The organism is Methyloversatilis discipulorum (assembly GCF_000527135.1).
Lineage (GTDB): Bacteria > Pseudomonadota > Gammaproteobacteria > Burkholderiales > Rhodocyclaceae > Methyloversatilis > Methyloversatilis discipulorum.
In genome coordinates this window covers 970,099-1,024,313 of sequence record NZ_AZUP01000001.1, presented here as the reverse complement: position 1 = coordinate 1,024,313, position 54,215 = coordinate 970,099, and the positions used below count along the sequence as shown (strand labels likewise).

54 protein-coding genes (2 of these 54 only partly in view) are annotated in these 54,215 nt (G+C 66.9%); 19 read left to right on the top strand and 35 right to left on the bottom strand.

The features are described from left to right. Positions 1-1,095, bottom strand: partial view of a sensor domain-containing phosphodiesterase gene (locus METFAM1_RS0104620; RefSeq protein ID WP_019918423.1) — the 5' portion only. The gene continues 189 nt to the left of window position 1, outside the view; 1,095 of the gene's 1,284 nt are visible here — the first part of the coding sequence; the start codon lies at positions 1,093-1,095; the stop codon falls past the left edge of the window. Positions 1,096-1,268: 173 nt separating this feature from the next. Here METFAM1_RS0104620 and METFAM1_RS0104615 point away from each other — a divergent pair, with 173 nt between their 5' ends. Both METFAM1_RS0104615 and METFAM1_RS0104610 read left to right on the top strand, forming a co-directional pair. Continuing rightward, positions 1,269-2,621 (top strand): DNA recombination protein RmuC, encoded by a 1,353-nt coding sequence (locus tag METFAM1_RS0104615; protein ID WP_019918422.1) that lies wholly within the window; start codon positions 1,269-1,271, stop codon positions 2,619-2,621. Beyond that, complete coding sequence (locus METFAM1_RS0104610; protein ID WP_019918421.1) at positions 2,618-3,562, top strand: AEC family transporter; 945 nt, start codon at positions 2,618-2,620, stop codon at positions 3,560-3,562. Before METFAM1_RS0104615 ends, METFAM1_RS0104610 begins: the two co-directional genes overlap by 4 nt. Positions 3,563-3,895: 333 nt before the next feature. Here METFAM1_RS0104610 and METFAM1_RS0104605 read toward each other — a convergent pair whose 3' ends face one another. Genes METFAM1_RS0104605 through cysT form a run of 4 tightly spaced genes read right to left on the bottom strand, consistent with a single transcriptional unit; the run spans position 3,896 to position 7,650 of the window. After that, positions 3,896-4,828 carry a CysB family HTH-type transcriptional regulator gene (locus METFAM1_RS0104605; protein ID WP_019918420.1) on the bottom strand — a complete coding sequence of 311 codons (933 nt, stop codon included), beginning with the start codon at positions 4,826-4,828 and terminating at the stop codon, positions 3,896-3,898. A gap of 40 nt (positions 4,829-4,868) precedes the next feature. Further along, entirely contained in the window at positions 4,869-5,933 is a 1,065-nt protein-coding gene (locus METFAM1_RS0104600) for a sulfate/molybdate ABC transporter ATP-binding protein (protein ID WP_019918419.1), read from the bottom strand. Continuing rightward, entirely contained in the window at positions 5,930-6,817 is an 888-nt protein-coding gene (cysW, locus tag METFAM1_RS0104595) for a sulfate ABC transporter permease subunit CysW (protein ID WP_019918418.1), read from the bottom strand. The genes METFAM1_RS0104600 and cysW overlap by 4 nt, the downstream gene beginning before the upstream one ends. Further along, positions 6,817-7,650 (bottom strand): sulfate ABC transporter permease subunit CysT, encoded by an 834-nt coding sequence (cysT, locus tag METFAM1_RS0104590; RefSeq protein ID WP_019918417.1) that lies wholly within the window; start codon positions 7,648-7,650, stop codon positions 6,817-6,819. Before cysT ends, cysW begins: the two co-directional genes overlap by 1 nt. A 288-nt stretch (positions 7,651-7,938) precedes the next feature. Between cysT and METFAM1_RS21315 the strand changes: the two genes are divergently transcribed. Beyond that, positions 7,939-8,946 (top strand): methyl-accepting chemotaxis protein, encoded by a 1,008-nt coding sequence (locus tag METFAM1_RS21315; RefSeq protein ID WP_019918416.1) that lies wholly within the window; start codon positions 7,939-7,941, stop codon positions 8,944-8,946. A 12-nt stretch (positions 8,947-8,958) separates the two neighbouring features. On the opposite strand, the gene METFAM1_RS0104580 is transcribed toward METFAM1_RS21315, so the two are convergent. From METFAM1_RS0104580 to METFAM1_RS20770, 11 genes are all read right to left on the bottom strand, one after another. Next, positions 8,959-9,498, bottom strand: a complete 540-nt coding sequence (locus tag METFAM1_RS0104580) for an RBBP9/YdeN family alpha/beta hydrolase (RefSeq protein ID WP_019918415.1) — start codon at positions 9,496-9,498, stop codon at positions 8,959-8,961. 31 nt (positions 9,499-9,529) lie between these two features. After that, the gene (locus METFAM1_RS0104575) at positions 9,530-11,653 is read right to left on the bottom strand and encodes a carboxy terminal-processing peptidase (protein ID WP_019918414.1); all 2,124 of its coding nucleotides are present in this window, start codon (positions 11,651-11,653) and stop codon (positions 9,530-9,532) included. Positions 11,654-12,039: 386 nt separating this feature from the next. Beyond that, the gene (locus METFAM1_RS0104570) at positions 12,040-12,978 is read right to left on the bottom strand and encodes a sulfotransferase family protein (RefSeq protein ID WP_019918413.1); all 939 of its coding nucleotides are present in this window, start codon (positions 12,976-12,978) and stop codon (positions 12,040-12,042) included. Positions 12,979-12,980: 2 nt separating this feature from the next. Continuing rightward, entirely contained in the window at positions 12,981-13,592 is a 612-nt protein-coding gene (locus tag METFAM1_RS0104565; RefSeq protein WP_019918411.1) for an HD domain-containing protein, read from the bottom strand. A 12-nt stretch (positions 13,593-13,604) separates the two neighbouring features. Next, positions 13,605-14,336: a TSUP family transporter gene (locus METFAM1_RS0104560; protein ID WP_019918407.1), complete on the bottom strand. Its 732-nt coding sequence runs from the start codon at positions 14,334-14,336 to the stop codon at positions 13,605-13,607. Beyond that, the gene (locus tag METFAM1_RS0104555; protein WP_019918406.1) at positions 14,333-15,280 is read right to left on the bottom strand and encodes a sulfotransferase family protein; all 948 of its coding nucleotides are present in this window, start codon (positions 15,278-15,280) and stop codon (positions 14,333-14,335) included. The genes METFAM1_RS0104560 and METFAM1_RS0104555 overlap by 4 nt, the downstream gene beginning before the upstream one ends. A gap of 20 nt (positions 15,281-15,300) precedes the next feature. Beyond that, entirely contained in the window at positions 15,301-17,493 is a 2,193-nt protein-coding gene (locus METFAM1_RS20330; RefSeq protein ID WP_024300464.1) for a pyruvate kinase, read from the bottom strand. A gap of 333 nt (positions 17,494-17,826) precedes the next feature. Continuing rightward, positions 17,827-18,930 (bottom strand): sigma-54 interaction domain-containing protein, encoded by a 1,104-nt coding sequence (locus METFAM1_RS0104545; protein ID WP_019918403.1) that lies wholly within the window; start codon positions 18,928-18,930, stop codon positions 17,827-17,829. Positions 18,931-18,950: 20 nt separating this feature from the next. Further along, positions 18,951-19,955 carry a sulfate ABC transporter substrate-binding protein gene (locus METFAM1_RS0104540; protein ID WP_019918402.1) on the bottom strand — a complete coding sequence of 335 codons (1,005 nt, stop codon included), beginning with the start codon at positions 19,953-19,955 and terminating at the stop codon, positions 18,951-18,953. A 79-nt stretch (positions 19,956-20,034) separates the two neighbouring features. Then, complete coding sequence (locus METFAM1_RS0104535; protein WP_019918401.1) at positions 20,035-20,841, bottom strand: EAL domain-containing protein; 807 nt, start codon at positions 20,839-20,841, stop codon at positions 20,035-20,037. A 34-nt stretch (positions 20,842-20,875) separates the two neighbouring features. Next, positions 20,876-21,031, bottom strand: coding sequence for a hypothetical protein (locus METFAM1_RS20770; RefSeq protein ID WP_157256665.1), 156 nt, complete (start codon positions 21,029-21,031; stop codon positions 20,876-20,878). 297 nt (positions 21,032-21,328) lie between these two features. Between METFAM1_RS20770 and METFAM1_RS0104525 the strand changes: the two genes are divergently transcribed. The 13 genes from METFAM1_RS0104525 (at position 21,329) to METFAM1_RS0104465 (ending at position 34,219) form a co-directional block, all read left to right on the top strand. After that, positions 21,329-21,823, top strand: coding sequence for a rhodanese-like domain-containing protein (locus tag METFAM1_RS0104525; protein WP_024300463.1), 495 nt, complete (start codon positions 21,329-21,331; stop codon positions 21,821-21,823). A 55-nt stretch (positions 21,824-21,878) separates the two neighbouring features. Beyond that, entirely contained in the window at positions 21,879-22,844 is a 966-nt protein-coding gene (gene epsC / locus METFAM1_RS0104520; RefSeq protein ID WP_019918397.1) for a serine O-acetyltransferase EpsC, read from the top strand. Continuing rightward, on the top strand, positions 22,841-23,134 hold the full coding sequence (locus METFAM1_RS0104515; protein ID WP_024300462.1) for a helix-turn-helix domain-containing protein: 294 nt from the start codon (positions 22,841-22,843) through the stop codon (positions 23,132-23,134). Before epsC ends, METFAM1_RS0104515 begins: the two co-directional genes overlap by 4 nt. A 113-nt stretch (positions 23,135-23,247) precedes the next feature. Next, positions 23,248-24,177 carry a family 2A encapsulin nanocompartment shell protein gene (locus tag METFAM1_RS0104510; RefSeq protein WP_019918395.1) on the top strand — a complete coding sequence of 310 codons (930 nt, stop codon included), beginning with the start codon at positions 23,248-23,250 and terminating at the stop codon, positions 24,175-24,177. A gap of 1 nt (position 24,178) precedes the next feature. Continuing rightward, positions 24,179-26,080, top strand: a complete 1,902-nt coding sequence (locus METFAM1_RS0104505; RefSeq protein ID WP_019918394.1) for a family 2A encapsulin nanocompartment cargo protein cysteine desulfurase — start codon at positions 24,179-24,181, stop codon at positions 26,078-26,080. Between the two features lie 152 nt (positions 26,081-26,232). Then, complete coding sequence (locus METFAM1_RS0104500) at positions 26,233-26,583, top strand: thioredoxin family protein (protein ID WP_019918393.1); 351 nt, start codon at positions 26,233-26,235, stop codon at positions 26,581-26,583. Positions 26,584-26,742: 159 nt separating this feature from the next. Beyond that, positions 26,743-27,303 carry a carboxymuconolactone decarboxylase family protein gene (locus METFAM1_RS0104495; RefSeq protein ID WP_019918392.1) on the top strand — a complete coding sequence of 187 codons (561 nt, stop codon included), beginning with the start codon at positions 26,743-26,745 and terminating at the stop codon, positions 27,301-27,303. Beyond that, positions 27,300-28,397 (top strand): acyl-CoA dehydrogenase family protein, encoded by a 1,098-nt coding sequence (locus METFAM1_RS0104490; protein ID WP_019918391.1) that lies wholly within the window; start codon positions 27,300-27,302, stop codon positions 28,395-28,397. Before METFAM1_RS0104495 ends, METFAM1_RS0104490 begins: the two co-directional genes overlap by 4 nt. After that, positions 28,394-29,209, top strand: coding sequence for an ABC transporter ATP-binding protein (locus METFAM1_RS0104485; protein WP_019918390.1), 816 nt, complete (start codon positions 28,394-28,396; stop codon positions 29,207-29,209). The genes METFAM1_RS0104490 and METFAM1_RS0104485 overlap by 4 nt, the downstream gene beginning before the upstream one ends. A gap of 28 nt (positions 29,210-29,237) precedes the next feature. Further along, positions 29,238-30,470, top strand: a complete 1,233-nt coding sequence (locus tag METFAM1_RS0104480; RefSeq protein WP_019918389.1) for an ABC transporter substrate-binding protein — start codon at positions 29,238-29,240, stop codon at positions 30,468-30,470. Then, positions 30,470-31,216, top strand: coding sequence for an ABC transporter permease (locus METFAM1_RS0104475; RefSeq protein ID WP_020647621.1), 747 nt, complete (start codon positions 30,470-30,472; stop codon positions 31,214-31,216). Before METFAM1_RS0104480 ends, METFAM1_RS0104475 begins: the two co-directional genes overlap by 1 nt. 117 nt (positions 31,217-31,333) lie before the next feature. After that, entirely contained in the window at positions 31,334-33,121 is a 1,788-nt protein-coding gene (locus METFAM1_RS0104470; protein ID WP_019918387.1) for an ABC transporter ATP-binding protein, read from the top strand. 120 nt (positions 33,122-33,241) lie between these two features. Beyond that, complete coding sequence (locus METFAM1_RS0104465) at positions 33,242-34,219, top strand: PEP-CTERM sorting domain-containing protein (RefSeq protein WP_019918384.1); 978 nt, start codon at positions 33,242-33,244, stop codon at positions 34,217-34,219. A gap of 17 nt (positions 34,220-34,236) precedes the next feature. On the opposite strand, the gene METFAM1_RS0104460 is transcribed toward METFAM1_RS0104465, so the two are convergent. The 16 genes from METFAM1_RS0104460 to METFAM1_RS0104385 all read right to left on the bottom strand — a co-directional run bounded on the left by METFAM1_RS0104460 (position 34,237) and on the right by METFAM1_RS0104385 (position 48,386). Beyond that, complete coding sequence (locus METFAM1_RS0104460) at positions 34,237-35,598, bottom strand: FAD/NAD(P)-binding protein (RefSeq protein WP_024300460.1); 1,362 nt, start codon at positions 35,596-35,598, stop codon at positions 34,237-34,239. 137 nt (positions 35,599-35,735) lie between these two features. Beyond that, positions 35,736-36,017, bottom strand: coding sequence for a DUF2325 domain-containing protein (locus METFAM1_RS0104455; protein ID WP_019918382.1), 282 nt, complete (start codon positions 36,015-36,017; stop codon positions 35,736-35,738). A gap of 178 nt (positions 36,018-36,195) precedes the next feature. Next, positions 36,196-36,831 carry a peroxiredoxin gene (locus METFAM1_RS0104450; RefSeq protein ID WP_019918381.1) on the bottom strand — a complete coding sequence of 212 codons (636 nt, stop codon included), beginning with the start codon at positions 36,829-36,831 and terminating at the stop codon, positions 36,196-36,198. Between the two features lie 114 nt (positions 36,832-36,945). Beyond that, the gene (locus METFAM1_RS0104445; protein WP_024300459.1) at positions 36,946-37,614 is read right to left on the bottom strand and encodes an RBBP9/YdeN family alpha/beta hydrolase; all 669 of its coding nucleotides are present in this window, start codon (positions 37,612-37,614) and stop codon (positions 36,946-36,948) included. A gap of 19 nt (positions 37,615-37,633) precedes the next feature. Continuing rightward, complete coding sequence (locus METFAM1_RS0104440) at positions 37,634-37,855, bottom strand: TOBE domain-containing protein (protein ID WP_019918379.1); 222 nt, start codon at positions 37,853-37,855, stop codon at positions 37,634-37,636. 11 nt (positions 37,856-37,866) lie between these two features. After that, positions 37,867-38,691: an ATP-binding cassette domain-containing protein gene (locus METFAM1_RS0104435; protein ID WP_019918378.1), complete on the bottom strand. Its 825-nt coding sequence runs from the start codon at positions 38,689-38,691 to the stop codon at positions 37,867-37,869. A gap of 11 nt (positions 38,692-38,702) precedes the next feature. Next, on the bottom strand, positions 38,703-39,506 hold the full coding sequence (ssuC, locus tag METFAM1_RS0104430) for an aliphatic sulfonate ABC transporter permease SsuC (protein ID WP_019918377.1): 804 nt from the start codon (positions 39,504-39,506) through the stop codon (positions 38,703-38,705). A gap of 9 nt (positions 39,507-39,515) precedes the next feature. Continuing rightward, entirely contained in the window at positions 39,516-40,745 is a 1,230-nt protein-coding gene (locus METFAM1_RS0104425) for an acyl-CoA dehydrogenase family protein (RefSeq protein ID WP_019918376.1), read from the bottom strand. 10 nt (positions 40,746-40,755) lie between these two features. Then, the gene (locus tag METFAM1_RS0104420) at positions 40,756-41,727 is read right to left on the bottom strand and encodes an aliphatic sulfonate ABC transporter substrate-binding protein (protein WP_019918375.1); all 972 of its coding nucleotides are present in this window, start codon (positions 41,725-41,727) and stop codon (positions 40,756-40,758) included. A gap of 37 nt (positions 41,728-41,764) precedes the next feature. Further along, positions 41,765-42,493: an ABC transporter ATP-binding protein gene (locus tag METFAM1_RS0104415; protein WP_024300458.1), complete on the bottom strand. Its 729-nt coding sequence runs from the start codon at positions 42,491-42,493 to the stop codon at positions 41,765-41,767. Positions 42,494-42,503: 10 nt separating this feature from the next. Beyond that, positions 42,504-43,343: an ABC transporter permease gene (locus METFAM1_RS0104410; protein ID WP_024300457.1), complete on the bottom strand. Its 840-nt coding sequence runs from the start codon at positions 43,341-43,343 to the stop codon at positions 42,504-42,506. 4 nt (positions 43,344-43,347) lie between these two features. Next, the gene (locus METFAM1_RS0104405; protein WP_019918372.1) at positions 43,348-44,340 is read right to left on the bottom strand and encodes an aliphatic sulfonate ABC transporter substrate-binding protein; all 993 of its coding nucleotides are present in this window, start codon (positions 44,338-44,340) and stop codon (positions 43,348-43,350) included. A 229-nt stretch (positions 44,341-44,569) separates the two neighbouring features. Next, positions 44,570-45,721, bottom strand: a complete 1,152-nt coding sequence (ssuD, locus tag METFAM1_RS0104400) for an FMNH2-dependent alkanesulfonate monooxygenase (protein ID WP_019918371.1) — start codon at positions 45,719-45,721, stop codon at positions 44,570-44,572. Positions 45,722-45,732: 11 nt separating this feature from the next. Beyond that, positions 45,733-46,713 carry a sulfonate ABC transporter substrate-binding protein gene (locus METFAM1_RS0104395; RefSeq protein WP_019918370.1) on the bottom strand — a complete coding sequence of 327 codons (981 nt, stop codon included), beginning with the start codon at positions 46,711-46,713 and terminating at the stop codon, positions 45,733-45,735. A 53-nt stretch (positions 46,714-46,766) separates the two neighbouring features. Next, complete coding sequence (gene ssuE, locus METFAM1_RS0104390) at positions 46,767-47,360, bottom strand: NADPH-dependent FMN reductase (protein WP_019918369.1); 594 nt, start codon at positions 47,358-47,360, stop codon at positions 46,767-46,769. An 18-nt stretch (positions 47,361-47,378) separates the two neighbouring features. Next, complete coding sequence (locus tag METFAM1_RS0104385; RefSeq protein WP_019918367.1) at positions 47,379-48,386, bottom strand: sulfate ABC transporter substrate-binding protein; 1,008 nt, start codon at positions 48,384-48,386, stop codon at positions 47,379-47,381. Between the two features lie 198 nt (positions 48,387-48,584). On the opposite strand from METFAM1_RS0104385, the gene METFAM1_RS0104380 reads away from it, so the two are divergent. The 3 genes from METFAM1_RS0104380 to METFAM1_RS0104370 are packed head-to-tail and all read left to right on the top strand — an operon-like array spanning position 48,585 to position 51,785. Continuing rightward, complete coding sequence (locus METFAM1_RS0104380) at positions 48,585-49,766, top strand: FAD-binding domain-containing protein (RefSeq protein ID WP_024300456.1); 1,182 nt, start codon at positions 48,585-48,587, stop codon at positions 49,764-49,766. 7 nt (positions 49,767-49,773) lie between these two features. Beyond that, positions 49,774-50,223, top strand: coding sequence for a DUF3429 domain-containing protein (locus METFAM1_RS0104375; protein WP_019918365.1), 450 nt, complete (start codon positions 49,774-49,776; stop codon positions 50,221-50,223). Positions 50,224-50,225: 2 nt separating this feature from the next. Next, positions 50,226-51,785 (top strand): cryptochrome/deoxyribodipyrimidine photo-lyase family protein, encoded by a 1,560-nt coding sequence (locus tag METFAM1_RS0104370; protein WP_019918363.1) that lies wholly within the window; start codon positions 50,226-50,228, stop codon positions 51,783-51,785. A 5-nt stretch (positions 51,786-51,790) separates the two neighbouring features. Here the strand turns inward: METFAM1_RS0104370 and METFAM1_RS0104365 are convergent, their stop codons facing one another. The 3 genes from METFAM1_RS0104365 to METFAM1_RS0104355 all read right to left on the bottom strand — a co-directional run. Beyond that, positions 51,791-52,966 (bottom strand): trans-sulfuration enzyme family protein, encoded by a 1,176-nt coding sequence (locus METFAM1_RS0104365; RefSeq protein WP_019918362.1) that lies wholly within the window; start codon positions 52,964-52,966, stop codon positions 51,791-51,793. A 155-nt stretch (positions 52,967-53,121) separates the two neighbouring features. Further along, on the bottom strand, positions 53,122-53,589 hold the full coding sequence (locus METFAM1_RS0104360; protein ID WP_019918361.1) for a hypothetical protein: 468 nt from the start codon (positions 53,587-53,589) through the stop codon (positions 53,122-53,124). Positions 53,590-53,787: 198 nt separating this feature from the next. Next, positions 53,788-54,215 carry the final stretch of an adenylate/guanylate cyclase domain-containing protein gene (locus tag METFAM1_RS0104355; protein WP_024300455.1) on the bottom strand. Its footprint extends 466 nt past the window's final position, so only the last 428 of its 894 coding nucleotides appear in the window; the start codon falls outside the window, past its right edge — the gene reads right to left on this strand; the stop codon is at positions 53,788-53,790.

Sequence of the window (54,215 nt, the reverse complement as noted above, 5' to 3'; positions counted from 1 at the left end):
GCGGTTGATCGACAGCGAGCGGTACTGGCTGTCGGCGGTGCCGAAGGGCTGCGAGGTGCGCACATTGCGGCCGACCTGGCGGCCGTCGGCGTCGAGCAGGAAGCAGCAGTCGGCGCGCTCCAGCTGCAGGAAGCCACGGCAGGCTTCCTCCATCGGGATGCCTTCCTCCAGCAGCACGGCGCAACCGCCCATGGCGTGGATGTAGGGCGCGATCAGCTCGCGGTAGCGCGCGGCACCGCTGCCCCGCGTCGTGTTGAAGCGTTCCCACAGGTCGTTCAGCACCGGGCTCACTTCGCGCGTGTCGACCGGGCGGGCCGCCGGCATCGCGAAGTAGAAGCCCTGGACGAAATCGATGTCTGCGTCGAGCGCGGCCAGTGCCTGCGCTTCGGTTTCGACGCCTTCGAGCAGCACCAGCGAGCCGGCTTCGTGGATAAGACTGACGATCTGCGGCAGCAGGCGGCGCGCCGACGGATCCTCGACCGATTTGACGGCGAAGGAGCGGTCGAGCTTGACGATTTCCGGCTGCATGGTCCAGATGCGGTCGAAGTTCGAATGACCGGCGCCGAAGTCGTCGAGCGCGATCATGCAGCCGAGGCCGCGCAGGTACTCGACGGTACGGGCGAAACCGGCGTGTTCGGACACCGCCTGTTCCATCACTTCGATGACGATGCGGCGCGGATCGATGTCCGGGTGTTCCGACAGTTCGGGCAGGAAGTCGCTGAGGTCGCTGTCCGGGCCGCTGCGGAACACTTCCGGGTGGATGTTCAGGAAGAGCCAGCCGTCGTGCGTGTCCTGCGCGGCGTGGTTGTTCACGTGCAGGTAGCGGCACAGCTGGTCGAGGTAACGCAGGTCGTCGTAGCGCGTGGCGCCGGCGATCACGCGGGCCGGCGCGACCGGGTTCGCTTCCGCATCGGCGGCGCGCAGCAAACCTTCGTGACCGATGGCGCGGCAGTGCGAAACGCTGAAGATGGGCTGGAAGTGGCTGGTCAGCGTCAGGCCCTTGTAGCGGGCCAGCACGCCCTGCGCGCTGTGGACGATGTCGGCGCCGGGTGCTTGCTCGGCTTCCGCGACGACGGATAACGATGCGTGGGCCATTGGGGCGCTCGGAAATGGAATATTGAGTTCTATATCGGCAGTGCACCATCGAGTCTTGAACCGAAGATGTCGTCGCAGGATTTCTTCCCTTGTGGCGACCGGTGGCGGGGCGCCGGCTATACTTCGCAGCCGCCGTGCGCAGCGCCTTTCAACCTCTCCCTCGACCACCCCGTGTGCCTGAAATCCCGTCGTTCGTCATCGTATTCGGTCTGCTCCAGCTGCTGCTGCTCGCTGCGGTCGTCTGGCTCGTGCTGCGTGTACGTGCGCTGGGCGGCGGGCTGGACGCCGTGGCGCAGGAGAGCCAGCGGCAGACGCTGGCGGCGCTGCACGAGGGGCTGCAGCGGCAGACCGAACGCACGGTGGGCATGCAGGCCGACGCCAACGAGCGGCTGCGCCGCGCCATTTCGCTCGAACTGGGCGTGGCGCGCGACGCGGTCGGCGCGCTGCAGCGTGCCCAGCAGGTCGGGCTTGCCGAGCTGTCGGCGGCGCTGAACAGCCGCCAGGAAACCCTGCGCACCGAACTGGTGGCGCAGACGGCCGCCACACTGGCCGAACAGACGCGGGTGCAGCAGGAGGCACTGCAGAACGGGCTGCAGAACGCCTCGGTGCAGCTGACCGCGTCGATCGAATCGCTCACCCGCACCGTGAACGAGCGGCTCGAACTGCTCAGCGGCCGCGTGCACGAGCGGCTGGAGGAGGGCTTCCGCAAGACCAACGAAACCTTTGCCAGCGTGATGGCACGGCTGGCCACCATCGACGAGGCGCAGAAGAAGATCGAAGGGCTGTCGACCAGTGTGGTGAGCCTGAAGGAACTGCTGGGCGACAAGAAGGCGCGCGGCGCCTTCGGCGAAGTGCAGCTGGAGGCGCTGGTGCGCAACGCGTTGCCGCCGGACGCCTTCGAATTCCAGGCCACGCTGTCGAACGGCGCGCGCGTGGACTGCCTGCTGCGGCTGCCGGAGCCGACCGGCCGGGTGGCGGTCGACTCCAAGTTCCCGCTGGAGAATTACCACCGCATGTTCGCCGCCGACGTGGCCGAAGCCGACCGCCGACAGGCGCAGGCGGCCTTCCGTGCCGACGTGCGCAAGCACGTCGATGACATCGCCGCCAAGTACATCATCGCCGACGAAACCTCGGATGGCGCGGTCATGTTCCTGCCGGCCGAGGCGGTGTTCGCCGAACTGCACGCCCACCACGCCGAGGTGATCGCCTACGCGCAGGCAAAGCGGGTGTGGATCGTGTCGCCAACCACGCTGATGGCGGTACTGAACACCGCACGCGCCGTGCTCAAGGACGTCGAGACGCGCAAGCAGATCCACCTGATCCGTGACGCGCTGGGCCGGCTGGCCAAGGACTTCACGCTGTTCGACAAACGCATGGAAAAGCTCGCCACCCACATTCGCCAGGCGCACGACGACGTGCAGGAAGTCGCCATTTCCAGCCGCAAGATCAGCGGCCAGTTCGTGCGCATCGAGCGCGCCGAGGCCGACGCGCTGAAGTCGCTTGACGTGCCGGAGGACGGCGCATGAACGCCGCGCTGCAGCAGATCCTGCTCGCCGCGCCGCTGTTCGTGCTGGTGTTCGTCGGCTACGGCATCGTCCATTGGGGTGGCTGGCCGAAGGCGGCGGCCGACGCGCTGGCCAAGTTCGTGTTCACCATCGCGTTGCCGGCCATGCTGTTCCGGCTGATGAGCGGTTTCGCCAGCCTGCCGCCGGTCGATGTGCGACTGCTGGCCGCCTTCTTCGGCGGCTGCCTCGTCGTGTTCCTGCTCGGCCGGCTGGTGTCGGCGAAGCTGTTCCGGCTCGACGGCGTGTCGCAGTCGGTGTTCGCGCTGGGCGGCGTGTTCTCGAACAACGTGCTGCTCGGCCTGCCGCTTACCCGCATCCTGCTCGGCGACGACGCCATGCCGGCGGCCGCACTGGTGGTCGTGTTCAACGCGCTGACGCTGTGGACGCTGGTGACCGTGTCGGTCGAATGGGCGAAGACCGGCGCGCTGACGCTGGCCGGCTTCGGCAAGACCGCGCGCGGCGTGCTGACCAATCCGCTGGTCGCGTCGATACTCGCCGGTACGCTGTTCAGTCTGACCGATTTCCAGCTGCCGTCACTGATCGACCAGCCGCTGAAGCTGCTCGGCGACGCCGCACTGCCGATGTCGCTGATCGCGCTCGGCATGGGACTGGCGGAATTCGGCGTGCGCGACGGCTGGCAGCAGAGCGTCAGCATCAGCGTGCTGAAGCTGGTTGCCCACCCGCTGGCGGTGTGGGGGCTGGCCGTGCTGCTCGGCCTGCCGCCGGTGGAAACGCAGGCGGTGGTGCTGCTCGCTTCGCTGTCGGTCGGCGCCAACGTCTACCTGATGTCGCGCCAGTTCCACGTCATGCAGGGACCGGTGGCCAGCAGCCTGCTGATGTCCACCGCGCTCGCTGCGCTGACCACGCCGCTGATGCTGGCGCTGGTTGCGGCGACCGTCTGACCGTTCTTCGGCTTGCGAGGTGGAGCGCGCAGGCCTGGTCTTTTGACTCAGAAAGCGCCCGTTCAAAGCGCGCGAACCGCAGTCGCCGCATCGCGACCGGCGGTCGCTCCCACAAGGATGGCGCCCTGTTTGCCTGCGGGGCCGGGTTTGGTGGGAGCGAGCTTGCTCGCGATTGCAGCCTGAATCGAAGCCGGCGGTCTGCATCAGCTGCGTCGCGGCCAAGGCCGCTCCCACAGGAGATTCGCCAGACCCGCGGCCCGAGCCGGGGCGGGGTTCTGTGGGAGGGGTCTTCTGACCCCGACGGCGAGCTGCCCGCGGACAGCAGTGCCTGCCTCAGTCTTCGGCGCTCGGCTTCAATGCCGCCTTAACCGTCACCTCGTTCAGCGACGGTTCGCACAGTTCGATGAAGCGGTAGGCGTAGCTGCGCAGGTAGTGCTTGCGGCGCAGCGCGATCAGCGTCGTGTTGGCTTCGAACAGGTGTTCGCTGTCGAGCAGGCGCAGGCCGCTGTCGCGCACAGGGTCGAAGGCGACCGAGGCGATGATGCCGGCGCCCAGACCCAGTTCGACGTAGGTCTTGATGACGTCGGCGTCGAGTGCGGACATGACGATGTCCGGCAGCAGACCGGCGCGGGCGAAGGTGGCGTCGATGCGTGCGCGGCCGGTGAAGCCCTCGTGATAGGTCACCACCGGGTGTTCGGCCAGCGCTTCCAGCGTCAGCGGTTTGACCGCCTCCAGCGGATGGCCGGCGGGCACGATGGCGGCGTGGTGCCACGAGTAGAAGGGAAAGGTCACCAGCTCGGGCGCGCCCGACAGCGTTTCGGTCGCGATGCCGATGTCCGCCTCGCCGTCGTTCAGCAGATCGACGATTTCGGTCGGGCTGGCCTGCAGCAGCACCAGATGCACCTTGGGGAAGAGGCGCTTGAACTCGGTCACCACGCGCGGCAGCGCGTAGCGCGCCTGCGTGTGCGTGGTGGCGATGCGCAGCTGGCCCTCGTCGCGGCGGGCGAACTGTTCGGCCAGCCGCTTGATGTTGCCGGCGTCGAGCAGCATGCGCTCGACGATCTCGACCAGTTCGCTGCCCGGCTCGGTCAGGCCGAGCAGGCGCTTGCCCTTGCGGACGAAGAGCTCGACGCCCAGTTCGTCCTCCAGATCCTTGATGTGCTTGCTCACGCCGGACTGCGACGTGAACAGCGCGTTGGCGACTTCGGTCAGGTTGAACTGGCGCCTGACGGTTTCGCGGATGATGCGCAGCTGCTGGAAATTCATCGTTCTTCTCTCTGTTTCATGTCTCGATGCGGCGCCGGTTTCAGCGCGCGAACACGCGCAGCCGCGACGGCTGCAGGCGTACCGTCTGGCCTTCCTGCAGCGCCAGTGCGGCGACGCGATCACGTGTCAGTTCCACTTCGAAGTGCTGGCCGGTGGCGCCATTCAGTCCGTCCAGCTCGACCCGGGCGGTGACGCCGAAGGACAGCACGCGACTGATCCGCGCCGGCACGCCGTCGGTGGCGGCGGCGTCGGTCAGGATGTCCAGCTCGTGCGGCCGGGCGAAGGCGATCACCTTGTCGCCGTGCGCGAAGCCGTCGGCGAGGTGCGGCAGGCGGTCGTCGCCGACGCGCAGCGCGTCGCCGTCGACATGAGCGTGGAAGGGATTCACCGCGCCGAGGAAGCCATAGACGAAGGGCGTGGCCGGGTGACGGTAGACCTCTTCCGGCGTGCCGATCTGCTCGACCTTGCCGTGGTCCATCAGCACCACGCGGTCGGCCACTTCGAGCGCCTCTTCCTGGTCGTGGGTGACGAAGATGGAGGTGATGTGCAGCTCGTCGTGCAGCCGGCGCAGCCAGCGGCGCAGTTCCTTGCGCACCTTGGCGTCGAGCGCGCCGAAGGGTTCGTCGAGCAGCAGCACGCGCGGCTCGACCGCCAGCGCGCGGGCCAGCGCGATGCGCTGGCGCTGACCGCCAGACAGCTGGGCCGGGAAGCGGTCGGCCAGCCAGTCCAGCTGCACCAGCTTGAGCAGGTCGTGAACCTTGGCGCGGATCACCTTTTCCGACGGGCGCTGGCTGCGTGGTTTCATGCGCAGGCCGAACGCCACGTTGTCGAACACGCTCATGTGGCGGAACAGTGCGTAGTGCTGGAACACGAAACCGACGTGGCGTTCGCGCACATGGGTGTCGGAGGCGTCCTCGCCGTCGAGCAGCACGCGGCCGCTGTCCGCCGATTCGAGTCCGGCGATGATGCGCAGCAGCGTGGTCTTGCCGCAGCCCGAGGGCCCCAGCAGCGCCACCAGCTCGCCGGTCGGGAAGTCGAGTGACACGTCGCCCAGCGCGACGAAGTCGCCGAAGGCCTTGTGGATGTTCTGGACCTGGATGCTCATTTTTCGTTGTCCTTCACTTTGGATGCTTGGTGTTCGATCCAGGTCTTGACGCCCAGAGTCACCAGCGCCAGCAGGGCGAGCAGCGACGCGACGGCGAAGGCGGCTGCGAACTGGTATTCGTTGTAGAGAATTTCGACATGCAGCGGCATGGTGTTGGTGAGGCCCCTGATATGACCGGACACCACCGACACGGCGCCGAATTCGCCCATCGCCCGTGCGTTGGTCAGGATGACGCCGTACAGCAGGCCCCACTTGATATTGGGCAGGGTGACGTGCCAGAAGGTCTGCCAGCCATTGGCGCCCAGCACGACCGCGGCCTCTTCCTCCTCCTTGCCCTGTGCCTGCATCAGCGGGATCAGTTCGCGGGCGATAAAGGGAACCGTCACGAACATGGTGGCCAGCACGATGCCGGGCACGGCGAAGATGATCTTCAGGTCATGTTCCTGCAGCCAGGGGCCGAACCAGCCCTGCGCGCCGAACACCAGCACGTAGATCAGGCCGGCGACCACCGGTGACACCGAGAAGGGCAGGTCGATCAGCGTGATCAGGAAGTGCTTGCCGCGGAAGTTGAACTTGGTGATCGCCCACGCGGCTGACACGCCGAAGGTCAGATTCAGCGGCACCGCGATCACCGCGGCGATCAGCGTGAGCTTGATCGCCGACAGTGCGTCCGGCTCGACCAGCGCGGCCAGATAGGTGTCCCAGCCCTTGCGCAGCGCCTCGACGAACACCGCGATCAGCGGCATCAGCAGGAAGAGCACGAAGAAAGTGAGCGAGACGGCGATGATCGTCCATTTGACCCAGGCCGGCTCGCGCGTGGCGGCACGGCCTTCGAAGCGCGCCGCGACGTCGGCGGCGGCGTGCAGTGTGGTGGCGGCGGCCATCAGCGGTTCCTCCCGGTGGCTTTTTCGGTCCAGGCCTGCAGGCCGTTGATCGCCAGCAGCAGCACGAAGGAGAACAGCAGCATCACGACCGCGATCGCGGTGGCGCCGGCGTAGTCGTACTGCTCCAGCTTGGTGATGATCATCAGCGGGGTGATTTCCGACACCATCGGAATGTTGCCGGCAATGAAGATGACCGAGCCGTATTCGCCGACCGCCCGCGCGAAGGCCAGCGCGAAGCCGGTCAGCAGCGCCGGCAGCAGTATCGGCAGCGTCACGTAGCGGAAGGTTTGCCAGCGACGTGCGCCCAGGCTGGCGGCCGCTTCTTCCAGCTCGGTGTCGAGGTCTTCCAGGATGGGCTGCACGGTGCGCACGACGAAGGGCAGACCGATGAACACCAGTGCCACCAGCACGCCCAGCGGGGTGAACGCGACCTTGATGCCGAGCGGCTCCAGCGCCGATCCGAGCCAGCCGTTCGGCGCGTACAGCGCGGTCAGCGCGATGCCGGCCACGGCGGTCGGCAGCGCGAAGGGCAGGTCGATCAGCGCATCGACCAGCTTCTTGCCGGGGAAGGAATAGCGCACCAGCGCCCAGGCCAGCGCCAGTCCGAACACCGCATTGATCGCGGCGGCCAGCAGCGAGGCGCCGAAGGACAGGCGGTACGAGGCGAGCACGCGCGGCGTCGTCACCACGTCCCAGAACTGGGCGAGGCCGAGGCTGGCCGTCTTGATGAACACCGCCGACAGCGGGATCAGCACGATGATGGACAGGTAGAACAGCGTGTAACCCAGCGTCAGCTTGAAGCCGGGCAGCACCTGGAAGGAACGCCGGCTCATTCGAAGCGCTCCTGCGGTGACTGACGTGAAGGTGGTGACATGAATCGCCCCGGAAGAATGTTGTCGAGGCGAGAGCTTAGGGAGTGGAGTTAATTACTGGAAATAATAAGAAGTGATTTGCTTAGTGTGGATCTGAATTAACCCATGCCTCGCAGCACACCCGTGGTGCGGCGCAGCGCACGGATGAAGTGCATCGACGCTGCATGCAACTTTTTTTCATACAAAGTCTAAAGACGGCGGCAAGCGGGCCGAGAAGGTGTTCATTCCCCTTCAAGAAGGAAGCTGCCCATGTTCGGTCTGAACCGCTCCCGCAAGGCCTTCGAGTCGCTGTCTGCACTGATCGTGAGCTGTCGTGACAGCAATCGCACGCTGGCCAGTCCGCCAGCCGGATTGCCTGAACCGCTGGCGTCGTCATTGCGTGCGATGGCGGAACGCGAAGCACGCATGCAGGCTGAACTGGATGCCTTGCGTGCCTTGCCCGGGCAGCTCGCGCAGATGCGCGACGCGCTTGCCGAGCAGGAAGCACAGACCGGACAGGCCCGCGCGGACGCCGAGCGCGCCGCCCGCGATGCCGACGCGCTGCGTGACGAAGCCGCACAGGCGCGCGCGCAGGCCGATGCGCTGAAAGCCGACATGGCGCAGCGCGATCTGGCGCAGTCGGCACTGACCGAAGGCACCTGGACCTACGACATCGTCGATGGCGACCCCGACCACGCCGACAATCGCGTGCGCTGGTCCGACCAGCTGCGTGGCCTGCTCGGTGCCAGCCGCAACGAATTTCCCGACACCTGGGACAGCTGGCTCGCCGTGCTGCATCCGGACGACAAGAACCGCGTGATCGACGCCTTCAACGCTCACCTGACCGACAGCAGCGGCCGTACGCCCTATGTGTGCGAGTACCGCCTGCGCCACCGCACGCGCGGCTACATCTGGTTCCGCGAACGGGCGGCCACGGTGCGCGATGCCAATGGTCGAGCGCTGCAGTCGGCCGGTGCGCTGCGCGACATTTCAGATGAGAAGCAGGCGCAGGAACTGCAGCGCGACCAGCGCGCCAAGATGGAGGACAGCATGCAGCAGATCCTGTCCATCTCCGGCGTCATCAACGAGATTTCGAAGCGCACCAATCTGCTGGCGCTCAATGCCAGCATCGAGGCGGCGCGTGCCGGCGAGGTCGGGCGCGGCTTTGCCGTCGTGGCGGAAGAGGTGGCCAAGCTGGCGCTGCAGACCTCGAACGCGACCAGCGAAATCGTCAAGATGGCGGAAACCCAGCGTGCGCTGAGCGGCGCCGAGAGCTGAAGTCGGTCGGCGTCAGGCCTGCACGGTGCCGCCGATCAGGCTGGCGCTGCGCTGCAGCCGGCGGAACAGTTCGAGGCCTTCCGGCCAGGCGCCGTGGCCGGATTCAGTGTTCACGTGACCGGCATTGCCCAGATCGACCAGCTGCGCGCCCCAGCGCTCGGCCCAGCTGGCGGCCGTCAGGAACTTCATCCACGGGTCGTTGCGACTGGCGGCAACAACAGCCGGGAAGGGGAAGGGCGTGGCCGGGATGCGTTCGCTGATGCCGAACTTGTCCGGGCTGGCCGGCGCGACGAAGAGCGCGCCGGCGATGCGTTCCGCCACCGTCTGTGCGGCAACCGCGGACGCGAGGCAGCCGAAGCTGTGGGCGACCAGCCAGACGCGGCCCGGCGCCAGCCGCACCGCGTCGACGACACGCGCCGACCACAGATCGATATCCGGCTGCGACCAGTCCGCCTGCTCGACGCGCGTGGCGCCGAGCAGCGGCTCGATCCAGCTCTGCCAGTGTTCAGGGCCGCTGCCGTTGAGGCCGGGCACCACCAGTACGCTGTCCATTCGGTGATCCAGTTACTCTCTATATATATGCTCAGGGCGTGACCGCCACGCCGGCGGTGCGGCGCGCCAGCGCGGTGTCGGTGCGCAGGATGTCGACCACGTCGCCCATGATGCGGGCCGCTTCGTCGAGCAGTACGTCGCGCGCTGCCTTGCGCGACTGTTCGGCCGCCAGTTCGGCGCCGAGCGCGCGCTCGCCGGCCTGCAGGCCGTCGTCGCGTATCGGTTCGGCGTCGGCGCCCTCGCGCGACTGCGTGCGGGCCTTCAGGCGCGCTTCCTGCGCTTCGCGCTCCTTCTTCCGCTCGGCTGCATTGAGCGAAATCTCGGTGCGCTTGCGCAGCGCCTCGTTCTCGGCGAGATCTTCCAGCAGTTCGCGATAGCCCTTGTCCTGGGACACGCGCGCCTGATGGCGGGCGGACAGCAGCGGCAGCAGTTCCTGCGGCTTGCCGGCAGGGCGGAAATCGGCCGGTGCGATCTGCGTCCACGGCAGCGGGTTGTCGTAGCTCGACTCGCCGATGCGTTCGTGGTCCATCGTCTGCGCCAGCGGGATGTCCGGCGTGACGCCGCGCAACTGCGTGGTGCCGCCATTGACGCGGAAGAACTGGGCGACCGTCATTTTCAGTTCGCCATAGGTCGGCTTTTCGCTCTTGGCCATTTCGTCCATGTCGAGCAGGGTCTGCACCGTGCCCTTGCCGAAGCTGGTTTCGCCGATCACGACGCCGCGGCCGTAATCCTGGATCGCGGCGGCGAAGATTTCCGAGGCCGAGGCCGAGGCGCGGTTGATCAGCACGCCCACCGGGCCGTCCCAGGCGACACCGGCATCGTTGTCCTTCTCGACCCGGATCTGCCCCTTCGGATTGCGCTGCTGCACCACCGGGCCGCTGTCGATGAACAGGCCGGTCAGCCGGATCGCCTCGTCGAGCGAACCGCCGCCGTTGTTGCGCAGGTCGATCAGCACCGCGCCCACCTTCTCCGCCTTCAGTTCGGCCAGCAGCTTCGCCACGTCGCGGCTGGCGCTGCGGTAGTCGGCGTCGGCGCGCGACTTCGCTTCGACGTCCTGGTAGAAGGTCGGCAGCGTGATGACGCCCACCTTCTGGCCGCCGGCGTCGATCACCGATTTTGCCGCCGCCTGCTTCTCCAGCTTGATGGTGTCGCGCACCAGCTTGATCCGCTTCGGCTTCACGTCCGGGCCGGCGTCGGCCGGCAGGATGTCGAGCACGACCGTGGTGTCCTTGGTGCCGCGGATCAACGTGACCACGTCATCGACGCGCCAGCCGAGCACGTCGGCCATCGGCGTCGCTTCGTCCTTGGCGACGCCGACGATGCGGTCGCCGATCTTGATCTGCTCCGAACGCGCAGCCGGACCGCCGGCAACCAGTTCGCGGATGGTCACGTACTCGTCGCGTTCCTGCAGCACGGCGCCGATACCGACCAGCGACAGCTTCATGTTGATGGCGAAATCCTCGGCCGCGCGCGGTCCGAGGTAGCTGGTATGCGGCTCGATCGACTCGGCATAGGCGTTCATGAAGAGCTGGAACACGTCATCGCTCTTCGCCCGGTTCGAATTGGTCAGCGCCAGGTCGTAGCGCTTGCCCAGCGTTTCGCGGATGGCCGCGTCGTCCTTGCCGGCCAGCTTCAGCCGCAGCCAGTCGTTCTTGACCCGCTTGCGCCAGAGGTCGCGCAGCTCGTCTTCCGACTTCGCCCAGGGCACGTCGGTACGCACGTAGCGGTAGCTTTCGTTCTGTTCGAAGTCGAAGCCCTTGTCGAGCAGCGCGCGCGCTTCAGTCAGGCGGTCGCGCAGGCGCTGCGAATAGCGGGCGTAGATGGCGAACGGCGCCGCCAGGTTCTGCTGGCGGATGGCGTCGTCGAGCAGCAGGCGTACCGAGTTGAAGGTGTCGATGTCCGACTGCATGAAGTACACGCGGTCCGGGTCCAGCGTCTTCAGGTAGCGGTCGAGGATCTTCGACGACAGCGCGTCGTCCAGCGGCACGTTCTGATAGTGGAAGCGTGACAACAGTTCGGCGCTCGCCTGGGCTGCCAGTGCGTGCGCTTCGACCGGGCGCAGCAGCGGCGTGGGGGCTGCAGGTGTTGCAGCGTGCAACGTCGAACTGGTCGAGACGACGATGCCGATCAACAGGCAGAGGGATTTCAGTTTCATCAGACGTGCTCCGGCGCGTGCGCAAACAAGGAAGTAAGTATGTGCCATCGACCTCGAACAGCGGCCGTTTGTTCGGCGACCGGTGTGAAAGTGTCCGGGTCGGGGCGTTTTTTCATCCTCGTCTGGCACTCGCGGGGCGCCGGCGCCTCAGTGCTGGGCGCCGGTGCCTGCGCGGGTACGGCGGCCCGTCGTTGCCTGTCGCGGCCGGTGCGGCTGCGAGTTGAAGCTGGATTTCATCGTGTGAGCTCCGTCTGCGTGCATGGACGGCGCCACTCTAGACACGCGCCGTTGCGGCGCGAACCACGAAGATCTGCTTAGCTTATTTCTCTGTCGGTGAAATGCTTATCGATGCAGCAGCTCGGTCGCGCCGCAGCGGCCGATGCCATTCAGCCCCAGCCGCCGAGCGTGCGTGCGTGTTCGGCGTCGAGGCGTACCTTCAGTGCGTCGCACAGTTCGCCGATCTCGGCCGATACGTCGCGCCAGCCCTGCTTGCCGACCGAGGTGGCGAACACATCGGACACCACGGATGCGTGGTACGGCCCGCCGAGAAAGCGGAACACCGAGCGGAAGCTGCGCTCCGGGTGCAGTACCGCGTCCTCGTACTGCAGCGCGATCACCCGCGGGTCGCGGTCCAGGCCGAGGTCGAAGAACACGCGGTTGCGCATGTACCAGTACAGGCAGCCACACTCCTCATCGCTCAGCGATTCACTGTACAGCTCGCGAATCAGTGCCACCGTGTCGTCGGCAATGCGCAGACCGCGCGGTCCGAGGTGGGACAGCTTGCCCTGCGACACCAGCCGCATCATGTTCTTCTGGTGGCTGCCCCAGCTGCGGATCGACGAATTCACCGCGTCCTCGTAGCGCCGGTACACCCAGATCGCGCGCGAATTGTCGAAACGGTCGAGCAGGGCGTCGGTGAACTGCGAATCGAGGATGCTGCCGAAGCTCACGTAAGGCGCCGGTGCTAAATCGATCAGCCGGTCAATGACCGCATGCGAGCGCAGCGAATAGCGTTCGAAGGCGATCGAGAAATCGGCTTCCGGGTAGTCCCAGCCGTGCGGCGAATTGCCAATCGCGCGGCACACCATCTGCGTGCCCGAGCGGTTCGAGCCACTGATGAAGACGGGCCGCTTCGTGCGTACCGGGTGCAGCGTGAGCGTGCGGGCAATGCGTTTTCCGGCCCGTTCCAGCTGGATGCTGCCGTGGCGCAGCAGGCGCTCGGGCGTGATGCGAGACAGGCGGCGCGCAAGACCCGAAGCCAGCGTGCGGGCATCGTCACGGACGGGGGCGGTGTAGGCGCTGGAAGCATCGCGGAGTGAAGGCATGGTCAGGATCCGCTCAGTGCGTTGGCAGCCGATGCCGCCGGAGTGGAGGCTTCGATCTCAGCCAATGCGGTCAGCCGGGCGAAGCCCTGTTCGAGCGCTTCGTCGAAGCGGCTCTCCAGCGCGGCGTGTACGCCGCGCAGCGAGCCGACTACTTCGCCTGCCCACAGCAGATAACGCAGCCGCCGTTCGAGCGACCAGTGAGCCGGCGGGTTGTGGGTGACGTCTCGCACATTGGCGATCTTGTCGGCGAGGCGCACGAGCCGCGCGCGCTCGCTGTAGTCGCGTGCGAGCAGGATCTGCAGCGCCTTGCGTTCGGGCTTGGGCAGCGTCATGTCGTCAGTCAGTTCGGCCACCACGGCGGCGACCTCTGTGCCAAACAGGCTTTCCAGCTCGGTGACATGGGTATCGGTGTCCTCCAGCGTGTCGTGCAGAAGCGCGGCGGCCAGAGTGTCCGGGTCAGCGATGCCGCCTTCGCGGGCGAGGATGTCGGCCACCGAAATCGGATGATTGATGTAGGGCGACATGTCGGCACTCTTGCGCAGCTGACCGCTGTGCTTGAGCGCGGCGAAATTCAGTGCGGCGAACAGCCGGGCGAGCGGGGGCGAGAAGTCCATGGATGCGTGCCCTCAGATCGATTTGAGCGCGACCAGCAGGCCCGAGCACAGCAGAAAGCCGTTGAAGGCTCTCGCGTAGCCCTGATTGCTGATCCGTTTGAAGATGAATTCGTTGGCGAACAGGTACACCGCGACACCGGCCGCGGCGTAGATCAGGCTCTTGCCCAGCTGCGCGTGGGATTCGGGGCGCGTGATGGTCAGCGTCGCCAGCTGGAAGGCGGCGAACAGCACGTATGCGGCCGCGATGGTTGCGCGCGCCACCTCCTTGCCATGATTCATCTGCTGCACGCGCATGCTGAGCAGGGAACCGCCCAGATTGGTGAGGCCGTGCATCACGCCGATGCACACCAGCCAGGTGCGCTCGAAGCGTGCGGTGCGGTCGATCGCGACGCGCAGGGCAGGCCACTGGTTCTTCAGTGCGAACAGAAGAAGCAGAGCGGCGATCAGCAGGCCGAAGCTCTGGCCGGCACGCAGCGCGACGATGAGGAAGAGCACGATGCACGGTACGGTCCATAGCAGGATGCCGCGGATGAAGTGCACATCGACGCTGCGCGCGTCGCGCGCGATCTGCGACAGGCTGATGCCGATCGAGATCGGCAACAGCGTCGCCAGCACCGTCGGGTAGTCATAACCCATCACGATGAGGATGGGCGTGCCGAACAGCAGCACGCCCACGCCGAACACCGACTGCACCAGCGCGACGGCAACGATGGGGATGAACAGCAGTGGCTCGATCGTATTCATGCCGCCTTGTCCGCAGTAAAGGTTTCCGGATAGCCCATGTCGCGGGCAATGCTCCGCAGCGACGGCAGCACGCGTTCGATGCGTTCGCGGTGCGCGTGCTGCCGCCATTTTTCAAGACGGATCTCGAACAGCGGGTCGTAGGGCTTGTCGAGCAGTGCCTTCGCATGGCGCTCGATGCGCGCGTCGAAGGGCAGTTCGAGGCGGTCGAAGATTTCGAAGATGCCCTCGGTCGGCTCACGCACGATGTCCTCGTAGAACACCTCTATCCACTGCTCGGCCGGGATCTGCCTCTTTGCGTCGAGAATGGCGCGATGGATGGCTTCGTACTGGAAGGCGCATACCTCCTCGACCGGCGACTTCAGGTAATTGCGCCAGCCGCGAGGCAGGTAGTGGCACCAGCGTGTGTAGCGGCCGTCGTCAACCGCAACCTTGGCCGGCAGATCGCGCGCCCAGCTGCCGAAGCGCTCCCGCATGCCCCAGCCTTCGATCATCGAGTTCAGCGTGTCGCCCGGATTGCGCTTGATATAGACGAAGGTGGCGTCCGGGAACAGCGCGTGAAGGTAGGGCACGGCCAGACCGTGCTGGTTATTCTTGTCGACGAAGCGGGTGCGCCCGGTGTGTGCGTAGAAGTAGCGGGTGATCAGGTCGCGGTCGGCGTCCGTCGCATCGGCCGCCTCCAGCACGTGGCTTTCCCAGTTCTTGTCCGACGGGTGGTGAAGAGAATCCCATACGGCATAGATTTCCCGGTTCAGCGAGCCGATGGCCGACGATTCGGTCAGCGTCTTGTAAAGCATCTGGGTGCCGGAGCGGCTGCCGCTGACGACGAACACCGGCCGCTCGGCGCGCAGCCGGGTGCGGTCCCACCAGGCGCCGCGCAGATCGGTCAGCGTCTTCTTCGCGTGATGGCGGACCGTCTTGCCCACCTTGAGCCAGAACTGTCCCATCGTGTCAGTTGCCCGCCTGCTCATGCGTGAAACAGCGGCTGGCCCGCTTTCAGTTCGGCGCTGATCATGTCCTGCACGATGCCGCGTACATACCAGTCCGGCAGCGGTTCGCCACGCAGCAGCGAATCGCGCACGCGGGTTCCGCTGATCGAGTGGGCGTCGTCGGTCACGCCGCTTTCGTAGGCGCCGGTGGCCGGGTTGTAGCCGATGGCGTCGAAGAACACCGGGGTGACTCCGGTGTCGCCCAGTTCGTCGAACAGTGCGCGATAGGTGCGGTCGTCGTAGAAGTCGCCGACACCAGCGTGATTGCGACCGACGATGAAGTGGCTGCAGCCGATGTTCTTGCGGCACAGAGCATTGAATACCGCCTCGCGTGGGCCGGCATAGCGCGGATAGGTGGCGAGTGCGCCGAGCAGTACCTTGCCGTTGGGGTAGATGCCGAAGTCGATCAGCATCTGGTAGCTGCGGATGAGTGGGCGGGGAAGGAAGTCGCCCGGTTTCTTCGGGCCGACCACCGGATTGATGAAAAGGCCGTCGGCATTGGTGCGCTCAAGCGCCTCCAGTTGCAGGTGTTCATGCACGCGGTGGCTGATGTTGCGGCCGTGGAAGGCCACCACCTTGCTCCAGCCCTTGTGCGCAAAGATGAAGCGGCTTTGCCTCGGCGTCAGCTCGAATTCGCGCCAGGGCGACGGACGCTCCTCGATCAGCGTGATGTCGCCGCCGACGAACCAGTCGCCGTTGCGCAGCACGCGCGCCACACCCGGGTGGTCGGACGAGGTGGTGCCGAAGGCGAGCTGCGACAGTTCGGCGAGGTCGTAGCGGTAGATCTGCGTCACGTCGAGCACCGCGTGGGCGTCGCCGCGGTCGTCGGTGAGCACCACGCGCTGACCCGGCGACAGCCGACGTGCCTGCGCTTCGTCGACCTGCAGGATGAGCGGCACCGTCCACGCCGTGTCGTCGGGCAGGCGGTTGCGATGCAGCACGCTGTGCAGCGTATCGCGGTCCATGAAGCCAGTCAGCGGTGAGAAGGTGCCGACGCCGATCTGCTGGCAGTCGAGCAGTTCGGTGTCGCGCACCGCCAGCCTCGGCAGCGCGGCAAGATCATCGATGGCCGCTGCCGCACTGACGCGATTGACCAGCACGCCGCCATGCGGCTCGATCAGCAGCGAGGTCGGATCGGTGGGCGTGTAGACCAGCGTGTCCTTGTGCGCCGCCGGAAGGCGCTCGTTCAGCACGCGGAACTCGCGGATGAGCTTGACGATCATCGCTACGCAGCCGACCGGGTCCTTGCCGATTGCGGTTTCCGCCGCCAGTACCAGTCCGTCGGCGCCGTCGAGCAGCGTGTTCACCACGTCATTCACCTCGGCCCGTGTGGGCTTGGGGGCGGTGATCATCGATTCGAGCAGATTGGTGGCGACGTAGACCTTGCGCTTGCGCGCCTGACCGCGCGCGATGATGAGCTTCTGCAGCCGTGGAATGCGCTCGATCGGCTCCTGGCGAGACAGGTCGCCGCGGTCGATCAGCAGCGCGTTCGACTTTTCGGCGATCTCGTCCAGATTGATCAAGCCGTTGCGGCATTCGATCTTGGAGATGAGGAAGGTGTCGTCGCCGACCAGCGCCCGCACCTGGTCCACGTCCGAACCGCGATTGGCGAAGGACAGCGCCACGTGGCGGATGCCGACCGAGCGGCCGTACTCCAGTGCCGCGATGTCCTTTGCTGTCAGCGTGTCGAGCGGGATGTCACGCTCGACGGTAACCGCCTTGTTCTGGCCGATCACGCCGCCGTGCAGCACGCGCATCGTCACCTTGGCGTCGTCGCGCGAGATCACCTGCACCAGCACTGAATTGAAGTCGATGCTGATGAAGTCGCCGACTTCCAGCTTGTCGATCACGTCCTCCGGGTAGAGATTGAAGTTGAACGCGTCGCCGGGTACGCGCAGCTTGTGCGCATGCACGACGCTGTTCTCGCGTACCGCGATCTCGCCGTTCAGCATATCGCCGGTGCGGATCTGCGCGCCCTCGGTGTCGAGGCAGATCGGCACCGCGGTGCGGCTGCGGATGTAGTCGATCACGCGCGGCAGGTCCTGCAGCTTGGTGTGCGACAGGTTGATGCGGAAAAGATTGACGCCCAGTTCCTCCAGCCGTGCGAGCACGCGGTCGTTCAGCGATGCCGGGCCGAGGGTGCAGAGAATTTCCTTGTCGGTAGTGCTCATGTCGATGTCCTGTCTCGTGCAGTGGCCGAAGATGCGGCCCTGACTGTTGGATAGCAGGAGCCGTGCCACACCATGGCGATGACGTTTTCGTGACGGATTTGCGTATTTGCGCTGATGAGCGTGACGAAGTACCGCCTGTGCTGTGCGATTGCGCCCAGTGGTGCGGGTGGCGCTGCGGCGATTGCCACAGTCGGGCCGCCGTCTGCTGCGGCCGACTGTGTGCAATGCCAATTCAGAGGTCATTCCGTAGTGAGCAGGACTCATGCGGAGTGGACGTGCAGATGCCCACACCGGACGGGCCGGCGCGGGCGCTGCTGCGGGACGAGGTGGGTCTCAGGCTGTGGTGCGGGTACGCGCGACGTCGAGCAGGCCGTGCCGCTTGAGCTGGGTGCGCAGCACGTAGCGCGACACCGACAGTGCTTCGGCCGTATGGACCTGGTTGTGCCGGCAGGCTTCGAATGCAGTGCTCACCAGGAGTTTTTCGAGGGTGTCGTGCAGCTCGGGTACGTGCAGCTCGACCAGGCGCCGCAGGTCACCCGCGATGCGTTCGAGCAGTTGCGTCGGTGTGTCGGCGGGAGATGTCGGAGTTGGCTGCGCGGCGGGGGCGAGCGAAGCGTTGGCGAGGCGCAGGTCGTCGATGTCGACACGGCCGTCGCGGCTGACGATGAGCGCATAGTGGACGACGTTCTCGAGCTCACGGATATTGCCCGGCCAGTCATGCGCGACCAGCGCCTCGCGGGCGCGCGGTGTGAAACTGACGTCGGCGATGTCGAGCCGGCGCGCGTATTGCGCGGCGAAATAGTCGATCAGCGGCGGGATGTCGCCGCGGCGTTCGCGTAGAGGCGGCAGCTTGATCGGCGCCACATTGAGGCGGTAGTAGAGATCGGCGCGGAAGCGGCCGGCGTTCACTGCCCGCCACAGGTCCACGTTGGTGGCAGCGATCAGCCGCACATCCACCGGTATCGCGCTGCGCGAACCCAGGCGTACCACCTGCCGCTCCTGCAGCACGCGCAGCAGCTTCACCTGCAGCGCCGCCGGCATGTCACCGATCTCGTCGAGAAAGAGGGTGCCGCCGTTGGCCGCCTCGAACCATCCGGCGCGCGCGTGCGAAGCACCGGTATAGGCACCTGCTTCGTGGCCGAACAGCTCGGCGTCGATCAGCGCTTCGCTCAGCGCGCCGCAGTTGACGGCGACGAAGGGGCCGGCGCGACCGCTGACCGCGTGAACGTGTCGTGCCACCAGTTCCTTGCCGGTACCGGTCTCGCCGATGATCATCGCCGTCACTTCGCGTGCCGCGATCAGCTCAATGTCGGACAGCAGCGCGGTCGACGCCGGGTCCTCGAACACCAGCGCGGTGGCACGTATCGACAGCGCCATCTCCTCCGGTCGGGCGAAGGTGAGGCGCTTTCCGTTCTGCAGTGCGGCGTTGTGGCTCATCGGGCGGGGCGCGGTCCGGTTCAGCGGCGGGTGACGATCTGGTCGTAGATGCCGCCGTCGGCGAAGTGAGTCTTCTGCACCGCATCCCAGCCGCCCAGCTTTGCCTCGACCGTGAATGTGCTCACCGGCGGGAACTGCTTGGCGTACTTCTTCAGCGCCGCCTCGCTGCGCGGGCGGAAGTGGTGACGGGCAATGATGTCCTGGCCTTCGGCCGAGTACAGGTACTGCAGATAGGCCTCTGCCTGCCTGCGTGTGGCGCGCTTGTCGACCACCTTGTCGACCACGGCCACCGGGGCGGCCGCCTCGATCGACAGCGAGGGATAGACGATGTCGAACTGGTCGCCGCCCAGTTCCTTGTCCAGCAGTACCGCCTCGTTCTCGAAGGTGACCAGAACGTCGCCGATGCCGCGCTGGGTGAAGGTGGTGGTGGCGCCGCGGCCACCGCCGTCGAGCACCGGCACGTTGGCGAACAGCTTGCTGACGAAGTCCTTGGCCGCCGCCTCGTCGTTCGCCTTGTTCAGCGCATAGCCCCAGGCGGCGAGATAGGTGTAGCGGCCATTGCCCGAGGTTTTCGGGTTGGGCACGATCACCTGCAGACCAGCGCGGGTCAGGTCGGACCAGTCCTTGATCGCCTTCGGATTGCCCTTGCGCACCAGGAATACGGTGGTCGTGGTGTAGGGCGTCGCGTCGTTCGGCAGGCGCTTGCGCCAGTCGGCCGATACCAGACCGTTCTTCACCAGGATGTCGATGTCCGGTGACTGGTTCATCGTCACCACGTCGGCTTCCAGTCCGCCGATCACGGCGCCGGCCTGCTTGCTCGATCCGCCGTGCGACTGGTTCAGCGTCAGCGTGTCGCCCGACTGGGTCTTCCAGTGCGCGGCGAACGCCGGGTTGATGTCCTTGTACAGCTCGCGCGACACGTCGTAGCTCACGTTGAGCAGTGTGGTCTGCGCCCGCACCGGCAGCGCAACGGTGACCAGTGCGAGCAGGGCGGCGGAAATCAGGGTTGTGCGGCGGGTGTGCATGATGGCTCCGGTGGAATCGAGAACACGCAGCCTAGGCAGTCGGGCAGGGCGCGTGAACCAACAAGAAACGATGTGCTTATCAGGGATTCGGGAATGCTGCGGCCGGCGCGGGATGACCGAGCGCATAGCCCTGGCCGAGGCGCACCCCGGCCGCGCGTACCCGGGCGAGCATGGCGTTGCTGCCGATGCGGCGGACGATGAGCTCGATGCCGTGACGGGCGCAGGTCTTCGCGTGCTGCGGCAGATCGCGCAGCGTGTCGTCGCGCCCGGCGTCGAGCTTGACGAAATCCGGCCGGACGTGGCGCAGCAGTTCGTCCAGCTGCGCTGCGTTCAACAGATTCACGCCGATGCGATAGCCGTTGTAGCGGTAGTTCAGCATCACGTAGGCCAGCATCGCGAAGTCGCTGGTCATGGCGTCGGGCGATTCGATGATCACCTTGCGGCGCTCGATCTTCAGCGCCGACAGCACACGTCCGAAGGCGCTGCCGTGGTCTTCGCCGACGGCCAGCATCAGGCGGCCGTGGACGTTCAGGAAGAGGCTTCCAGTGTTGCCTGGGCGACCGAAGTAGTTCAGCACATGAAGCGTCCGGCACAGGCGGTCGAGCTCTATCAGCGCGTCGTCCTCCGCCGCGTTGGCGAACAGGTTCCACGGCGACAGATCGCCGCCGGTGGCGTCGAAGGAGCGGACGAAGGCCTCATGACCGGCCAGCGCGCCATCGTCCAGCCGACGCAGCGGCTGGAACACGGAGGACAGGCTGCTGCGCATGAAGCGGCCGGCCACGCGACCATCGGGCGTCGCCCACAGTGGGTGATCGCCGTCGGCGATGCGCGGCAGCGCGCAAAGGTAGCGCTCGAGCGCCGACCGGGTGGTGTCGACGGTGTTCATGGTGTCTCCGGGAAGGGCAAGCGGCGCGCGAGTGTCATTCGACCAGCAGCCAGGTGCGGTAGAGCAGGGCGATGCCCAAGGCGAAGATCACAGCCGCCAGGAGTTTGTCGCCGAGCGGGAGCGGTTCGGGGGCCTCGGGGCGTTTTTCGGGCCGGCGCAGCCGGCGGCGTCCAAGGAAGTTCATGGCCACGAATCTATGCGGCCGACGTCAGCGGTCAAACCAATTAATCCTGCTGAGCTTATGCACATGTGTGACCTGACTGAGCTCGGACCGCCCGCCACCACATGGCGTGGTCGATGCGCTAGCTGATTTTGCGCAAAGCATTTCGTGCATTCGTTCTGAAATTCAATTGGTTTGAGTGCGCCTGTACGACCGATAGATTGGCGTCACCGGGAGCGATGCCATTGCGTCCGCCCCGCTCCGGCCGATGCAGGAACCGCCCGCGAGGCGGCGTATCGCCGGTGTCGCCACGCCGAGGAGGAAGTCATGACTGCTGCAACTGCGGACGCCCTTGCGTCCTCACCCAGTGCGGCGGTGCTTCAAGCACCACCGCTTTCGATTGCCCGCGAGCGAGCCGAGCACGACGCGCTGCTGTACGCCGGCGGCATCACGCCGGACCAGGCCTGGGCACTGGTGTCGGCGGGCGACGCCGTACTGGTGGACGTACGGACCGCAGAGGAGCGCAAGTTTGTTGGTCACGTGCCCGGCAGCATCCATGTCGCCTGGGCGACGGGCACATCGATGACGCGCAATCCGCGCTTCGTCAAGGAACTGGAAGCCAAGGTTGGCAAGGACGCCGTCATCCTGCTGTTGTGTCGCAGCGGCAAGCGTTCGGCTGCCGCTGCCGAGGCCGCGGCGAAAGCCGGCTTCCGTCACGTGTTCAACGTGCTCGAAGGCTTCGAAGGCGAGTTGAACGCAGAGAGCCAGCGTCGCAACAGTGGTGGCTGGGTGGTCAGCGGCCTGCCCTGGCAACAGGATTGACGCATGGCGGTCGCTTTCGCGGCTGCGCTTTCAGAACCCGTATCGGAGATCCCGAATGACACTCAAGAAGGGCGGCCTCACGAGGGCGACCGATTCCGAAGGGTCGTGGCAGCTCGATCGCATCGTGTCCGAGCTGCACGATATCCGCACCCGCTGGCGTGGCGCGCAGCAGCGCACGACAGAGTGCGGCGCGCGCGAATTCCCGTCGCGCGAGGCGCTTCGCGATATCGCTGAGGCGCTGTGCGGTGCGCTGTTCCCGATGCGGCTCGGCCCGTCCGATCTGCATCAGGAAAGCGAGGACTTCTACATCGGCTACACGCTGGACGCCGCGCTCAACGCGCTGCTGCACCAGGTGCGGCTGGAACTGCGTTACGACGCGCGTCGTGCGGCATCTCCGCAGGCTGACGTCGACCTGCTCGCTCGCGCCATTGTTGCCGAGTTCGCACTGTCGCTGCCCGGCCTGCGTGCGCTGCTCGACACCGACGTGCTGGCGGCCTACCAGGGCGACCCGGCCGCGCGCAGCGTGGACGAGGTGCTGCTGTGCTACCCGGGCGTACTCGCCGTCATTCATCACCGCATTGCGCACAAGCTGTACGCGCTGGGCGTGCCGCTGGTTGCACGCATCATTTCTGAGGCCGCGCACTCGAGCACAGGCATCGACATCCACCCTGGGGCGCAGATCGGCGCCGGCTTCTTCATCGATCACGGCACCGGTGTCGTGATCGGTGAAACCGCGGTAATCGGCGAGCGCGTGCGGCTCTACCAGGCGGTCACGCTGGGCGCCAAGCGCTTCCCGGCAGACGAGGCCGGCACGCTGCAGAAAGGGCTGCCGCGTCATCCGGTGGTCGAGGACGACGTGGTCATCTACGCCGGAGCGACCATCCTTGGCCGCGTCACGATAGGACGGGGTTCCACCATAGGCGGCAATGTGTGGCTCACGCGCAGCGTGCCGCCCGGCAGCCAGGTCACGCAGGCCAATTTGCAGAACGTGCCGGTCGCGGCGGAACTGGTCGAGCCATGACAGCCCGGCGCGGAAGGCCGACGCCACCTCTGGCCGAGGCGCTGACGCGGCGCTTCGGCCGTGCGGTGCGGCGGACGCGCGAATTGCGCGGCTGGTCGCAGGAGGTACTGGCAGAGCGCGCCGAACTCAATCGCTCCTACCTCGGCGAGGTCGAGCGCGGCAGCGCGATGCCCTCGCTCGCCACGGTGGTCAAGCTCGCGCTGGCGCTCGAATTGCCGGCCGGCGATCTGCTCGACGGCTGCGAACGCATGGACGAGCTGCCAGCTGCCGTGCAGCACACGATCGCCTGAACGGACGGACGACGAACCGATTGGTGGCTATAGCCGGTTGAACGCTCCATAGAAGAAATAGATATTTGCTTAGCAGTTTTTTGCATAACCCTCCCCCTTGCTAGGAGCCTTTCATGGCCGACACACCCGAACAGCTTGCGCTTGGCGACAACGCCGCCCGCCAGCTTGCCAACGCCACCAAGACCGTCCCGCAGCTATCGACCATCACACCGCGCTGGCTGGTTCATCTGCTGCAGTGGCTGCCGGTCGAGGCGGGCATCTACCGCGTGAACCGCGTCAAGAACCCGCAGGACGTGCGTGTCGCGTGCTCGCAGCGCGACGAAGCGGAACTGCCGCAGATCTTCGTCGACTACGACGAACAGCCGCGCGAGTACTTCCTGAATGCGGTCACCACCGTGCTCGACGTGCACACCCGCGTGTCCGACCTGTACAGCAGTCCGCACGACCAGATCAAGGAGCAGCTGCGTCTGACCATCGAAACGATCAAGGAGCGGCAGGAGAGCGAACTGATCAACAACCCCGAATACGGCCTGCTGGCCAACGTGCACGACGACCAGCGCATTTCGACGCTGACCGGCGCGCCGACACCGGACGATCTGGACGACCTGATCGGCAAGGTGTGGAAGGAGCCCGGCTTCTTCCTGACCCATCCGCTGGCGATCGCCGCTTTCGGCCGCGAATGCACGCGCCGCGGCGTGCCGCCGCCGACTGTTAGCCTGTTCGGTTCGCAGTTCCTGACCTGGCGCGGCCTGCCGCTGATCCCGTCGGACAAGGTGCCGGTCGAGGACGGCAAAACCAAGATCATTCTGCTGCGTACCGGCGAGAAGCGTCAGGGCGTGGTCGGCCTGTTCCAGCCGGGTCTGGCCGGTGAACAGAGTCCGGGCCTGTCGGTCCGTTTCATGGGCATCAACCGCAACGCGATCGCGTCCTACCTGATCTCGCTGTATTGCTCTCTGGCCGTGCTGACCGAAGACGCGCTGGCTGTGCTCGATGACGTGGAGATCGGCAAGTACCATGAGTATCCCGACACCTACAAGCAGTAACGTGAGCGGTCTGAGCTCACCGCTGCCGCCCGGCGCGCCGGACGAGTCGGTGCTGTCGCGCTTGGCCAGCGAGCTGTTCGCCGCGCTGCCCGGGCAGACGCCGCCTTCGTTCGATGCACCGCTGGCTGTTGCGCCGGCGCCGACACCGCAATCGCCAGTGCCGTCGGTCCCGGCCAGCGCGCCGTCGAGCACGGCTGCGGCGGCCGCACCGGTCGCACCGCAGCACGGTCTGTCGCTGGGCGCCTCGTCGCCCAAGCTGGTACCGCACGCGACCGCGCAGAATCATGTGCCCGACGTAGCGGCCGACGCCTACCCGGTCGGCTCGCCGCGCGCGGGCGTTGCACAGGGCGTGCCCGAGGCCTACGCGGCAGCGCTGCCGCCGCTCGGTGGCGCGTCCGCCTTCCCGCAGCCGGGCGGTGCTTCGGCGCCGTCGTCGCCGTACTACTTCCTCGGCGAGGCGAGCGCGCTGCAGTCGGCGCCTGCACAGGTCGATGACCGCGTCAGTGCCCGGTCCTTCGGCCTGCCAGGCGACGACGCGCTGCGCGGGCTGCTGGCCGAGCCCTCACGCGAGGTGCAGCCGGCCGCGCCCTCGGCGCCGGCCTACTACTTCGTCGACAGCCAGGCGGCGCCCACGGTCGGTCACGCCGGCCGGGTGCCGAATGCCGACGCCGGCCGTCATCCGCCTTTCGACGTCAATGCGGTGCGGCGGGACTTTCCGATACTCGCCGAGCGCGTGAATGGCAGGCCGCTGGTGTGGTTCGACAACGCCGCGACAACGCAGAAGCCGCAGGCGGTGATCGACCGGCTGGCCTACTTCTACGCGCACGAGAACTCGAACATCCACCGCGCGGCGCACGAACTGGCCGCCCGGGCGACCGATGCCTACGAGGCGGCGCGGCAGAAGGTGGCGCGCTTCATCGGCGCAGGTTCGGTCGAGGAAATCATCTTCGTGCGCGGCGCGACCGAGGCGATCAATCTGGTGGCCAAGAGCTGGGGTGCGAAGAATATCGGCGCCGGCGACGAAATCATCGTGTCGCACCTGGAACACCACGCCAACATCGTGCCCTGGCAGCAGCTGGCGGCTGAGAAGGGCGCGAAGATCCGCGTGATCCCGGTCGACGACAGCGGTCAGGTGCTGCTCGATGAGTACAAGCGGCTGCTGAACGAGAAGACCAAGCTGGTGGCGGTGACGCAGGTGTCGAACGCGCTGGGCACCGTGGTGCCCGTGCAGGAGATCGTCGAGCTGGCGCATCGTGCCGGCGCGAGAACGCTGGTCGATGGCGCGCAGTCGGTGTCGCACATGCGAGTGAACGTGCGCGCGCTCGATACCGACTTCTTCGTGTTCTCCGGTCACAAGATCTTTGGCCCGACCGGCATAGGCGTGGTCTATGGCAAGCGCAACGTGCTGGAAGACATGCCGCCCTGGCAGGGCGGCGGCAACATGATTCAGGACGTCACCTTCGAACGCACGATCTTCCATCCGCCGCCGGCGCGTTTCGAGGCCGGTACCGGCAACATCGCCGATGCGGTGGGGCTGGGCGCGGCACTCGACTACGTCGACCGCATCGGCATCGAGAACATTGCGCGCTACGAGCATGACCTGCTGGTCTATGCCACGCACGCGATCCGCGACATCCCGGGCGTGCGCCTGATCGGTACCGCGGCCGACAAGGCCAGCGTGCTGTCCTTCGTGCTGAAGGGCTACACGACGGACGAAGTCGGCCAGGCGCTGAACGAGGAAGGCATCGCCGTGCGCACCGGTCACCATTGCGCGCAGCCCATCCTGCGCCGCTTCGGCCTGGAAACTACCGTGCGTCCCTCGCTGGCGTTCTACAACACCTGCGAGGAAGTCGACCGCTTCGCCAACGTTGTCCGGCGGCTGGCGGGGCAACGCAGGGGGTGAACCCGGCAAATCGAACGCACCAGATGGTGGGTGCGTGAATTCACGCACCCACCCAAGTCAGACGGGTTATCGTTCCATGCATGCACGTGCTTCCGGATCCCGGCTCGAGCGTCGTATCGTGCGCGTTTCCGTCCTGACGACCGGATGTAGCAATGAGCCTCACCGTTCTCTGTTTGTGCGCCGAGTGGTGCGGCACCTGCCGCGACTTTCAAACGTCTTTTGATGAAGTAAGCGCGAGGCGTGCCGCCGACAACTGCAGGTGGGTGGATATCGAGGTGCATGACGAGCTACTTGCCCGCCTGGATATCGAGATCGAGAGCCTGCCAACCCTGATCATTCTTGACGACGACGGTGAGGTCCGCTTTGCCGGACCGATCGCGCCCTTCCTCGACGTCGCGATGCGCCTTTGCCGGACCGCAGACGAAGGCGTTCTTCTTGCCGACCCGGACGACGTACTTGTGTCACGGGCGCCTGCTCTTGTCTCGGCGCTCACGGATGGCTGAACCTTCCGTGAGCGATGCTAGGCATGTATCGAGAATTCTGCATGCCCATCTCTTGCAGTTCCAGATGATGCAAAGCTTTGCAGATTAAGTTGGTTGGTTTGGGGCGGTGTGACACTTAGATTCTGCGGATCGCAACAGCCTGCGTTCCGCAGAATCAACATGACCCGCCTCACCCTGCACACCGCCGATACCGCACCCGAAGGAAGCCGTGCCCTCGTCGAGCGCGTGATCGCCAACAACGGCTTCCTGCCCAACCTGATCGCCGCGCTGTCGAACGCGCCGGTCGCGCTCGAAACCTATCTGACGGTGGGCGAGATAAATGGTCGCGCCAGCCTGTCGCTGGCCGAGCGCGAGGTGGTACAGATCATCGCCGCCACCATCCACGGCTGCGACTTCTGCGTGGCCGGCCACAGCGCCATTGCGCTGAAGAAGGCGGGCTTCGACAAGGCGGCGGTGGTCGCGTTGCAGCACGGGCGTCCGGTCGGTGATGCGAGACTCGACGCACTGGCTGCGTTCGCCCGCGAGGTCATTGCCACCCGTGGTGCGGTCCGCGATGCCGCGCTGGCGGAGTTCACCGGCGCCGGTTTTTTGCCCGCGCAGGCGCTCGAAGTCATCCTCGGCATCAGCCTGGCGACGCTGTGCAACTTCGCCAACAATCTGGCGCAGAGCCCGGTCAATCCGCAGCTCGAACCCTTCCGTGCCGGTGTGCTGACGGCATGAGCACGAACACTCACGGACGGCTGCCGGACGGCCTGCGCGACTGGCTGCAGGAACATGCGCCGGCACTGAACGACGGCACCTCCGACGACGAGGCGCTGCTGCCCGCGCTGGCCGCCGCCGGACTGTTCGCCATCGGTGTGCCGCAGTCGATGGGCGGAACCGGTGGCAGCACCGGCGACGCGGTCGAGGCCATCGCTGCGGTGGCCGAGCATTCGCTGACGGCTGCCTTCGTGTTCTGGGGCCATCGCGCCTTCATCGAATACCTGCTCGCCAGCCCGAACGCGGCGCTGCGCGAACGTCGGCTGCCGGCCTTGCTGGCCGGCGAGCACGCCGGCGCGACGGGCCTGTCGAACGCAATGAAATTCCTGTGCGGCATCGAATCGCTGCAGATCGAGTCCAGCCGCACCGGCGACGGCTGGCGTCTGGACGGCAAGCTGCCCTGGGTGACCAATCTGCGCAAGTCGGGTTTCGTGTTCGCGGCGGCGGTGTCGTCGCGCGAAGGCGAACCGCCCTTCATCGTTGCGCTCGACGGTCGCCACGCCGGCGTGTCGCGCACGGCCGATCTCGACCTGATCGCAATGCGCGGCAGCAATACCGCTGCGTTGAACATCGATGGCGCGCTGATCGACGCGTCCGACGTGATCGCGCCGGACGCGCGTGACTGGTTGCCGCGCGTGCGCCCCGGCTTTCTCGGCTTGCAGTGCGGCCTGTCCATCGGCCTGGCGCGCGCCGCACTGGCCGCCGCGCAGGCGCGCTGCAGCAGTGCTCGCGCCACGCTGCAAGACGAACTCGACGCAGTCGGCGACGCGCTGGCCAAGCAGGTGGTGGCGCTGCTCGACGGACTGGCTGCACAGCGCTTCGTCAGCGACGCGGCGGCGCTGTTCCGGCTGCGCATCGCACTGGCCGACACGGTGCAGCGCGCGGTGCAGCTCGAACTTCAGGCGAGCGGCGGTCGCGCCTATCTGGCCGATCCGCAGTTCGGTTTCGCGCGCCGCCTGCAGGAATCGGCTTTCGTGCCGGTCATCACGCCCAGCGTCACCCAACTGCAGGGCGAATTGCTGAAGCGCGCACAGGCGCAGGCGAGGGCGGCGTGAACGCAGCGGTGCCCAAGGCGCTGCTGCGCCAGGAGCCGGCGGCGCTCGCCGCGCCGGTGTCCACGCTGCTGGCACGTGATCTTGCTTACGCCTATGACGGCGGCAGGCCGGTGTTCAGCGGCGTGTCGATCGAGGTCCGGCCGCGCGAGATCGTCTGCCTGCTGGGTGGCAGCGGATGCGGCAAGTCTTCGTTGCTGCGCGTGCTCGCGCGGCTGGAGGTGCCTGCCTCGGGTGACATCCACTTCCTCGGCGAGCCGCTGCGGGCGCCGCATCCGCGCGCCGCACTCGTTTTCCAGCAGCCGGGGCTGCTGCCCTGGCTTGATGCGGCGGGCAATGTCGGCTTCGGCCTCGACTTCGAACATCAACCTCGACTGGCGCGCAGCGAGCGCGCGGCGCGCATCGAGCACGCGCTTTCCGCGGTGGGCCTGGCGGGACACGGACATCGCTATCCGGCACAGCTGTCCGGCGGCATGGCGCAGCGCGTGGCCCTTGCCCGCGCGCTGGCGCGCGAGCCGCAGCTGCTGTTTGCCGACGAACCGTTCTCCGCACTCGACGCCATCACGCGCGCCGAAATGCAGGCGCTGCTGGTGGAGCTGGTGCATCGCTGGCACACCGCGGCGCTGCTGGTTACGCACGACATCGACGAAGCCATCCTGGTGGCCGACCGCATCCTGCTGATGGGCGGAACGCCTGGCCGCATCGTCCGCGAATGGACAGTGGATATCGAGCGCCCTCGTGAGGCGCAGCCTGCGGCCGTGACCGCCTTGCGGCTGGACATCCTGAACGCGCTGCGGGTGCTGCGCGCGCATTGAAACCAAGACCATCAGAAGAGGACATGACATGAACAAGGATGGGAAGCTGCATATCTGCGCTTCGTCCGATTGCGGTTGCGGGCTGACGCGCCGCGACATGCTGAAGCTGGGCGCACTGACGCTGGCCGGCGTGGCGACGCCGCTGCTGCGTGCCGGTGACGCGCGTGCGCAGGCCTTCAAGGGCGACGACCAGCCGGTGAAGATCGGCTACCTGCCGATTACCGATGCGACACCGCTGCTGGTGGCGCACGCTCGAAAGCTGTTCGAGACAGAGGGCCTGAAGACCGAATCGCCACGGCTGTTCCGCAGTTGGGCGCAGATCGTCGAGGCCTTCGTTGCCGGGCAGGTGAACGTGATCCATCTGCTGACACCGGCCGCGCTGTGGGTGCGTTACGGCTCGAAATTTCCGGCGAAGATCGTCGCCTGGAACCATGTGAACGGCTCGGCGCTGACCGTCGACCCGTCGGTCTCGACCGTCTCCGATCTGGGCGGTCGCACGGTTGCCGTGCCCTTCTGGTACTCGATCCACAACGTCCTGTTGCAGCAGGTGCTGCGCGCGAACGGTCTGACGGCGGTGACCAAGGCCAAGGAGGCCCAGCTGGCCGCGAACGAAGTGAACCTGATCGTGCTGCCGCCTGCGGAGATGGTGTCGGCCCTGGCCGGCAAGTCGATCGCCGGTTTCATCGTGGCCGATCCGTTCAATGCGCTGGCCGAAACCAAGGGCGTGGGCAAGGTGCTGCGCTTCTCGGGTGACGTGTGGCAGAACCACGCGTGCTGCGTCACCTTCCTGTCCGAGCGCGACACCAGCGAACGGCCGGAGTGGGCGCAGCGCGTTACCAACGCCATCGTGCGTGCCCAGCTGTGGACGCGCAGCAACCAGCTGGATACCGCCAAGCTGCTGTCGGCGGCAGGCGAGGGCAAGTACACACCGCACGCGCTGCCCGTGCTGTCCAAGGTGCTGGCTGCCACCGATTACGCCAGCTACGAGTCGTCGGGCGTGGTGAAGAACAAGGGCTGGTACCAACGCCGCATCGACTTCCAGCCCTATCCTTTCCCGTCCTATACCGAAGAGCTGGTGCGCGCGGTGAAGCAGACTCGGGTCGAAGGCGACACGAAGTTCCTCGATGCGCTCGATCCGGCCTTCGTCGCGCGCGACCTGGTCGATGACCGTTTCGTGCGCCGGGCCATCGACCTGGTCGGTGGGCCCTCGGTGTTCGGCCTTCCGGCCGACCTGCGGCGCAAGGAAGTCGTGCGGGTGTGATGAGCGCGCGTTTCATCCTCCCGCTCGCCGGCCTGCTGGGCGCGCTGCTGCTGTGGCTGGCCGGCTCGGCCTGGCTGGCGCATGGCATGCCGATCGCGGCCGATTTCGCGCCGGCGCCGTCGGCCGATGCGCTGTGGCAGCTGCTCGGCAGCGGCGAGCTGTGGCCACACGTGCTGGTGAGCCTGAAGCGGGTGGCGGTAGGCCTGCTGCTGGCGATTGCCATCGGTGTGCCGCTGGGTGTGCTGACCGGACTGTCACGCCGTTTCGCCCAGGGCACGACGCCGCTGTTCCAGTTCCTGCGCATGGTGTCGCCGCTGTCCTGGATGCCGCTGGCGGTGATGGTGCTGGGCGTCGGTGACGCGCCGGTGTACTTCCTGCTGGCCTTTGCCGCGGTGTGGCCCATTCTGCTGAATACCGCGTCCGGCGTCGCGCAGCTCGATCCGAACTGGCTGCTGCTGGCGCGCAGCCTGTCGGCCACCCGGCGCGAGACGGTGCTGCGCGTGGTGCTACCCGGCATTACCGCGCACATCCTGACCGGCGTGCGACTGGCGATCGGCATCATCTGGATCGTGCTGGTGCCGGCCGAAATGCTGGGCGTGTCGGCCGGACTGGGCTATTTCATCCTCGACACGCGCGACCGGCTGGCCTACTCGGAACTGATGGCGGTCATCGTGCTGGTCGGTGCGCTCGGTTACGCGCTCGATCACCTGGCGCGCAGCGCGCACGCCCGCTGGCTGCACCGCTGAGCGCAGGCGCCGCTGTGCCGTACACCTGCGGCCGCCCGGAGGGGCGGCCGTCTGTCATGATGGCGGCACGCCGCCGGCAATGATGAGCGGCCTGCCCGAAAACTCCCCGAGCCTGCCATGCATCCGCTTTCCCGCCTGTTCTCGCACGCGCGCAACTACCGCCGCGACGTGCGCATCGCCTCGCTGTATTCCGTCCTCAACAAGTTCTTCGACGTGCTGCCGGAGGTGCTGATCGGCGTCGCCGTCGACGTGGTGGTGAACCAGAAAGCCAGCTTCCTCGCGCGTGTCGGCATCGTCGAGCCGAAGGATCAGCTGGTGCTGCTGGCGCTGATCACGGTGGTCGTGTGGGTCGGCGAATCGCTGTTCCAGTACCTGTACGACGTGCGCTGGCGCGATCTGGCGCAGAACCTGCAGCACGATCTGCGCATGGAGGCCTATCGGCACGTGCAGAAGCTGGACATGGCCTATTTCGAGCGCAACCGCAGCGGCAATCTGCTGGCGGTGCTGAACGAGGACATCAACCAGATGGAGCGCTTCCTGAACGGCGGCGCCAACGACCTGATCCAGGTGTTCGTCGGTTCGCTGATGGTGGGCGGCGTGTTCTTCGTGCTCACCCACGAACTGGCTTTTCTGGCACTCGTCCCGGTGCCGCTCATCCTGTACGGCGCCTTCTGGTTCCAGCGCCGTCTGGCGCCGCGCTACGGCGCGGTACGCGAGGCGGCCGGCGCGCTGGCGGCGCGGCTGAACAACAACATCCAGGGCATCGCCACGGTCAAGGCCTACGCCGCCGAGGAGTACGAGGCCGGCCACATCGAACAGGGGTCGGACGATTACCGCGTGCGCAACGGCGAGGCGATCCGGCTGTCGGCGGCGATCACGCCGGTCATCCGCATGGCCATCCTTGCGGGCTTCACGGTGACGCTGCTGTACGGCGGCTTCATGGCGCTGAACGGCGACATCGGTGTCGGCAGCTATTCAGTGCTGGTGTATCTGACCCAGCGCCTGCTGTGGCCGCTGACGCGGCTGGCCGACCTGACTGACCTCTACCAGCGCTCGATGTCTTCGATCGAGCGGGTGATGAACTTGCTGCAGACGCCGGTGAACATCGCTTATGAAGGGCGTTCGCTGCCGCGTGCCGCGGTGCGCGGCGAACTGGTTTTCGACGAGGTGTCCTTCGCCTACGACGGAACGACCCGACCGGCGCTGGACCGTATCGACCTGCGCATCGAGGCCGGCCACAGTGCCGCCTTCGTCGGCAGCACCGGTGGCGGCAAGAGCACGCTGATCAAGCTGCTGCTGCGCTTCTACGAAGCGCAGCAGGGCAGGGTGCTGCTCGATGGCGTGCCGGTGAATGAACTGAATCTGCAGGACCTGCGGCGCGCCATCGGCTATGTCGCGCAGGACACCTTCCTCGCCGACGCGTCGGTGGCGCAGAACATCGCCTACGGCATGCCGGACGCCACGCGCGAGGCGGTGATCGAGGCGGCGAAGTCGGCCGAGGCGCACGATTTCATCGTTGCACTCCCGCAGGGCTACGACACGCCGGTCGGCGAGCGCGGCCTGCGCCTGTCGGGCGGTCAGCGGCAGCGGCTGGCGCTGGCGCGCGCCATCCTGAAGGACCCGCCGATACTGGTACTCGACGAAGCCACCTCGGCGGTGGACAACGAAACCGAAGCGGCGATACAGCGCTCGCTGGACCGGCTGGTGGTCGGCCGCACGACGCTCATCGTCGCGCACCGGCTGTCTACCGTGCGGCACGCCGACGCCATCCACGTGATCGATGGCGGACGCATTGCCGAATCCGGCACGCACGACCAGCTGCTTGCGCTCGACGGCATCTACGCCTCGCTGTGGCGGCTGCAGACCGGTGAGCGACCTGCGCATTGCGTCCGGTCTCTTCCTTGATCGAAGTCAGGTTCCGCTCGTTACGGCAGGCCTAAAAAAGAAAGAGGCGGCGCGTCGACGCGCCGTCCGCGGCAGCTCCGCATGCGGGCTGCCGACTCTTCCTTGCCGACGGAGCCTGTCATGCCATCCATACTACTTTCCGCGTTCCGCACGTCCTTCGGTCGCACACTGTCGCGCGCCGGTGTCGCTCTGCTGTTGAGTGGCGCCGGTCTGAGCGGCGCTGCGCAGGCAGCGCCGGACGACACCTTCCGCAGCTGGAGCTATGTGAGTCTGCCGGGTGGCGGTCTGCTGTCGGACGGCCAGCCGTGGAACGGGGACACGTCGCTGTGGAGCGGCGCCAGTTCGGCCTGGCTCGATAACGACAATCACGCGCGCTCGCAGATCGGTTTCGAGGACGGCCAGCTTGCCGCGAAGATCGAAGTCAGCGCCCGGACGCCGGTCAATGGTCATGTCTATTCGGAGCTGTTTTACCGCGACGAGGGCTTCGTCTGCGATGCTGATTCCTGTGGAACAGCCGTGCCGCTGCCGGTGTCGTTCGCGGTGAATCTGCACCAGGACGGGCAGTTCACCGCGGGCAGCGCCAATTTCAGCGTGTCCTACGCACTGTGGTCGGCGGGCGCCTTCCACAGTTTCCACTTCGCGGTGCAACAGGGCGAGGGGCCGCTCGAACCCTACGGCTGGTTCTCCACCGAGAACCTGACGACCGGGCAGTCGACGCTTGAACCGCTGATGATTGCCGGGTCGTCGGGCCAGCCGGTGTTCAATCCCTTGTTCAACCTGGTGTGGGAAGACGATGACCAGGACGGCGTGTACAACTTCGCCTATGACCTCAGTTTCACGGCCGCCACCCAGGGCGTGGACCTGAGGGAGGATCTGTTCATGTCCGCCTACGTCTACGGTACGGATGACGGCCAGTTCTTCGACTCATTCAATTCCTTCAGCGCCACCTGGACGCCGGAGGCCGGTGCCGCGCTCTATGGCAGCGGTGGCCGCGCGGTCGTCGGGCCGGTGCCGGAACCGGGTGTGTGGGCGCTGATGGCGGCAGGACTGGGAATCGTGGCTTCCCTCGGCCGCGTGCGTCGCCGCGAAGTCGACTGACCGATCGCGTCTGACGCTCAGCCGCCAGCGGCGAGCAGGCTGTCCACTGCCACCGCGGCGTGCTTGCGCAACTCGGGTATCGCGGTGGCTTCCCAGAACTGGGCACGCAGCAGTGGCCCCACGTAGTACAGGCCATCTACGCTGCGGCCGCGCGCGTCGATGGCCCGACAGCGGGCGTCGACCATGAGGCCGAGCTTGAGCGGATCCTGCGTCATCAGACCGCTTTCCAGCAGACGGTGCAACAGCGGTGCGCGCTGGGCGTCGATGCGGTGACCCGGGCCGGTGCAGTTGACGATGCGGTCGAACTGCTGCGCCTGCGGACCGCGGCGGGCGTCATCCCAGCGTACGGTCACGCCGCCCTGATCAGCCGCGGCAGCGCGCAACCGTCCGGCGGCGACGGTGAGGCGACCGTCCTGCAGCAGCGCGTTCATCGCGTTGAAGGGCTCAGGAGCGGTGCGGTGTCGCAGCACCTCCCAGTGCGGCCGTACATGGCGCACGAAGCGCCGCTTCTCGCGCTCGTCCAGGCTCTGCCACAGCGCTGGCGTCAGGGCGCGCAGCGAGCCGATCACGTCGCGCCAGTCGACGCAGGCACGCTCGGCTTGGGCAACCGCTGCGCGCACCAGGCGGGTCAGCACACGCGCGCTGCGCGCCTGCAGCAGCGCTTCGCGGTCGAGCGGGATGGTTGCCGGCGGCGCGTCCTGGGCACGGTGAGAGCGCGGCAGCAGACCACGACGCGACAGGGCGGTGATCGGACCGCGGTGGCCGCGCCGTGCGAGATCGACCACGACATCGAGCATGGTCAGACCGCTGCCGAGTATCAGCACGCGCTCGTCGGGGCCGATGTGCTCGACGGCTCCCGACCACGGGTCGTTGATGTAGGCCGCGCCCAGCGCATCCAGACCGGGCAGTGGCGCGACCGGACTCAGGTGCCCCATGGCGAGGATGACGGCATCGGCGTCCAGCGTCGTATCGCCAGACAAGTGCAGGCGGAAGCCGCCTGCGAGACGCCGCTCGATGGCATCGACCCGCGCGGTGCGGATGTCGAGGCGGCCCGGATGGGCGTCGGCGGCCTGGCGCAGACGCTGCTCCAGGTACTCGCCATACAGCATCCGCGGCACGAAGGCGCTGGCGCGATAGCGATGTCCTGTCTCGTCGAGGTAGCGGACGAAGTCACCTTCCTGCGCCGGGTCCATGCCGAGGCGGCCGGCCGGCACGTTGAGCAGGTGCAGCGGCGAACGGGTGCCGTAGGCCAGACCGCGGGCAACCGGGCCGGAAGCGTTGATCAGGCTGACCTGCCAGCCGTCGCCGCAGCGGGCGAGGAACTGACAAGCGCAGGCCGTGCCGCTGAAGCCGGCACCGATGATGACAAGCGTGCGCACGCGGAAACCTTTCACCAGGAAGGCCGAAGCAGACGGGTGCTCCGGCGTACCCGGCGACTATAGCGTCCGCCGCCTTGCGTTTCCGTGACGCGGAACCGCGGCGCAGGCTGCGGCCGTGATGCAGTTCCCGACTGGGCTCAGGCCGCCAGCCGTGACAGTGCGTTGCGTATCTGCGACCGGCTGCGCGCGCTGTAGACGACCGGCAGTCCGTGCTGGCTGGCAAGCCTCCGTACGCGCGCGGCCATGCCGTGATTGACGTGGTCGATCAGCAGCACGATGCCGCGCAGGTCGCGCGGAAGCGGCTGGTGGTGGTCGGCGGCGCGGCGGCCGCTCCAGTGATGCAGGCGGTCGACGCCGGCTTCGCGCGCCGAGTCGGCGAACTGATTGGGGTGGTCACCGCCGACGACAAGGATGGCCATCTGATGCACTCCGGATTGCGATGGCTCGACCTTACGGGCGGCTCGCAGCCGGGGGAACTGAATTGTTCTGCGCTGCTTCTTCTGCACAGCTTTGCCGCAGGATGCATATGCGTGAAGCGGCCGTGGACGAAAAAAAGGCCCGGCTGCTGCCGGGCCTTGTCGTTGTCGCAGCCGTCGCTTACTTCGGTTGCGGCGTCAGGCGCAGATAGGGACGCACCGCCTTGTAACCCGCGGGGAAGCGGCGCGCGATCTCGTCCGGATCCTGCAGCGAGGGCACGATGACCACATCGTCGCCATGCTTCCAGTTGCCCGGGGTGGCTACCGAGTGCTTGTCGGTCAGCTGCAGCGAATCGATCACGCGCAGCACTTCGTCGAAGTTGCGGCCGGTGCTCGCCGGGTAGGTGATGATGAGGCGCACCTTCTTGTTCGGATCGATGATGAACAGCGAGCGCACGGTCAGCGTGGCATTCGCGTTCGGATGGATCATGTCGTACAGCTCGCTCACCTTGCGGTCGCCGTCGGCGATGATGGGGAAATTCACCGTGGTGTTCTGGGTGTCGTTGATGTCGGCGATCCAGCGCGTGTGCGATTCCACCGGGTCGACCGACAGCGCGATGGCCTTGACGCCGCGCTTGTCGAATTCACCCTTGAGCTTGGCGGTGAGGCCCAGTTCGGTGGTGCACACGGGCGTGAAGTCCGCCGGATGCGAGAACAGCACACCCCAGCTGTTTCCGAGCCATTCATGGAAACGGATGCGGCCGGCGCTGGAATCCTGTTCGAAGTCGGGGGCGATGTCGCCCAGTCTGAGAGTCATGATGTGGTCCTTTCATTCAAGAAGTGCAGGGTCTGCTGGCGTCGGGTGTCGGTTGCCGTCGTCGGAGGACGGCGCACTTCAATGCTAGCCCGAATGCTTCGGCGTGCAGCGGCATCAAAGCGTCGCCCGCGACTGGCGTCGAAGCTTTGCCAGCCAGCCGTGCCGGCGCGGGGCCGGTTCGTTTCCTTCCGCGAAACTGCCCAGCGGAAGGTCACGTTGTGCATGATGCATCAGTCGGAACAGGCGCAGGCATTGCGGCCAGGCGCCCTGATGAACGGTCGGGTCGATATTGCCCAGCGCGCTGGTCAGCAGCAGTCGGCTGCCCCACCTCTCGGCCCACTGGCTGGCGGTGACCAGACGCATGTCCGGATCGTCGGCGTTGGCGATCACCAGCGAGGTGAAACCCAATGTCGTCTGCGGCAGCAGTCCGGAGATCGAGGGCTTGCGGGGTATCGTCTCTTCACCCTCGATCAGCGGACCGTCGGCACCGTAGCGTTCGGGGTCGGCGGGTGTCACCAGCAGCGCGCCGGCGACGCGATCGGTCCGGTCGGACGCGGCCATGATGGCGGCGAGGCAACCGAAGCCATGCGCGATGAGCCAGACCGGGCCGGCCGAGCGGGCGATCGCCTGCTTCACGCGGCCCGTTCTGTGTGCCAGCACCGGCGAACTCCACTCGTCGTGCGGCACGCGCCGCGCCTGCGGCAGCTCGCTTTCGAGCCATGACAACCAGTGTCCCGACGGCATGCCCTGAAGTCCGGGAACGATGAGGACGGTGGATGTCATGGCGTTGCGCTGTCCTCGATCAACTGCCGATGCGGGCGATCGAAACCTCGGTCGACTTCACCAGCGCGACCACTTCGACGCCCGGCTTCAGGCCCAGTTCGTCGACCGAGCGGGTGGTGATGACCGAGGTGACGATGCCGGCCGGCGTGTCGACATCGACCTCGCTGACCACGTCGCCGCGGACGATCTCCTTCACTTTGCCCTTGAACTGATTGCGTACATTGATTGCGGTGATGGCCATGGTGCTTCCTTTCAGATTGCGAACGAAATATGGGCGATGCCCGGTGTCCAGGCGTCGGACGACGCCGGTGAGGATTCGATGGGCGGCGCACTGAGCACGCGCGAAAGGATGCGTGCCTCGTAGGCCGAAAAGCCGTTGCTGGCGCGCTCGCGCGGCCGGGCGAGGCGGACGTCGAGGTCGAGCGCAATCGCGCCGTCCTCGATCAGCAGCACGCGGTCGGCCAGCGCCACGGCCTCCTGCACGTCGTGCGTGACCAGGATGGCGGTAAAGCCCTGTTCCAGCCACAGCGACTCGATCAGTTGCTGCATCTCGATACGGGTGAGCGCGTCGAGCGCGCCCAGCGGTTCGTCCAGCAGCAGCAGGCGCGGCGAGTGCACCAGTGCGCGGGACAGCGCGATGCGCTGGCGCTGGCCGCCGGAGAGCTGGGACGGCCAGTCGCGTTCGCGGTCGGCCAGGCCGACACGCGCCAGCACCTCGCGGGCACGGCGGCGGAAGGCTGGTGTGAGGCCCAGTGACACGTTGTCGAGCACGCGCTTCCACGGCAGCAGGCGCGCTTCCTGGAACATGATGCGCACGTCGTCGGCGCTGCCGTCTATCGACAGTTCGCCCTCGCTGGCCTGGTCGAGGCCGGCCAGCAGGCGCAGCAGTGTGCTCTTGCCGCAGCCACTGCGGCCAACGATGGCGACGAATTCGCCCGGACGGATGTCGAGGTCTATGCCGTGCAGCACCTGGCGGTCGCCGAAGGCCTTGCCGATGCCGCGCAGCGTGACGGCCGCGCCGTTGATCACGCGTTCGGCGGCGCTGACTTCGCTGTTCTCTTCCGGTGAGAAGTACATGGTCGGGCTCCTCACCGGGTGTGGTAGTTCGGGTGCCATGACAGCCACACGCGTTCCAGCGAGCGGGCAAGTAGATCGGCGAGCTTGCCGAGCAGCGCGTACAGCAGGATGCCGACCAGCACCACGTCGGTCATCAGGAACTCGCGCGCATTCATCGTCATGTAGCCGATGCCTTCCTGCGCCGAAATGGTTTCCGCGACGATCAGGATGACCCACATGAATCCGAGCGAAAAACGCACGCCGACGAGGATGGACGGCAGCGCGCCCGGCAGGATGATGTCGCGGTAGAGCGCCCAGCCGCGCAGACCGTAGGAGCGGCCCATCTCGATCAGGCCGGCGTCGACAGAACGGATGCCGTGGAAGGTGTTGATGTAGACCGGGAAGAACACGCCCAGCGACACCAGGAAGAGCTTGGCCGTCTCGTCGATGCCGAACCACAGGATGACCAGCGGGATCAGCGCCAGCGGCGGAATGTTGCGGATCATCTGCACGGTGGTGTCGAGCAGGGTTTCGACCCGTTTCCACGAACCGGTGGCGAGGCCGAGCAGCAGGCCGAGGCCACCGCCCACCGCGAAGCCGGAGAGCGCGCGCTGCGCGCTCACCAGCACGTGGCGCCACAGTTCGCCGCTGACCGCCAGCGTCCAGAAGGCTTTCAGCACGTCGAGCGGCGCCGGCAGCACGCGGCTGGACAGCCAGCCGGTCTGGGCGGCGATCTGCCAAAGCACGACCAGTGTGACCGGCAGGCTCCACGGCAGCAGTTTCTGCCGTAGGCGCGAGGCCAGCGACGCAATGGGAGAGGTATTTCGGGTACTCATGTCGTGTCGTCAGGAATAGATGGAAGGTTCGGGCACGGTGTCGTCGAGCACCCAGCGGCCGATGTCCTGCAGCTTGTAGTCGAGGTTGTCGTGCAGCGTGTGCACGCGCACGTTGCGCCAGTACCGGTCGTGGCCGTACCGGGCGGCGGTGGCGCGTGCGCCCATCAGCTCGAAGATGCGCGACGTCACATCGAGCGCGGCGCGGCCGGCGGCGATCTTGGCCTGCCAGATCAGCAGGGCGACCTCGCCGCGTTCGCGCGCGCTCAGTGCGTCACCACGTTCCCATGCCTGCTGCAGCGCCTGCTCGGCCTGGACGGCCAGCGCCAGCGCGCCACGGTAGCCGATCCACAGTTCGGCGAAGCGCACCTGACCGTAGGGGTCGTCGGCGGCGCGCGCCACGCCGCTGGAGAACCAGGGGCGCGCCTCGTGCTGCACATAGTTCCACGCGGCGCGTAGCGCGCCCTGCGTGTTGCCGAGATAGATCTCGGTCAGGATGAGCTGCGACACCAGCGTGCGCAGCGTCGCTCGTGGCGTGCCGCGGGTGCCCGGCGGGCCGAGGATTTCGTCCGTCTCGACGCGCACGTTTTCGAAGGTGACGCTGCCGCTGTCGGTCTGGCGCTGGCCGAGGTTGTCCCAGTCGTCATGCACGGTGATGCCGGCACGATCGGCTGGCAGGCTGATGAACACGCGGTCGGCCGGATCGTCGCCGCGCGGCGCGGTCACGTTCAGCATGTCGGCGCCGGTGGCACCGGAGCAGAAGGACTTCACGCCGTTGAGCACGAAGTGGTCACCTTCCGGCGTGAGCCGGATGCGTGTGTCCAGACCGTTGGTGGCATTGCCCCAGAACCAGCCTTTCGCCACCGTATCGCCGAGCAGGCGGGCCTGCTGCGCCGGGTTGGCGAACAGCCGCACACTGGCGACCTGCAGGTGCTGGAAGCCGAACAGGTGGGCGAGCGAACTGTCGGCTTCGGCGAAGCGGCGGACGATGGCGTAGATCTGCGGCCAGGGCAGTTCGGCGCCGCCGAACTCCGCTGGTACCGCGAGCGTCAGCAGGCCGCTGTCACGCAGCAGCTGGCGTTCCGCCCAGGCGGTGCCGCCGGCGCGGTCGCGCTCGGCGGCGGTGGCTTCGAGCCCGCGCGCTGTCCGTTCGACCGCTTCGGTGTGAGCACCGAAGTCTCGGTCGAACAGGTGGTCGGCCTCGCTGCGTTCTAGCTGGCGGGTGGTGTCCGGAGCATTCATCGATGTCGCCTCAGAGCGCAGGTTTCCAGACCGGCACCGCGGTGGCATTCACCTTGCGCGGCAGCAGGCCCTCGCGGGTGAAGGTGTCGGCGATGGCCTGCTGTTCCTGCAGCCGCTCCGGCTGCACCAGGCGCACGTCGTAGCTGCGACGGCCGTTGGCCTGTTCGACCGTGGCTTCATCCAGACCCCACACAGGTGCCAGCAGCGCGGCCGCATCCTTCGGACTCTGCTTCACCCACTTGCCGGTTTCGGTGAGCGCGTCGTGGATCACCTTGATCACGTCCGGCCGTGCCTGCGCGAAGGGTGTGGAGGCGAGGTAGTAGCGCTGGTACTGGGCGAGGTTCGTGCCGTCGGCCAGCACGCGCACCTTGGCCTGGCGCTGCACGGCCGACAGGAAGGGGTCCCACACCACCCAGGCGTCGACGCTGTCGCGCTCGAAGGCGGCGCGGCCGTCGGCCGGCGCGAGGTAGGCGGGCTGAATGTCCTTGAAGCTCAGTCCGTTCTTCTCCAGCGCGGCGATCAGCAGGTAGTGCACGCCGGCGGCCTTGGCGAAGGCGACGCGTTTGCCCTTCAGATCAGCCACGCTGCGGATCGGCGAATCGGCCTTGACCACGATGGCCTGGGCGGTGGGCGAGGGCGCCTCCTGCGCGACATAGGTCAGGTTGGCGCCTGCGGCCAGTGCGAACACCGGCACGGTGTCGGCGACGTCGGCCGACACGTCGACACTGCCGACGTTCAGCGCCTCGAGCAGCGGCAGGCCGCTGGCGAATTCGTGCCAGCTCACCTTGACGCCCAGCGGCGCGAGCTTCTGCTCCAGCGTGCTGCGGGTCTTCAGTACGGTGATCAATGTCGATGACTTCTGGTAGCCGATGCGTACCGTGGTCGGCTTGTCCTGTGCGGCGGCGCTGCCGAGCGCGAGCGCCGGCAGCAGGGCGGTGAATGCCTTCAAGGCGCTGCGGCGAAGGGTGAAACGTCTGCTCATGGCGAAGTCCTCTTTCTGTGTGTGGGTGCGGCTCACGTCAGACGACGTGAGCACCTTCGAGAATTTCGAGAATCGTGTTGCGGGCATCGGCCAGCGCCGGCGAACGGCGATGACGTGGTCGTTGTTCCGTGATCGTCACTTCGTCCAGCGCGCGGCCGTTGCCCATCACCACGACACGGTCGGACAGCCAGGCTGCCTCGTCGACGTCATGGGTGACCAGCAGCAGCGTCGTGCCGTGTTCGCGGGCGATGGCCAGCAGCAGTTCCTGCAGCTTCATCCGCGTGAAGGCATCGACTGCGCTGAAGGGCTCGTCGAGCAACAGCAGGCGCGGTCGGTTGAACAGACCGCGGGCGATCGCCACACGCTGCGCCATGCCGCCGGACAGCGCTTTCGGCAGCGCGTCGGTCACCTGTGCAAGGCCTACTTCCTCCAGCAGCGTGAATACGTGCGGATCACTTGCGCGCCGGGCGTCGGCGTCGAAGCCGACGTTCTGCGCAACCGTGAGCCAGGGCAGCAGCCGCGGCTCCTGGAAGATGAAACCGATGTCGCGGTGGATGCCGTGCTGCACCTGGCCGTCCAGCCGCACCTGTCCATCGTGTTCGCGGTCCAGGCCGGCGACGATGCGCAGCAGGGTGCTCTTGCCGCATCCGCTCGCGCCAACCAGGCTGACGATTTCGCCGGCTTCCAGTTCGAGCGAGAAGTTGTCCAGCACGAGTCGGTCGGTAAAGCGCTTGGCGCGCACATGCACATCGAGCAATGAAGTCATCGCGCGCGCCTCAGGCCAGCCGGGTTTCGAGGGCATCGCGCCAGACCAGCGCGCGCTTCTCGAGTGATTTGAGAACGCTGTCCGACACCTTGCCGAGCACGGCCAGCAGCAGGATGGCGGCGAGCACGATGTCCGGTCGGGAGGTTTCGCGGCCATCCGTCAGCAGATAGCCCAGGCCGCGGGTGGCGGCGATCAGTTCGGCCGCGACCAGGAACATCCAGGCCAGACTCAGACCAACGCGCAGGCCGGTGTAGAGGCTGGGCAGCGACGCCGGCAGCAGGATGCGGCGGACAAGCGCGCTGCGGCTCAGGCCATAGACCTCGCCCAGTTCGACCAGCTTGCGGTCGACATTGCGCAGACCCGACAGCAGGTTCAGATAGACCGGGAAGAAGGCGCCGATCGCGATCAGCGTGATCTTGGGCGTTTCGTCTATGCCCAGCCACAGCAGCAGCAGCGGTACCCAGGCCAGGCTAGGCACGGCGCGCAGCGCCTGGAAGGTCGGGTCGAGCAGCGCTTCGACACGGCGGTCCAGTCCGACCACCACGGCGGCGATCACCGCCAACGAGGCGCCAATCGCGAAGCCGCCTGCCACGCGGGCAATGCTCACGCCGATATGCGAGGCAAGCCCGCTGCCCAGGTCGAACAGCGTGCGCACGATTTCGCTCGGCGCAGGGAACAGGTGGGCGGCCAGCACGCTGCTGCGCACCAGCACTTCGAAGGCGAGCAGCGCGAGCGCGGGCAACACCCAGCCCAGCGCAGGGTGGGGACGCCCGGCGCGACCGACGGGGATGCCCGGCCGCGCGGACGACACCGTCGCCTGGAGGGAGGAGGTGCGGGCAGCGGTGTTCATGGCATCAGTCCTTGGCCGCGACCACGGCGGCGGCGTGGCTCGGGTCGATCAGTTCGGTCACCACCTTGGCGATATCGGTGCCTTTGCGCACCAGTTCTTCCTCGACCAGGATGGGCGCGGCTGCGCGCAGTGCGTCGTGGTGCTCTCGGCCGATGCGCGGGTTGGAAAAATCGGTGCGTTTCAGTTGCGCCTGGGCCACGGCCAGGTTCAGCTTCGCTTCCTCGGCCAGCAGCTTCGCGGCCTCGTCCGGATTGGCGATCACCCAGCGGCGGGCGCGCTCGTAGGCGGCAATCACCGTCTTCACCTGCTGCGGGTGCGTCTTGAGGAACTTCTCCGACACGTTCAGGAAGCCGTAGGTGTTGAAGTTCACGTTGCGGTAGATGAGTTTGGAGCCGGCTTCCAGTTCGCTTGCGGCGAGGTGCGGATCGAGGCCCGCCCAGGCATCGACACGCTTCTGTTCAAGTGCGACGCGGCCGTCCGGATGCTGCAGGTGGACGATCTCGACGTCGTTGCGCGACAGACCTGCCTCCTGCAGCGAGCGCAGCAGGAACAGATAGGGGTCGGTGCCCTTCGTGGCGGCGACGCGCTTGCCCTTCAGCTCGGCCACCGATCTGATGGTCGAATCCTTCGGTACGGCGAGTGCGGTCCACTCCGGTCGCGAATACACATAGACCGAACGGATCGGGTTGCCGTTGGCGCGGCTCAGCACGGCGGCCAGGCCGGCGGTGCTGCCGAAGTCGATGGCTCCGCTGTTGAGGAATTCCAGTGCGCGATTGCTGCCCTGGCTCAGCGTCCATTTCACCTCGATGCCGGCCGGCTTTACGGCCTCTTCCAGCCAGCCGAAGCGCTTCAATACCAGGCTGGTCGGCGAGTAGTAGGCGTAGTCGAGGCGGATTTCCTTCGGCGCGTCGCTGGCGGCGAAGCCGGTCAGTGGCAGCGTGGCGGCGAGCAGGCTTGTAATCAGCAGGCGGCGATTGCGGGAATGCGTGGTGCTCATGGTTTTCCTTTTGTGCGGTCCGGAGGGGGGGCGCGCTGTGTCGCGCGTCTGAAGGTCATCCTAGGGGTGGGGGATGCGCACTCAAACCAATTAAATCTGCGCTGCATTTGCGCATGCACGCTGCGGAGCTTTGCCGTTCGAGTGATAAGCGGATCGGCGCCGGGGGCAAGGAAAAAGGCCATCGCCCCGGTGTGGGACGATGGCCTTCAGGGTGGGGTCGAGCGGTCGGTCAGCTCGCCGATGCAGCCGGCACGTAATGGTTGGCGACGATCTCGCCGAAGGGGCCGGACAGGCTGAAGCCGGGCAGGCCCTGCTGCTGTGCGCGCGGCAGGTGAGGGAACACCTGCTCGGCAAAGTTGTAGGCCTCTTCGAGATGCGGGTAACCGGACAGAATGAAGGTTTCGATGCCGAGCTCGGCGTATTCCTTCATCCGTGCGGCAATCGTCGGGCCGTCGCCGACCAGTGCGGTGCCGGCACCGCCGCGCACCAGGCCGACTCCGGCCCACAGATTGGGGCTGACCTCGAGCTTGTCGCGCCGACCGCCGTGCAGCGCGGCCATGCGACGCTGCCCTTCGGAATCCATCTGCGCGAACTTCTTCTGCGCAGCAGCGATGGTGGCGTCATCGAGATGGCGGATCAGGTCGTCCGCCGCCTGCCACGCCCGATCCGTGGTTTCACGGGCGATCACGTGCAGGCGGATGCCGAAGCGCAGCGTGCGGCCGTGGGCAGCCGCGCGGCGGCGCATGTCGGCGATCTTCTCGGCCACCGCGGCCGGCGGTTCGCCCCACGTCAGGTAGACATCGACCTGTTCGGCCGCCAGTTCGTGCGCGGCGGGTGACGAGCCGCCGAACCACAGCGGCGGATGCGGGCGCTGTACCGTCGGGTAGAGCTGCTTGCCGCCCTTGACCGACAGGTGCTTGCCCTCGAAGTCGATGGCCTCGCCGGTGTGTGCGCTCGCCAGGATGCCGCGCCAGATGCGCAGGAACTCGTCGGTGATTTCGTAGCGCTCGTCGTGTGTATTGAAGATGCCGTCGCCATCCAGCTCGGTCGGATCGCCGCCGGTCACCACATTGATCAGCAGGCGGCCGCCGGACAGGCGGTCGAAGGTGGCGGCCATGCGTGCGGCGGCCGACGGCGCGGTCAGGCCCGGGCGCAGCGCCACCAGGAATTTCAGGCGCTGGGTGAAGCCGATCAGCGCCGATGCGGTGACCCATGCGTCCTCGCAGGAGCGGCCGGTGGGCAGCAGCACGCCGTCGTAACCCAGCGTGTCGGCGGCGATCGCCACCTGCTTCATGTAGTCGAGGCTGACCTGGCGTCCGCCCTCGGCGGTGCCCAGATAGCGGCTGTCGCCGTGGGTGGGGATGAACCAGAACACATTCATGATGCGGACCTTCAGCGGTTGGCAAGTACCGAGGCCTGGCGGACCTCGATGCGTTTCGGAATCAGCTTCAGTTCGAAGAAGGTGTCGGCGAGCTTCTGCTGTTCGGCGAGGATGGCGTCGGTCACCGGCTTCGCGTTGAACTGGTAGCGTCGCAGTGCCAGTTCGACCACCTCGGGCGCCAGCCCCTGTTCCGGCGCGATGCGGGTGGCGGCCTCCTTGATGTTGGCCTTCAGCCAGACCGCATTGCTGTTGATCTCGTCGAACAGCGCGTCGAGCACCTTGCCATTGGCTTTCGCATAGTCGCGGGCGGCAAGGTAGTAGAAGAAGTTGTTCACGACGCCGCTGCCGTCGGCCAGCACGCGGGCGCCGATCTGCTTCTCGGTGGCCGCGAGGAAGGGGTCCCAGATCGCCCACGCATCGACTGCGCCACGCTCGAATGCCGCACGGGCATCGGCCGGCGGCAGGAACACCACCTGGATGTCGGTGTATTTCAGGCCGTGCTTCTCGAGCAGCTTGACCAGCAGGTAATGCACGTTCGAGCCCTTGTTCAGCGCGACGCGCTTGCCCTTCAGTTCGGCCACTGAACGGATCGTCGAATCCTTCGGCACGACGATGGCTTCGGCCTCCGGCGAAGCGGGGTCATAGCCCGCGTAGATGAAGTTGGCGCCGGCCGCCTGGGCGAAGATCGGCGGTGCCTCGCCGACCGCGCCGACGTCGACGGCGCCGACGTTGAGGCCTTCGAGCAGTTGCGGACCGGCCGGAAACTCGACCCATTTCACCTCGACGCCGAGCGGCGCCAGACGCTTCTCAAGCGAGCCCTGGGCCTTGAGCAGCGTGAGCAGGCTGGCCGATTTCTGGTAGCCGATGCGCAGTGTCTGCGCTGCCGCGGCGTGGGGGGCGACGAGGGCGGCCGATGCGGCGAGCACGCCGCCGGTCAGCCAGGCGAGCGCCGTGCGGCGCGAAATGGACGACAGGGATGAGAAGGAGGGCATCGATGGATTCCTTTGCGTGGGTCAGGCAGAGACGGGTCGGCAGTGCGTCGGGCTCAGACGCTGCAGCGGACCTGATCGAAGGGCACCGGATCGACCGCGGGTTCCGGGCGGCGAGCCAGCAGCGCGCGATACTCGTAGATCAGCCGATCAGTCGCCTGAGCGAGCCGGTCGATGATTTCGGCCGACAGCACATAGTCCCCGGTGTCCGACTTGCCCACCGTGGCGTCGGTGGCATGCACACCGGGCAGCACCAGCGAAGGCGACATCGACTGCAGCACCGGGCGAAGCGCGTAATCGAGCGCCAGTGCGTGGTGCGGGCTGCCAGCGGTTGCCAGCGGCAGCACCACCTTGCCCTCGAGTCCGTTCTGCGGCAGCAGGTCGAGGAAGCTCTTGAGCAGTCCGCTGTAGGCTGCCTTGTAGACCGGTGTCGCAATGACGATGGCGGCGGCGCCGGCCACGCGATCGCTGGCGATCCGGATCTGCGGGTCGCCGAATTTCGCGTTGAGCAACGCCTGGGCCGGCAGGTCGGTGAGCTTCAGGCGGCTGTTGTCGATGCCGCGGCGCTGGATCTCCGCCGCGACGAACCCCGACAACGCGGCCGAGCGCGAAGGCTCGACCGGGCTGCCCTGAATGAACAGGATGGACATTGCGGTTCCTGGCGGTGTTCAGCGCACGCTGATCTGGTCGAACACGCCGCCGTCGGCGAAGTGGGTCTTCTGCGCCTTGGTCCAGCCGCCGAACTCGTCGTCGATGGTGAACAGCTTCACCGGTGCGAAGGTCTTGGCGTACTTGGCGGCGACCTTCGGGTCGATCGGGCGGTAGTAGTTCTTCGCCGCGATTTCCTGGCCCTCCGGGCTGTAGAGGTATTCGAGATAGGCGGTCGCCACGGCGCGGGTGCCGCGCTTGTCCACCACCTTGTCGACCACGCTGACGGGCGGTTCGGCCAGGATGGACAGCGAGGGCGTGACGATTTCGAACTTGTCCGGACCCAGTTCCTTCACCGCCAGATAGGCTTCGTTCTCCCAGGCGATCAGCACGTCACCGATGCCGCGCTCGACGAAGGTGGTGGTCGAACCACGCGCGCCGGAGTCGAGCACCTTCACGTTGGCGAACAGCTTCCTGACGAACTCCTTGGCGGTGGCGTCCGAGCCACCCGGCTGCTTCAGCGCATAGGCCCAGGCGGCCAGATAGTTCCAGCGGGCGCCGCCCGAGGTCTTCGGGTTCGGCGTGATCACTTCGACGCCCGGCTTGACCAGGTCGCTCCAGTCCTTCAGGCCCTTGGGGTTGCCCTTGCGCACCAGGAACACGATGGTCGAGGTGTAGGGCGAGGCGTTGTGCTGCAGGCGCTTCTGCCAGTCAGCCGGGATGAGCTTGCCGTTCTGGTGCAGCGCATCGACGTCGTAAGCCAGCGCGAGCGTCACGACGTCGGCTTCGAGGCCGTCGATGACCGAGCGCGCCTGCTTGCCGGAGCCGCCGTGCGATTGCTTGATGGTGACGTTGTCGCCGGTCTTCGCCTTCCAGTGCTTGGCGAAGGCGCTGTTGAAGTCCTGATACAGCTCGCGCGTCGGGTCGTAGGACACGTTCAGCAGTGTGATGTCGGCGGCGAAGGAATTGGCGATCAGCGTGGTGCCGAGCAGCAGGCTGACGGCGAGGGTGCGCAGGGTCGTTTTCATTTTGTGTGGCTCCGTGTCGGGAAACATGCGATGGAGCGCACTCTAGGCAGCGGGCCGTGCGAAGCGAACCAATTAAAACTGCGCTGCTTTGCAGCGGATTCGTGCAAAGCATTTGCAGCGGAGTGGGAAGCGAAAGCGCGAACCAGCGCGGGATTTTTCCCGCGCGGCAGTGGTCTCTGGCACGAAAGGACAGTGCCGATGAACGACCTCCTCACCCCTCTCGTGCGCGACGCCGCCAACCACGACTTCGAACCGTCACCGCGGGCCGCGCTGGCGCGCATCGACGCCATCCGCCCGGGCGTCTATGCGCGTACGCGCAACCACCTCGACGGCGCGGTAACGCGGCTGTCGCCCTATCTGACGCACGGCTTTATCGATGTGCCGCAGGTGATCGAGCGGCTGTCGCAGCGCGTCGCACTGTCGGCGGACGACAAGATCGTGTTCGAACTGGCCTGGCGCGAGTACTTCCAACATTTGTGGCACCACTGGGGCGAAGGCATCTTCGAGGCGCGCCGGCCGCCGCCGGCCTCGAACTACGCCGCAGCGGTACCGGACGACGTGCGTGCCGCGCGCACCGGCGTGCCGGTGATCGACGGCGCGGTGCGCACCCTGTACGACACCGGCTATCTGCACAATCACGCACGCATGTGGCTGGCCAGCTATGTCGTGCACCTGCGCAAGACGCACTGGCGCGCCGGCGCCGACTGGATGTACCGCCACCTGCTCGACGGCGATCTGGCGTCGAACACGCTGTCCTGGCAGTGGGTGGCCGGCACGCTGACCGGCAAACCCTATCTGTTCAATGCAGAGAACGTCGCCCGCTACGCGCCCGATCTGGCCAGCCCGGGTACCGTGATCGACGCCGGTTACGAGGTGCTCGACCGCATCGCACGGCAGTCGCCGGACTGCGGCCCCGAGCCTGGGCACGCATCGGGCGTGGTCGAACCGGCGCCGGGCGTGGTGCCCGACCCGGATATCTGGGGCCTGCGCGACGACCGCCGCGAGTGCTGGATCATGCATCCGTGGGCGCTGGGTGCGCCGCCGCAGGGCCGGGTGATCGGCTGGCTGGAGCCGTCCTTCCACGCGCGCTTCCCGTGGAGCGAAAAGCGCTGGAGCTTCGTGCTCACCCGCATGCGTGCCGCCTGCGACGGCATCGTGGTCGGCGACGCGCGTGCCTTGCGCGAACGCCTGGGCGAGGTCCGGCTGGCGTCGATGCAGACGCTGAATCCGGGCTACGCCGAGGCGATGCGTGCGGCTGGCGTGCTGTGCGAGCCGGTGGCACGGCAGTTCGACGACCCGCCGCAGCCCATGCCGTCCTTCACCCGCTTCTGGCAGACCGTGGCGCCAAAGGCCGCGCCCCCCCGACCCTGGCACCGCTGAGGATTCCATGACACTGAACGTCGCCGCTCGCCATCCCGCCCGGCTGCTCGGCCTGGCCGGCCTGATTCCATTTGTCGGGCTGACCGTCGCCATCCATGCCCTGGATGCGCAGCGTGCCGCGCTTGCGCACGCCCAACTCGCCTATGGCGCGACCATCGTCAGCTTCATCGGCGCGCTGCACTGGGGGCTGGCGATGTGCGAGGCCGCGCTCGATGTAAGGGCGCAGTGGCGCGCCCTCGGCTGGGGGGTAATGCCCTCGCTGTTCGCCTGGTGTGCCTTGCTGCTGCCGCTGCCGGCCGGGCTGTGGCTGCTAGCGGCTGTGGTGCCCGCCTGCTGGTGGATGGATGCGCGGCTGTCGCGCGCGCTGTCGCTCGAGCCATGGTTCATGCAACTGCGCACGTTGCTCAGCGCCATCGTCACGATCTGTCTGCTGCTGTCGGCGCTGGCGATCGCCTGACCATGCAAGTGGTCTGGTTCAAGCGCGACCTGCGCGTCGCCGACCACGCGCCGCTGTGTGCCGCGGCGGCGGCGGGGCCGGTGCTGGCGCTTTACGCCTACGAGCCGCGACTCCTAGCGGAGCCGGACGTCGACGCGCGCCACATCGGCTTCCTGAACGAGGCGCTGGATGATTTCGAGCGCCGGCTGCAGGCGCTCGGCCTGCCACTGTTGCGCCTGCGCGGCGACATGCCGGCGCTGCTCGACCGGCTGCACGCGGCGGTGCGGATCGACGGGCTGTGGAGCCACGAGGAAACCGGCAACCTCGCCAGCTTCGAACGCGACCGCGCGGTGGCCGCCTGGTGCCGCCAGCACGGTGTGGTCTGGCGCGAACTGCCGAACGGCGGCGTGGTGCGGCGGCTCAGCGACCGCGACACCTGGTCGGATCGCTGGATGCGCCGCATGACGCCCGCGCCGCTGCCGCCACCGCCGCGCGTCACGGCGGCACGGTTGCCGCTGGCCGGCCTGCAGCGCGCGCCGACTGCGGCCGAGCTGGGCCTGCGCTCGACTGACATCGAGGCGCGACAGCCGGCGGGCAGGGCGCATGCGCGCCAGATACTGGACGACTTCCTCGCGCATCGCGTAACGCGCTATCGGCGCGGCATGTCCAGCCCGCTCAGCGGTGCGCACGACTGTTCGCGCCTGTCACCACATCTGGCCTTCGGCACGCTGTCGCTGCGCGAGGTCGTGCATGCCGTGTGGCGCGAGCGCGCACGCTGGCTCGCGCAGCCGCCAGGCGCGCACACGCAGGCGGTGCTAGCAGGCTTGAAGTCCTTCGAGAGCCGGCTGCACTGGCACTGCCACTTCATCCAGAAGCTGGAGTCGGAACCGCAGATCGAGCTGCGCGCGGTGAACCGCCTGTACGACGGTCTGCGCGAGGCCGACTTCTCGGTCGAACGGCATCGCGCCTGGTGCCGCGGCGAAACAGGCTATCCCTTCATCGACGCCTGCATGCGGGCGCTGAATGCGACCGGCTGGATCAACTTCCGCATGCGCGCCATGCTGGTCGCCTTCTCGTCCTACCAGCTGTGGAATCACTGGCGCGAACCGGGCCTGCATCTGGCGAGGATGTTCACCGACTTCGAACCGGGCATCCACTGGCCGCAGGTACAGATGCAGTCCGGCGTCACCGGCATCAACACGCTGCGCATCTACAACCCGGTGAAACAGCAGCTGGACCAGGATCCGAAAGGCATTTTCGTGCGTCGCTGGCTGCCGGAACTGGCGCGCGTGCCGCTGTCGCTGCTGGCCGAGCCCTGGCTGATGAGCGTCGCGCAGCAGCGCGAAGCGGGATGCCTGATCGGCCGCGACTACCCGGCGCCGGTGGTCGACCACATCGTCGCCGCGCGCCATGCGCGCGACGCCGCGTGGGCGGTCAGGAAACGGCCGGAGGCGGCGGCCGAGGCACAACGCGTGCTGGTGCAGCACGGCAGCCGGAATCCGGACAGGGAAGGCCGTCGACGCCCTGGGCGCAAGGTGAAGACGAAGGCGGACGACGGCGGCCAGATGGGCTTCGGCTTCTGACCCCTCTAGTCCCCGAGTGCCTGCACCAGATCGGCGATCAGATCGTCCGCGTCCTCGATGCCGATCGACAGGCGCAGCATCGAATCGGGTATGCCGCGCCGCGCCCGTTCTTCCGGCGCGATGCCGTGGTGGGTGGTGGTGCAGGGCTGGGTGACCAGACTTTCGACGCCGCCCAGGCTGGGCGCCAGCTTGATCAGCCGCAGGCGGTCGGCGACGCGGGTTGCGGCGGCTCCGTCGCCGCGCAAGACGATGCTCAGCATGCCGCCGAAGCCATCCATCTGCGCCTTGGCCAGCGCGTGGCCCGGTGCGTCCGGCAGTCCCGGGTAATGCACGCGCGCGATCTTCGGGTGGCGCGCCATCGCCTCGGCCACCGCCTGCGCGTTGGCATTGTGCTGACGCACGCGCACGACCAGCGTGCGCAGGCTGCGCGACAGCAGCGCGGCGGTTTCCGGCGACGGCACCGTGCCGAGATTCTTGCGCCAGGGTGCCACCGCGTCGAGCAACGCCTTGCTGCCCATCAGTGCGCCGGCAGTCAGATCGCTGTGGCCACCCAGATACTTGGTCGCGCTGTGCATGACGATGTCGGCGCCCAGTTCGAGCGGGCGCTGGTTCACTGGCGAGGCGAAGGTGTTGTCGATGGCGACCAGCGCGCCGTGCGCGTGTGCCTTGGCGGCAAGCGCACGGATGTCGACGATGTCCAGCGTCGGGTTGGTCGGCGTTTCGAAGAACACCAGCTTCACACCGTCAGCCAGTAGCGCATCCAGCCTGTCGTGCTCGTTGCCGAGGATGCAGTGTGTGCGCAGGCCGAGGCCCGGCAGTTGCTGTTCCAGCAGTTCCAGCGTGCCGCCGTAGGCGTCGCCGAAGCAGACGATGCCGTTGCGTCCGTGCGTCAGGAAGAGCGCGCTCAGCGCCGCCATGCCGGACGAGAACACCCAGGCCGCCTCGGCCGATTCCAGCTCGGCCAGCGTCTCCTCGACCGCCTGTATGGTCGGGTTCAGACCGTAGCGCGTGTACAGCCCGCCACGACGGCGGCCGTCGATCACGTCGAGCAGGTCGGCGGTCGACTCGAAACCGAAAGTGGTGGTGTTGTAGACCGGCGGGTAGGGGCTGCCGTAGGCGTCACCGGCGGTGTGACCATGGATCGCACGGGTGGCGAGGCGTGTGTTCTTGTTGCTGGACATGGACGGCCTTCCTTGCGGGATGAGACCGCAAGAATACGCCGCCCATGATGCCGGTGTCGCCGGATCAGCGCGGTTTGCTGATCGGGTCTCCCGCGGCGGAGACGAGTACTGCGAATGCACACCTGCTGTTCATCGTGAATCCGCTGTCCGGCATGTCAGTAGGCGGCCGGCGACTTTGCCGCGGTCTGCTCCGCCGGTGCCGTCTTCTCGTCGCGACGATCGATGGTGACGGACTCGCCCATCAGCACACGGAGGTCGTTCGGGTAGTCGTAACCGGTGCCCTTGTTGTGGTCAATGATGGCGCCGATGCCACCACCGAAGATGATGTTGCCCCACATGCTGCCGGCCGAACGCGAGATCGCGCGCAGGAAACCGTCGCTCATGCCGTCCTTCTTGCATTCGACATTGAGGTCTTCGGCCGAGCGACGGATCATGACGTTGCCGGGCGCGGTCGCGGTCCAGCTGCCCTTGTCGTTCTTCAGCGTGCACTTCGTCTGGTCGACAGCGTCGCCGCCCTGGGTGCGCGCGCTGAGCGTGACGGTCTGCATTTCGCTGGAGGTGATGGTGGAGCAGCCGCCGAACAGCGACGCGCTCAGGATCAGCAGGGGAAGGGTGGTCTTCAAGGGAGGGGCCTCATTGTGAAATGCCCCGCCGGTTGTAGAGTACGACTTTAGTTATATGCTAAAAGAATCAGATCTTGCGGGGCGCGCGGACTATAGACGGTAAATGGCCCCGTCATCCCGTCATGACGAAAATTCACGATTCCCGAGATTGATTTCGCGCGTCGCCAATGGTGGACGGCGGGCTCGATCCGCGCAGGTTTAGCCCAGGCAGAAAAACTCGACCACGTCACTGGCTGCGCTGCGCGGCGAGCCGAAGGCGAGCCAGCCGTGGCCGTCTATGACGACTTCCTCGCGCGTCAGCGCGAATTCGTGGCGGCCTTCGATGGTGACGAAGGTGCCGTTGCTGGAGCGGTCGGTCAGTACGAAGCGGTCGCGGCGGAATTCGAGGTCGCAGTGCTGACGCGAGGCGCGGGCGTCCTTGACCAGGATGTCGACGCCGGCATCGCGGCCCATGCGCAGCCGCGGGTGTTCGGCGCCGAGCAGCCAGACGCGGCCGCCGTGATAGACGCGCATTTCCAGCTTGCCGCTGCTGAAGTTCAGTCCGCCAACGTGGGTCACGTGCTCCGAGTGCTCGCAGCGCAGTTCGCACATTTCGACCGAGCGCGCGACGCCCTTGACGACGCGCG

Excerpts from the sequence above, each read along its gene's own strand:
- METFAM1_RS0104385 (WP_019918367.1), bottom strand. The coding sequence starts at position 48,386 with ATGAAAACGACCCTGCGCACCCTCGCCGTCAGCCTGCTGCTCGGCACC.
- METFAM1_RS0104525 (WP_024300463.1), top strand. The coding sequence starts at position 21,329 with ATGACTGCTGCAACTGCGGACGCCCTTGCGTCCTCACCCAGTGCGGCG.
- METFAM1_RS0104450 (WP_019918381.1), bottom strand. The coding sequence starts at position 36,831 with ATGACTCTCAGACTGGGCGACATCGCCCCCGACTTCGAACAGGATTCC.
- METFAM1_RS0104570 (WP_019918413.1), bottom strand. The coding sequence starts at position 12,978 with ATGCCTTCACTCCGCGATGCTTCCAGCGCCTACACCGCCCCCGTCCGT.
- METFAM1_RS0104495 (WP_019918392.1), top strand. The coding sequence starts at position 26,743 with ATGACCCGCCTCACCCTGCACACCGCCGATACCGCACCCGAAGGAAGC.
- METFAM1_RS0104445 (WP_024300459.1), bottom strand. The coding sequence starts at position 37,614 with ATGACATCCACCGTCCTCATCGTTCCCGGACTTCAGGGCATGCCGTCG.
- METFAM1_RS0104545 (WP_019918403.1), bottom strand. The coding sequence starts at position 18,930 with ATGAGCCACAACGCCGCACTGCAGAACGGAAAGCGCCTCACCTTCGCC.
- cysW (WP_019918418.1), bottom strand. The coding sequence starts at position 6,817 with ATGGCCGCCGCCACCACACTGCACGCCGCCGCCGACGTCGCGGCGCGC.
- METFAM1_RS0104575 (WP_019918414.1), bottom strand. The coding sequence starts at position 11,653 with ATGAAACTGAAATCCCTCTGCCTGTTGATCGGCATCGTCGTCTCGACC.
- ssuC (WP_019918377.1), bottom strand. The coding sequence starts at position 39,506 with ATGAGTACCCGAAATACCTCTCCCATTGCGTCGCTGGCCTCGCGCCTA.
- METFAM1_RS0104440 (WP_019918379.1), bottom strand. The coding sequence starts at position 37,855 with ATGGCCATCACCGCAATCAATGTACGCAATCAGTTCAAGGGCAAAGTG.
- METFAM1_RS0104475 (WP_020647621.1), top strand. The coding sequence starts at position 30,470 with ATGAGCGCGCGTTTCATCCTCCCGCTCGCCGGCCTGCTGGGCGCGCTG.
- METFAM1_RS0104365 (WP_019918362.1), bottom strand. The coding sequence starts at position 52,966 with ATGTCCAGCAACAAGAACACACGCCTCGCCACCCGTGCGATCCATGGT.
- METFAM1_RS0104490 (WP_019918391.1), top strand. The coding sequence starts at position 27,300 with ATGAGCACGAACACTCACGGACGGCTGCCGGACGGCCTGCGCGACTGG.
- METFAM1_RS0104410 (WP_024300457.1), bottom strand. The coding sequence starts at position 43,343 with ATGAACACCGCTGCCCGCACCTCCTCCCTCCAGGCGACGGTGTCGTCC.
- ssuE (WP_019918369.1), bottom strand. The coding sequence starts at position 47,360 with ATGTCCATCCTGTTCATTCAGGGCAGCCCGGTCGAGCCTTCGCGCTCG.
- METFAM1_RS0104565 (WP_019918411.1), bottom strand. The coding sequence starts at position 13,592 with ATGGACTTCTCGCCCCCGCTCGCCCGGCTGTTCGCCGCACTGAATTTC.
- METFAM1_RS0104580 (WP_019918415.1), bottom strand. The coding sequence starts at position 9,498 with ATGGACAGCGTACTGGTGGTGCCCGGCCTCAACGGCAGCGGCCCTGAA.
- METFAM1_RS0104380 (WP_024300456.1), top strand. The coding sequence starts at position 48,585 with ATGAACGACCTCCTCACCCCTCTCGTGCGCGACGCCGCCAACCACGAC.
- METFAM1_RS0104395 (WP_019918370.1), bottom strand. The coding sequence starts at position 46,713 with ATGCCCTCCTTCTCATCCCTGTCGTCCATTTCGCGCCGCACGGCGCTC.
- METFAM1_RS0104370 (WP_019918363.1), top strand. The coding sequence starts at position 50,226 with ATGCAAGTGGTCTGGTTCAAGCGCGACCTGCGCGTCGCCGACCACGCG.
- METFAM1_RS0104415 (WP_024300458.1), bottom strand. The coding sequence starts at position 42,493 with ATGACTTCATTGCTCGATGTGCATGTGCGCGCCAAGCGCTTTACCGAC.
- METFAM1_RS21315 (WP_019918416.1), top strand. The coding sequence starts at position 7,939 with ATGTTCGGTCTGAACCGCTCCCGCAAGGCCTTCGAGTCGCTGTCTGCA.
- cysT (WP_019918417.1), bottom strand. The coding sequence starts at position 7,650 with ATGAGCCGGCGTTCCTTCCAGGTGCTGCCCGGCTTCAAGCTGACGCTG.
- METFAM1_RS0104515 (WP_024300462.1), top strand. The coding sequence starts at position 22,841 with ATGACAGCCCGGCGCGGAAGGCCGACGCCACCTCTGGCCGAGGCGCTG.
- METFAM1_RS0104455 (WP_019918382.1), bottom strand. The coding sequence starts at position 36,017 with ATGGCCATCCTTGTCGTCGGCGGTGACCACCCCAATCAGTTCGCCGAC.
- METFAM1_RS0104560 (WP_019918407.1), bottom strand. The coding sequence starts at position 14,336 with ATGAATACGATCGAGCCACTGCTGTTCATCCCCATCGTTGCCGTCGCG.
- METFAM1_RS0104465 (WP_019918384.1), top strand. The coding sequence starts at position 33,242 with ATGCCATCCATACTACTTTCCGCGTTCCGCACGTCCTTCGGTCGCACA.
- METFAM1_RS0104375 (WP_019918365.1), top strand. The coding sequence starts at position 49,774 with ATGACACTGAACGTCGCCGCTCGCCATCCCGCCCGGCTGCTCGGCCTG.
- METFAM1_RS0104435 (WP_019918378.1), bottom strand. The coding sequence starts at position 38,691 with ATGTACTTCTCACCGGAAGAGAACAGCGAAGTCAGCGCCGCCGAACGC.
- METFAM1_RS0104535 (WP_019918401.1), bottom strand. The coding sequence starts at position 20,841 with ATGAACACCGTCGACACCACCCGGTCGGCGCTCGAGCGCTACCTTTGC.
- METFAM1_RS20330 (WP_024300464.1), bottom strand. The coding sequence starts at position 17,493 with ATGAGCACTACCGACAAGGAAATTCTCTGCACCCTCGGCCCGGCATCG.
- METFAM1_RS0104500 (WP_019918393.1), top strand. The coding sequence starts at position 26,233 with ATGAGCCTCACCGTTCTCTGTTTGTGCGCCGAGTGGTGCGGCACCTGC.
- METFAM1_RS0104470 (WP_019918387.1), top strand. The coding sequence starts at position 31,334 with ATGCATCCGCTTTCCCGCCTGTTCTCGCACGCGCGCAACTACCGCCGC.
- METFAM1_RS0104600 (WP_019918419.1), bottom strand. The coding sequence starts at position 5,933 with ATGAGCATCCAGGTCCAGAACATCCACAAGGCCTTCGGCGACTTCGTC.
- METFAM1_RS0104610 (WP_019918421.1), top strand. The coding sequence starts at position 2,618 with ATGAACGCCGCGCTGCAGCAGATCCTGCTCGCCGCGCCGCTGTTCGTG.
- ssuD (WP_019918371.1), bottom strand. The coding sequence starts at position 45,721 with ATGAATGTGTTCTGGTTCATCCCCACCCACGGCGACAGCCGCTATCTG.
- METFAM1_RS0104605 (WP_019918420.1), bottom strand. The coding sequence starts at position 4,828 with ATGAATTTCCAGCAGCTGCGCATCATCCGCGAAACCGTCAGGCGCCAG.
- METFAM1_RS0104540 (WP_019918402.1), bottom strand. The coding sequence starts at position 19,955 with ATGCACACCCGCCGCACAACCCTGATTTCCGCCGCCCTGCTCGCACTG.
- METFAM1_RS0104510 (WP_019918395.1), top strand. The coding sequence starts at position 23,248 with ATGGCCGACACACCCGAACAGCTTGCGCTTGGCGACAACGCCGCCCGC.
- METFAM1_RS0104480 (WP_019918389.1), top strand. The coding sequence starts at position 29,238 with ATGAACAAGGATGGGAAGCTGCATATCTGCGCTTCGTCCGATTGCGGT.
- METFAM1_RS0104425 (WP_019918376.1), bottom strand. The coding sequence starts at position 40,745 with ATGAATGCTCCGGACACCACCCGCCAGCTAGAACGCAGCGAGGCCGAC.
- epsC (WP_019918397.1), top strand. The coding sequence starts at position 21,879 with ATGACACTCAAGAAGGGCGGCCTCACGAGGGCGACCGATTCCGAAGGG.
- METFAM1_RS0104555 (WP_019918406.1), bottom strand. The coding sequence starts at position 15,280 with ATGGGACAGTTCTGGCTCAAGGTGGGCAAGACGGTCCGCCATCACGCG.
- METFAM1_RS0104420 (WP_019918375.1), bottom strand. The coding sequence starts at position 41,727 with ATGAGCAGACGTTTCACCCTTCGCCGCAGCGCCTTGAAGGCATTCACC.
- METFAM1_RS0104405 (WP_019918372.1), bottom strand. The coding sequence starts at position 44,340 with ATGAGCACCACGCATTCCCGCAATCGCCGCCTGCTGATTACAAGCCTG.